The organism is Streptomyces deserti (assembly GCF_054782695.1).
This window is the reverse complement of record NZ_BAAGRZ010000005.1, coordinates 168,945-224,067: the sequence shown is the minus strand read 5'-3', so window position 1 is coordinate 224,067 and position 55,123 is coordinate 168,945. Positions and strand designations below refer to the sequence as shown.

Annotated in this window: 55 protein-coding genes, 1 tRNA gene and 1 pseudogene (2 of these 57 only partly in view); 29 read left to right on the top strand and 28 right to left on the bottom strand. The window is 71.4% G+C overall.

Translation table 11 applies throughout. The annotated features are described in order from the left end of the window. Positions 1–298, bottom strand: the 5' end (the start) of a protein-coding gene (nrtL, locus tag ACYVMZ_RS13110; protein ID WP_461078930.1) for an ArgS-related anticodon-binding protein NrtL. The gene continues 761 nt to the left of window position 1, outside the view; the window shows 298 of its 1,059 coding nt (coding positions 1–298); its start codon is at positions 296–298; its stop codon lies beyond the left edge, outside the window. 90 nt (positions 299–388) lie between these two features. Further along, positions 389–913 (bottom strand): response regulator, encoded by a 525-nt coding sequence (locus ACYVMZ_RS13105; RefSeq protein ID WP_461078928.1) that lies wholly within the window; start codon positions 911–913, stop codon positions 389–391. Between the two features lie 137 nt (positions 914–1,050). Here ACYVMZ_RS13105 and ACYVMZ_RS13100 point away from each other — a divergent pair. After that, a tRNA-Arg gene (locus ACYVMZ_RS13100) sits at positions 1,051–1,122 on the top strand. A gap of 529 nt (positions 1,123–1,651) precedes the next feature. Here the strand turns inward: ACYVMZ_RS13100 and ACYVMZ_RS13095 are convergent. Further along, positions 1,652–2,383 carry a DUF7873 family protein gene (locus tag ACYVMZ_RS13095; protein WP_461078926.1) on the bottom strand — a complete coding sequence of 244 codons (732 nt, stop codon included), beginning with the start codon at positions 2,381–2,383 and terminating at the stop codon, positions 1,652–1,654. 137 nt (positions 2,384–2,520) lie between these two features. Beyond that, positions 2,521–3,585 (bottom strand): non-homologous end joining protein Ku, encoded by a 1,065-nt coding sequence (gene ku / locus ACYVMZ_RS13090; protein WP_461078924.1) that lies wholly within the window; start codon positions 3,583–3,585, stop codon positions 2,521–2,523. 74 nt (positions 3,586–3,659) lie between these two features. Here ku and ligD point away from each other — a divergent pair, with 74 nt between their 5' ends. Next, complete coding sequence (gene ligD, locus ACYVMZ_RS13085; RefSeq protein WP_461078922.1) at positions 3,660–4,541, top strand: non-homologous end-joining DNA ligase; 882 nt, start codon at positions 3,660–3,662, stop codon at positions 4,539–4,541. Positions 4,542–4,588: 47 nt separating this feature from the next. Here the strand turns inward: ligD and ACYVMZ_RS13080 are convergent, their stop codons facing one another. Continuing rightward, entirely contained in the window at positions 4,589–5,392 is an 804-nt protein-coding gene (locus ACYVMZ_RS13080; protein WP_461078920.1) for a nuclease-related domain-containing protein, read from the bottom strand. Between the two features lie 110 nt (positions 5,393–5,502). On the opposite strand from ACYVMZ_RS13080, the gene ACYVMZ_RS13075 reads away from it, so the two are divergent. From ACYVMZ_RS13075 to ACYVMZ_RS13030, 10 genes are all read left to right on the top strand, one after another. Next, the gene (locus ACYVMZ_RS13075) at positions 5,503–6,009 is read left to right on the top strand and encodes a protein-tyrosine phosphatase family protein (protein WP_461078918.1); all 507 of its coding nucleotides are present in this window, start codon (positions 5,503–5,505) and stop codon (positions 6,007–6,009) included. A 112-nt stretch (positions 6,010–6,121) separates the two neighbouring features. Continuing rightward, positions 6,122–6,946 carry a hypothetical protein gene (locus ACYVMZ_RS13070; protein WP_461078916.1) on the top strand — a complete coding sequence of 275 codons (825 nt, stop codon included), beginning with the start codon at positions 6,122–6,124 and terminating at the stop codon, positions 6,944–6,946. Further along, the gene (locus ACYVMZ_RS13065; RefSeq protein WP_461078914.1) at positions 6,943–8,196 is read left to right on the top strand and encodes an ATP-binding protein; all 1,254 of its coding nucleotides are present in this window, start codon (positions 6,943–6,945) and stop codon (positions 8,194–8,196) included. Before ACYVMZ_RS13070 ends, ACYVMZ_RS13065 begins: the two co-directional genes overlap by 4 nt. A 108-nt stretch (positions 8,197–8,304) precedes the next feature. Continuing rightward, complete coding sequence (locus tag ACYVMZ_RS13060; RefSeq protein WP_461078912.1) at positions 8,305–9,666, top strand: FtsW/RodA/SpoVE family cell cycle protein; 1,362 nt, start codon at positions 8,305–8,307, stop codon at positions 9,664–9,666. After that, complete coding sequence (locus ACYVMZ_RS13055) at positions 9,663–11,120, top strand: penicillin-binding transpeptidase domain-containing protein (RefSeq protein WP_461078910.1); 1,458 nt, start codon at positions 9,663–9,665, stop codon at positions 11,118–11,120. Before ACYVMZ_RS13060 ends, ACYVMZ_RS13055 begins: the two co-directional genes overlap by 4 nt. A gap of 134 nt (positions 11,121–11,254) precedes the next feature. Then, entirely contained in the window at positions 11,255–11,758 is a 504-nt protein-coding gene (locus tag ACYVMZ_RS13050) for a DUF3291 domain-containing protein (protein WP_461078908.1), read from the top strand. Positions 11,759–11,906: 148 nt separating this feature from the next. After that, positions 11,907–12,845: an AurF N-oxygenase family protein gene (locus ACYVMZ_RS13045; protein ID WP_461078906.1), complete on the top strand. Its 939-nt coding sequence runs from the start codon at positions 11,907–11,909 to the stop codon at positions 12,843–12,845. 150 nt (positions 12,846–12,995) lie between these two features. Beyond that, on the top strand, positions 12,996–13,649 hold the full coding sequence (locus ACYVMZ_RS13040) for a TetR/AcrR family transcriptional regulator (protein WP_461078904.1): 654 nt from the start codon (positions 12,996–12,998) through the stop codon (positions 13,647–13,649). A 10-nt stretch (positions 13,650–13,659) separates the two neighbouring features. Further along, a complete protein-coding gene (locus ACYVMZ_RS13035; protein ID WP_461078902.1) occupies positions 13,660–13,971 on the top strand; it encodes a hypothetical protein in 312 nt (103 codons plus the stop codon). Positions 13,972–14,095: 124 nt separating this feature from the next. After that, positions 14,096–15,259, top strand: coding sequence for a C40 family peptidase (locus tag ACYVMZ_RS13030; protein WP_461078900.1), 1,164 nt, complete (start codon positions 14,096–14,098; stop codon positions 15,257–15,259). On the opposite strand, the gene ACYVMZ_RS13025 is transcribed toward ACYVMZ_RS13030, so the two are convergent. From ACYVMZ_RS13025 to ACYVMZ_RS13005, 5 genes are read right to left on the bottom strand one after another with little or no spacing between them, the layout of a single operon-like run. After that, positions 15,223–16,485 (bottom strand): styrene monooxygenase/indole monooxygenase family protein, encoded by a 1,263-nt coding sequence (locus ACYVMZ_RS13025; RefSeq protein ID WP_461078898.1) that lies wholly within the window; start codon positions 16,483–16,485, stop codon positions 15,223–15,225. The genes ACYVMZ_RS13030 and ACYVMZ_RS13025 overlap by 37 nt on opposite strands. 33 nt (positions 16,486–16,518) lie before the next feature. Further along, positions 16,519–17,166: a GTP-binding protein gene (locus tag ACYVMZ_RS13020; protein ID WP_461078896.1), complete on the bottom strand. Its 648-nt coding sequence runs from the start codon at positions 17,164–17,166 to the stop codon at positions 16,519–16,521. Next, a complete protein-coding gene (locus ACYVMZ_RS13015; RefSeq protein ID WP_461078894.1) occupies positions 17,147–17,563 on the bottom strand; it encodes a DUF742 domain-containing protein in 417 nt (138 codons plus the stop codon). The genes ACYVMZ_RS13020 and ACYVMZ_RS13015 overlap by 20 nt, the downstream gene beginning before the upstream one ends. Next, complete coding sequence (locus tag ACYVMZ_RS13010) at positions 17,560–18,066, bottom strand: roadblock/LC7 domain-containing protein (RefSeq protein WP_461078892.1); 507 nt, start codon at positions 18,064–18,066, stop codon at positions 17,560–17,562. Before ACYVMZ_RS13010 ends, ACYVMZ_RS13015 begins: the two co-directional genes overlap by 4 nt. Next, positions 18,063–20,879, bottom strand: a complete 2,817-nt coding sequence (locus ACYVMZ_RS13005) for a sensor histidine kinase (protein WP_461078890.1) — start codon at positions 20,877–20,879, stop codon at positions 18,063–18,065. The genes ACYVMZ_RS13010 and ACYVMZ_RS13005 overlap by 4 nt, the downstream gene beginning before the upstream one ends. A gap of 368 nt (positions 20,880–21,247) precedes the next feature. Between ACYVMZ_RS13005 and ACYVMZ_RS13000 the strand changes: the two genes are divergently transcribed. After that, positions 21,248–22,033 carry a protein phosphatase 2C domain-containing protein gene (locus tag ACYVMZ_RS13000; protein ID WP_461078888.1) on the top strand — a complete coding sequence of 262 codons (786 nt, stop codon included), beginning with the start codon at positions 21,248–21,250 and terminating at the stop codon, positions 22,031–22,033. Between the two features lie 72 nt (positions 22,034–22,105). Here the strand turns inward: ACYVMZ_RS13000 and ACYVMZ_RS12995 are convergent, their stop codons facing one another. Next, positions 22,106–22,612 carry a MarR family winged helix-turn-helix transcriptional regulator gene (locus ACYVMZ_RS12995; protein ID WP_461078886.1) on the bottom strand — a complete coding sequence of 169 codons (507 nt, stop codon included), beginning with the start codon at positions 22,610–22,612 and terminating at the stop codon, positions 22,106–22,108. A gap of 209 nt (positions 22,613–22,821) precedes the next feature. Continuing rightward, the gene (lon, locus tag ACYVMZ_RS12990; RefSeq protein WP_461078884.1) at positions 22,822–25,245 is read right to left on the bottom strand and encodes an endopeptidase La; all 2,424 of its coding nucleotides are present in this window, start codon (positions 25,243–25,245) and stop codon (positions 22,822–22,824) included. Between the two features lie 81 nt (positions 25,246–25,326). On the opposite strand from lon, the gene ACYVMZ_RS12985 reads away from it, so the two are divergent. Next, positions 25,327–25,950: a GNAT family N-acetyltransferase gene (locus tag ACYVMZ_RS12985; RefSeq protein WP_461078882.1), complete on the top strand. Its 624-nt coding sequence runs from the start codon at positions 25,327–25,329 to the stop codon at positions 25,948–25,950. Positions 25,951–25,962: 12 nt separating this feature from the next. Here the strand turns inward: ACYVMZ_RS12985 and ACYVMZ_RS12980 are convergent, their stop codons facing one another. Continuing rightward, positions 25,963–26,919: a rhomboid-like protein gene (locus ACYVMZ_RS12980; protein WP_461078880.1), complete on the bottom strand. Its 957-nt coding sequence runs from the start codon at positions 26,917–26,919 to the stop codon at positions 25,963–25,965. Between the two features lie 268 nt (positions 26,920–27,187). On the opposite strand from ACYVMZ_RS12980, the gene ACYVMZ_RS12975 reads away from it, so the two are divergent. The 5 genes from ACYVMZ_RS12975 (at position 27,188) to ACYVMZ_RS12955 (ending at position 34,198) form a co-directional block, all read left to right on the top strand. Further along, positions 27,188–27,865 (top strand): spermidine synthase family protein, encoded by a 678-nt coding sequence (locus tag ACYVMZ_RS12975; protein WP_461078878.1) that lies wholly within the window; start codon positions 27,188–27,190, stop codon positions 27,863–27,865. A 124-nt stretch (positions 27,866–27,989) separates the two neighbouring features. Continuing rightward, positions 27,990–28,730: a response regulator transcription factor gene (locus ACYVMZ_RS12970; RefSeq protein WP_461078876.1), complete on the top strand. Its 741-nt coding sequence runs from the start codon at positions 27,990–27,992 to the stop codon at positions 28,728–28,730. Next, complete coding sequence (locus ACYVMZ_RS12965) at positions 28,727–29,839, top strand: HAMP domain-containing sensor histidine kinase (RefSeq protein ID WP_461078873.1); 1,113 nt, start codon at positions 28,727–28,729, stop codon at positions 29,837–29,839. Before ACYVMZ_RS12970 ends, ACYVMZ_RS12965 begins: the two co-directional genes overlap by 4 nt. A 280-nt stretch (positions 29,840–30,119) precedes the next feature. Further along, the gene (locus tag ACYVMZ_RS12960) at positions 30,120–33,935 is read left to right on the top strand and encodes a multifunctional oxoglutarate decarboxylase/oxoglutarate dehydrogenase thiamine pyrophosphate-binding subunit/dihydrolipoyllysine-residue succinyltransferase subunit (protein WP_461078871.1); all 3,816 of its coding nucleotides are present in this window, start codon (positions 30,120–30,122) and stop codon (positions 33,933–33,935) included. A gap of 83 nt (positions 33,936–34,018) precedes the next feature. Further along, the gene (locus ACYVMZ_RS12955; protein WP_365825817.1) at positions 34,019–34,198 is read left to right on the top strand and encodes a DUF6104 family protein; all 180 of its coding nucleotides are present in this window, start codon (positions 34,019–34,021) and stop codon (positions 34,196–34,198) included. Between the two features lie 132 nt (positions 34,199–34,330). Here ACYVMZ_RS12955 and ACYVMZ_RS12950 read toward each other — a convergent pair whose 3' ends face one another. Then, entirely contained in the window at positions 34,331–35,158 is an 828-nt protein-coding gene (locus ACYVMZ_RS12950; protein WP_461078869.1) for a hypothetical protein, read from the bottom strand. Positions 35,159–35,289: 131 nt separating this feature from the next. Between ACYVMZ_RS12950 and ACYVMZ_RS12945 the strand changes: the two genes are divergently transcribed. Together ACYVMZ_RS12945 and ACYVMZ_RS12940 are read left to right on the top strand one after the other, a co-directional pair. Further along, positions 35,290–36,255, top strand: coding sequence for a DUF4097 family beta strand repeat-containing protein (locus ACYVMZ_RS12945; RefSeq protein WP_461078867.1), 966 nt, complete (start codon positions 35,290–35,292; stop codon positions 36,253–36,255). Between the two features lies 1 nt (position 36,256). Next, entirely contained in the window at positions 36,257–37,348 is a 1,092-nt protein-coding gene (locus ACYVMZ_RS12940; protein WP_461078865.1) for a PadR family transcriptional regulator, read from the top strand. Between the two features lie 81 nt (positions 37,349–37,429). Here ACYVMZ_RS12940 and ACYVMZ_RS12935 read toward each other — a convergent pair whose 3' ends face one another. The 4 genes from ACYVMZ_RS12935 to ACYVMZ_RS12920 all read right to left on the bottom strand — a co-directional run bounded on the left by ACYVMZ_RS12935 (position 37,430) and on the right by ACYVMZ_RS12920 (position 41,001). Beyond that, on the bottom strand, positions 37,430–37,996 hold the full coding sequence (locus ACYVMZ_RS12935; protein WP_461078863.1) for a Clp protease N-terminal domain-containing protein: 567 nt from the start codon (positions 37,994–37,996) through the stop codon (positions 37,430–37,432). Next, entirely contained in the window at positions 37,996–38,205 is a 210-nt protein-coding gene (locus ACYVMZ_RS12930) for a helix-turn-helix domain-containing protein (protein ID WP_009313642.1), read from the bottom strand. Before ACYVMZ_RS12930 ends, ACYVMZ_RS12935 begins: the two co-directional genes overlap by 1 nt. A gap of 98 nt (positions 38,206–38,303) precedes the next feature. Then, on the bottom strand, positions 38,304–39,269 hold the full coding sequence (locus tag ACYVMZ_RS12925) for a zinc-binding dehydrogenase (RefSeq protein WP_461078861.1): 966 nt from the start codon (positions 39,267–39,269) through the stop codon (positions 38,304–38,306). A gap of 472 nt (positions 39,270–39,741) precedes the next feature. Further along, complete coding sequence (locus tag ACYVMZ_RS12920; protein WP_461078859.1) at positions 39,742–41,001, bottom strand: NAD(P)-dependent malic enzyme; 1,260 nt, start codon at positions 40,999–41,001, stop codon at positions 39,742–39,744. Positions 41,002–41,675: 674 nt separating this feature from the next. On the opposite strand from ACYVMZ_RS12920, the gene ACYVMZ_RS12915 reads away from it, so the two are divergent. The 3 genes from ACYVMZ_RS12915 to ACYVMZ_RS12905 are packed head-to-tail and all read left to right on the top strand — an operon-like array spanning position 41,676 to position 44,409. After that, positions 41,676–42,635 (top strand): ABC transporter substrate-binding protein, encoded by a 960-nt coding sequence (locus ACYVMZ_RS12915; RefSeq protein ID WP_461078857.1) that lies wholly within the window; start codon positions 41,676–41,678, stop codon positions 42,633–42,635. A gap of 32 nt (positions 42,636–42,667) precedes the next feature. Then, complete coding sequence (locus tag ACYVMZ_RS12910; RefSeq protein WP_461078855.1) at positions 42,668–43,606, top strand: amino acid ABC transporter permease; 939 nt, start codon at positions 42,668–42,670, stop codon at positions 43,604–43,606. Then, entirely contained in the window at positions 43,603–44,409 is an 807-nt protein-coding gene (locus tag ACYVMZ_RS12905) for an amino acid ABC transporter ATP-binding protein (RefSeq protein ID WP_461078853.1), read from the top strand. Before ACYVMZ_RS12910 ends, ACYVMZ_RS12905 begins: the two co-directional genes overlap by 4 nt. A 91-nt stretch (positions 44,410–44,500) precedes the next feature. On the opposite strand, the gene ACYVMZ_RS12900 is transcribed toward ACYVMZ_RS12905, so the two are convergent. Further along, entirely contained in the window at positions 44,501–45,268 is a 768-nt protein-coding gene (locus ACYVMZ_RS12900; protein ID WP_461078851.1) for a class I SAM-dependent methyltransferase, read from the bottom strand. A gap of 99 nt (positions 45,269–45,367) precedes the next feature. Between ACYVMZ_RS12900 and ACYVMZ_RS12895 the strand changes: the two genes are divergently transcribed. Beyond that, positions 45,368–46,027, top strand: a complete 660-nt coding sequence (locus ACYVMZ_RS12895) for a CGNR zinc finger domain-containing protein (protein WP_461078849.1) — start codon at positions 45,368–45,370, stop codon at positions 46,025–46,027. 17 nt (positions 46,028–46,044) lie between these two features. Here ACYVMZ_RS12895 and sodX read toward each other — a convergent pair. After that, positions 46,045–46,413, bottom strand: a pseudogene (gene sodX, locus ACYVMZ_RS12890) (nickel-type superoxide dismutase maturation protease); the annotation flags it as partial. 76 nt (positions 46,414–46,489) lie between these two features. On the opposite strand from sodX, the gene sodN reads away from it, so the two are divergent. Together sodN and ACYVMZ_RS12880 are read left to right on the top strand one after the other, a co-directional pair. Continuing rightward, positions 46,490–46,885, top strand: a complete 396-nt coding sequence (gene sodN, locus ACYVMZ_RS12885; protein ID WP_461078847.1) for a superoxide dismutase, Ni — start codon at positions 46,490–46,492, stop codon at positions 46,883–46,885. A gap of 195 nt (positions 46,886–47,080) precedes the next feature. After that, the gene (locus ACYVMZ_RS12880) at positions 47,081–47,554 is read left to right on the top strand and encodes a hypothetical protein (protein WP_461078845.1); all 474 of its coding nucleotides are present in this window, start codon (positions 47,081–47,083) and stop codon (positions 47,552–47,554) included. A gap of 49 nt (positions 47,555–47,603) precedes the next feature. On the opposite strand, the gene ACYVMZ_RS12875 is transcribed toward ACYVMZ_RS12880, so the two are convergent. Together ACYVMZ_RS12875 and ACYVMZ_RS12870 are read right to left on the bottom strand one after the other, a co-directional pair. Continuing rightward, complete coding sequence (locus ACYVMZ_RS12875; protein ID WP_461078843.1) at positions 47,604–47,837, bottom strand: hypothetical protein; 234 nt, start codon at positions 47,835–47,837, stop codon at positions 47,604–47,606. A 17-nt stretch (positions 47,838–47,854) separates the two neighbouring features. Beyond that, positions 47,855–49,009: an inorganic phosphate transporter gene (locus ACYVMZ_RS12870; RefSeq protein WP_461078841.1), complete on the bottom strand. Its 1,155-nt coding sequence runs from the start codon at positions 49,007–49,009 to the stop codon at positions 47,855–47,857. A gap of 92 nt (positions 49,010–49,101) precedes the next feature. Here ACYVMZ_RS12870 and ACYVMZ_RS12865 point away from each other — a divergent pair, with 92 nt between their 5' ends. Then, entirely contained in the window at positions 49,102–49,842 is a 741-nt protein-coding gene (locus ACYVMZ_RS12865; RefSeq protein WP_461078839.1) for a VOC family protein, read from the top strand. A 15-nt stretch (positions 49,843–49,857) separates the two neighbouring features. Here ACYVMZ_RS12865 and ACYVMZ_RS12860 read toward each other — a convergent pair whose 3' ends face one another. From ACYVMZ_RS12860 to ACYVMZ_RS12850, 3 genes are all read right to left on the bottom strand, one after another. Further along, positions 49,858–50,070, bottom strand: coding sequence for a hypothetical protein (locus ACYVMZ_RS12860; RefSeq protein WP_461078837.1), 213 nt, complete (start codon positions 50,068–50,070; stop codon positions 49,858–49,860). A 356-nt stretch (positions 50,071–50,426) separates the two neighbouring features. Continuing rightward, the gene (locus ACYVMZ_RS12855; RefSeq protein WP_461078835.1) at positions 50,427–50,693 is read right to left on the bottom strand and encodes a hypothetical protein; all 267 of its coding nucleotides are present in this window, start codon (positions 50,691–50,693) and stop codon (positions 50,427–50,429) included. A 26-nt stretch (positions 50,694–50,719) separates the two neighbouring features. Next, a complete protein-coding gene (locus ACYVMZ_RS12850; protein WP_461078833.1) occupies positions 50,720–51,304 on the bottom strand; it encodes a dihydrofolate reductase family protein in 585 nt (194 codons plus the stop codon). A gap of 119 nt (positions 51,305–51,423) precedes the next feature. Between ACYVMZ_RS12850 and ACYVMZ_RS12845 the strand changes: the two genes are divergently transcribed. Then, positions 51,424–52,014, top strand: a complete 591-nt coding sequence (locus ACYVMZ_RS12845) for a TetR/AcrR family transcriptional regulator (protein WP_461078831.1) — start codon at positions 51,424–51,426, stop codon at positions 52,012–52,014. Between the two features lie 190 nt (positions 52,015–52,204). Here ACYVMZ_RS12845 and ACYVMZ_RS12840 read toward each other — a convergent pair whose 3' ends face one another. From ACYVMZ_RS12840 to ACYVMZ_RS12830, 3 genes are all read right to left on the bottom strand, one after another. Further along, positions 52,205–52,816, bottom strand: a complete 612-nt coding sequence (locus ACYVMZ_RS12840; RefSeq protein WP_461078829.1) for a GNAT family N-acetyltransferase — start codon at positions 52,814–52,816, stop codon at positions 52,205–52,207. Between the two features lie 293 nt (positions 52,817–53,109). Further along, complete coding sequence (locus ACYVMZ_RS12835) at positions 53,110–54,264, bottom strand: family 2 encapsulin nanocompartment cargo protein polyprenyl transferase (RefSeq protein WP_461078827.1); 1,155 nt, start codon at positions 54,262–54,264, stop codon at positions 53,110–53,112. Between the two features lie 111 nt (positions 54,265–54,375). Next, a protein-coding gene (locus ACYVMZ_RS12830; RefSeq protein WP_461078825.1) for a family 2B encapsulin nanocompartment shell protein crosses the window boundary here: on the bottom strand, positions 54,376–55,123 show its 3' portion. The gene runs 659 nt beyond the window's last position; only the last 748 of its 1,407 coding nucleotides appear in the window; its start codon lies off the right edge, out of view; the stop codon is at positions 54,376–54,378.

The following is a 55,123-nucleotide window of genomic DNA, read 5'->3' as shown; positions in this document are numbered from 1 at the left end:
GGGCGACCGGCGCGGCGTCCTGGAGCCTGATGTTGAGGAACCCGGGCCCGGTGACGACGACATCGGCGATGCCGCCGAGGCCGATCAGGCGCGGCCGGAGGATCTCGGCGACGCGAAGGGGCGGCTGCCCGGCGGGCCGGGAGAGCTGGAGGGCGATGTTGGTGGCGTAGTCACCGCAACCGCCCGGCCCGGGCGGGGCGACCACGGCCCGCGCCGGAACCGTCACGCTGAGTTCCCCGTCGTCGACAGCGCGACGTACCGCGTGCAGCACGGTGCGTGAGAGCTCGACGGGGGTCACGGGACAAGCGTAGAGGAGGAGGGGGGTGGGCAGGCGAGCCGGTTTGCGCCACGGTCCGGGATATGGACGGGCGGACGCCCGGCCGGTTGCTCAACCGCCGGCCCGCCCGGCCCGCTCGGCCTCCCCGACACCGAGAACGTCTCCGAAGGCGGAGGCCTCCCCCGCACCACTCGCCTGGCTCTCCGGCCCTCGCCTGCGATCGATCAACTGCCGTACGAGGCGCACGAGCTCCGCGGGCTCGAAGGGCTTGGGGAGGAACGCGTCGACTCCGACCTCGAGGCCGGTCTCGACCTCGTACTGCGTACAGGCACTGACGATGGCGACAGGAAGATCACGGGTCCGCGGATCGGCCCGCAGCCGCGCGGCGGTCCGCAGCCCGTCGAGCCGGGGCATCGCGACATCGAGGGTCACGGCATCGGGCCGCACCTGATGAACGACTTCCAGACACTCGGCACCATCGGCCGCGGTCACGACCTCGAGGCCCTCCAGCTCGAGGTTGACCCTGATCAACTGCCGGATGACCTTGTTGTCGTCCACAACAAGAACCCGGCCCGACGCGCCTGGCACAACTCGAGAGTAGGTCCGGACCGGCCACCGCGTCCGGGTTTTGCCCACTTCCACCCCGTGCGGGGGACCCGGACCCCTCGGCGTGACGCGACCGCACCGAGCCGACCTGCCGGAAAACCCGTTCCTGACCACCCCGGGGGAGCTGGTAGTGTTCTACCCGTCGCCGCGAGCAACGCGACCGACACGCCCCCGTAGCTCAGGGGATAGAGCAACGGCCTCCGGAGCCGTGTGCGCAGGTTCGAATCCTGCCGGGGGCACCTTGGATTAGGTGCCCAAAGACCCCGTCATCAGCGGAGACGCTGAGGGTGGGGTCTTCTTGTTGCCAGCGGGGATGCGACCGCCCAGGCGCCCGTTCGCCGGCCGCCCGTCGCCCGGCGCCCGGCGCCCGGCGCCGAACGTGGCGGGGCCCGGGAGTCGTATCCAGCTCCCGGGCCCCTGGGGATGCCACCCAGTTGCGCACGCCGGTGGCGTTTAAGAGGGCGGATCAGTTGTCAGGCCGTCGTGTTCTTCCTTTGAACTACCGCACCACGTCAAGAGGTGCAGGCGAGAGTCGAACTCGCATCCGACGGCGTTCGTCCGTCCTCGGTCGGTCCGGCGATCGGCGGCGATGCTGAAGCTGGAGCGAGAGTCTGAGATTGATCGCGGCTGTCTGTGCCGCTTCTTCAGGCTGAACTTCAGTTTCAGCTTGCGCTCATCGCGCGAGCCGGTCCTCAATCCGGCCCGCGCCTGGTGCGCACCCCCGCGCTCGCACGCGGGGGCGATCGGGGATGCTACCCGTGCCCGGCGTCAGTCGAACAGGTAGCCGAACACGGCGTCGCCGACGCGCTGGTCGGTGACCTCGACGCTGTTGGCCTCCTCGCGGGCGAACTTCACCGCCTGCTGGAGCTTCTCGACGCGCTCGACGAGTTCGTTCACCCGGCGGGCCGGGAGTGCTCCGGAGAACTTGACGGTCGTCCAGTACCCGATGGGCACGTCCTCGTAGTACACCTCGACCTGCGCCGGGTGCTTGTCGGTCGCCTCGGCCTTGACGTGGTTGCGCGGGACCTTCTTCGTACGGATCGTGCGGACCGGGTCCGTCTTCCACCAGTCCGTGGACGGGTCGAGGGTCCAGGACTCGGCGGCGTCGAGCCTGGGGAGCTTCTTGACGAAGGCGTGCAGGTCGGTGAGCTGCTTCTCCAGGAAGAGGAGATAGCTGACCGGGACGTCCGTGAGGATCGTCCGGCCGTCGACCGTGACGTCCGCACGGGCCGTGCAGTTCGCCCAGTCCTTGGTCGCGGTCACGTCGAACAGCCGGGTCAGCGACGCCGACATCTCGCGCAGGATGTCCTCGGCCTTGATCTGCACGCGCGTGGACTCGGGCGGCAGCTGCTCGCCCTCCTCGTCCTTCGGCTGGTACGTACGCGAGATTCCGGCCAGGAGCGCCGGCTTCTGCACCTTGTGGTGAGCGGCGGTGATGTCCTGGAACGACTTGCTCTTGACGCCTTTTTCGACAGCGATGATCTGGTTGAGCTTCGCCACTGCGTCCCCCCTTCGAACAGCAGGAACGTACCGTGCGAGCGGCGCATCCCTCACATGGTTTTCCTGCCCGTTCCTCCTTCCCCGTCCCCCCGTCCCCTCGTCGCCCGTCGCCCGTCGCCCGCGGCCTCCCCTGCCGGTCACGCCGTGCGCTTGCGCGACGCCGTCTTCTTCGCCGTCGGCTTCTTCGCGGCCGACTTCTTCGCGGCCGACTTCGTCGTGCTCTTGGCCGCCGCCTTCTTCGTCCCCTCCCCCGACTTCGCCGTCGACTTCTTCGTCGAAGCCGACGCCGACGCCGCTGTCTTCTTCGCCGCCGTCTTCTTCGCCGTCGACTTCTTGCCGGCGGTCTCCTTCGGGGCCGCCCGGGTCGTCCTGCGCTGCGGAAGCGGCTTGACCTCGGCCTCCTCGCCGGGCTTCACCGCCTCCTCGCCCCGGGACTCCCGTGCCGCCCGTACGCTCTTCTCCAGGGCCGCCATCAGGTCCAGGACCTTGCCGCCCCGGGCGGGCTCGGGCATCTCCGGCGGGGCCTCGCCGGCGGCCTTCGCGGCGATGACCTCCTCCAGGGCCTCGCGGTACTCGTCGTGGAGGTCGTCCATGTCGACCTCGCCGAGGGTGTCCATCAGCGCGTCCGCCAGGTCCAGTTCCTTGTCGCGGACCGTGACGTTCGTGTCGGGGGCGACGCCCTCGGGGGACCGGACCTCGTCCGGCCACAGCAGGCCGTGCATCGCGATGGCGTCGCCCACGACCCGCAGCATGCCCAGGCGCTCGCGCCCACGCAGGGCGTACTTCGCGATCGCCACCTTGTTGCTGCGTTTCAGGGCCTCCCGCAGCAGCGTGTACGGCTTGGCCGCCGGGGCGCCGCTCGCCGCCAGGTAGTACGCCGCGTCCATCTGGAGCGGGTCGATCCGGTCCGCCGGGACGAAGGCCACGATCTCGATCGTCTTGGCGGTGGGGATCGGCAGGTGGGACAGGTCCTCGTCGGTGATCGGGATGACCGTGCCGTCCGCGTCCTCGTAACCCTTGCCGATCTCCGCGTTGCTGACCTCGCGGTCCTCCAGTTCGCAGAACTTGCGGTAGCGGATGCGGCCGCCGTCCTCCGTATGGATCTGGCGGAAGGAGATCGAATGGCTCTCGGTGGCGTTCACCAGCTTGATCGGGATGCTGACCAGGCCGAACGAGATGGCGCCGTTCCAGATGGATCTCACGTGCAGCACCTTTCCGGGCGTCTGGCGATCACTGTCGGGGGTCTTTGTGAGGGTTTGCATGGGATTCTCATCGTATGGCTCCCATCACAGAGGTGGAGGGGCGACGGGTCGCGCTCAGCAATCTGGAGAAGGTGCTGTATCCCGCCACCGGATTCACCAAGGCCGAGGTGCTGCACTACTACGCGACCGTCGCCGAGGTGCTGCTGCCGCATCTGCGCGACCGGGCCGTTTCCTTCCTGCGGTATCCGGACGGGCCCGACGGGCAGGTGTTCTTCACGAAGAACGTGCCGCCCGGTACGCCCGAGTGGGTCACCACCGCCGAGGTGCCGAGGGTGGAGGGGCCCTCACGGATGGTGGTGGTGCAGGATCTGCCGTCGCTGATGTGGGCGGCCAACCTCGTCACCGAGTTCCACACCCACCAGTGGCTCGTCGACACACCGGAGGAGGCCGACCGGATCGTGTTCGATCTCGATCCCGGGCCGCCCGCGACCATCGTGCACTGCTGTGAGGTCGCGCTGTGGCTGCGGGAACGGCTGGCCGAGGACGGGATCGAGGCGTACGCCAAGACGTCCGGGTCGAAGGGGCTGCATCTGCTCGCGGCCGTCCGCGGAGCGTCCTCCGAGCAGGTGTCCGAGTACGCCAAGGGGCTGGCCGTCGAGGCCGAGAAGGCCATGCCGAAGCTCGTCCTGCACCGGATGACCCGGAGCCTGCGGCCCGGGAAGGTCTTCGTCGACTGGAGTCAGAACGCCGCCCGGAAGACCACGGCCACGCCCTACACCCTGCGGGCCCGACCCGAGCCCATGGTGTCGGCGCCGGTGACCTGGGAGGAGGTCGAGGAGTGCGGGGCCCCTGGTCAGCTGGCGTTCCGTGCGCAGGACCTGCCGCCGCGCGTGCAGGACTACGGCGATCTGCTCGCCCCGCTGCTCGATCCGGACCGTGCCGGTCGACTGCCCTGAACCCTCACGCCTTCAGGCGCCGCTGCCCTGAGAGCCCTCGCCCGGGCTCACACCCGCGTCCACGTGTTCCGGTCCCGTGCCATCGCGTGCAGCGCCTCCACGTCCGCCGGTTTGAGTACACCGCCCAGACGGGCGAGGCCCCCCAGCTCCGTGTCCGGCAGGACGCGGACCTCGCGGGGCGGGGCCGTGACCGAGACGTCGGACGGGCCCACCAGCGCCAGCACCGGGCGCACCTCGGCCGTCAGGGCGTAGGAGGCGCGGTCGGCGTCGGCGCGGACGCGGCGCAGGAGGGGGCGGGGGTCGCGGCGGCCCAGGGCGACCAGGGGGTCGGCGACGGTCACCCGTTGCTTACGGGCGTACAGCGCGTGCACGGCGAAGAGTCCGCCGGGGCCGATCACCAGGTGGTGGATGCGGTCGCCGCCGGGCAGCGGGATGGAGTGCAGGGCGTGCCAGCCGGCCCCGTCCAGGTGGTCCAGGGCGTCCCCCACGGTCTGTTCCGCCTCCAGGGCCCGGCGGCGCGGGTCGCGGCGCAGGCGGCGGGTCGGCCCGGGGTCGCGGTCGAGGGCGATCAGCAGGGCCTCGCCGGGGCGGTTGGGGGCCAGGTCGTCGTCCGGGTGCAGCGCCAGCCGCGCGAGCTCGGCGGGGGTCGGCACCGGGGGCGGGCCCACCGTCACCTGGCCCGTGATGAAGGGCCCGAGGGCCTGGAGCACGTCCTCCTCTCGGTTCTCGCTGAGCAGGTTGACCCGGGCCGCGTCCCGGTCGTACCAGGCGACGTTCCTGCCGTCCGGGAGACAGACGTAGAGCCGTTCCTGGCCGTGCCGCCAGGTCGGTATGACGCGCAGTCCGCTCATGCTCCATCACCCCATGACCATGGGAACAGGCGGGGTGCTCCACGGGCAAGAAGCCGATTACCTTTGTGAGGAGTTGGGCAGGCCCGGGAGGAAATGGTGGGGAGGCGCCGTTGCGGACCCGCGGGAAGCAACCCGACGTACCGGCTCCGGACCGGCCCTGGAACGAGATCGTGCCCGGTCTGTGGATGGGCGGGCACGAGTTCCGGGACGGCTCGGGGCATCTGGAGTTCGCCGTCGTACGGGACGAGTTCGATCTGGTGCAGACGCTGTTGCGACTGCCGGGGTACGGGCCCGATCCGGGGGTGGAGCACCATGTGTGGCCCATTCCGGACGGGCCGCTCGACGGGACCCAGCTCGCGGGGGTGATACGGCTCGCCGAGGCCGCGTGCGAGGCGCTGGACGAGGGCCGCACGGTCCTCGTTCGCTGTTACCACGGGTACAACCGCTCGGGTCTCGTCGTCGCGCACGCGCTGATGCGGCAGGGCAGCTCCGCGGAGGCGGCGATCCGACTGATCCGGTCCCGCCGCTCGCCGTGGGCGCTGCACAACGAGCTGTTCGTCGCGTACCTGCGGGCGGGCCTGACCACGGCCCGGCTGCTGGAGGAGCTGGCCGAGTGACCCGTCCGAGGGGCGCGGCCGCCCTCGCACAGACGTTCCTCCGCGTTCCTCTGCACGGCCCACCCGGGGCGCAAATAGGACTTCCCCGCGAATAGGGTGTACGCGGCCGTCGATGATCCCGGACCGCAGGAGCGCAGTGCCCCCCAGCCGCAGCAGCCGTCGCAGCCGCCGTACGCGTGCCGCCCGTCGTACCGCCGTCGTCGCCCTGCTGCTGGCGGCCGTCGCGGGCTGCGGTGACGCGGGCGGGCTGCGGGGCGCGGGGGCGACGCCGACGGCGGTCGGGCCGGCCCGGCTGTGGCCGGAGCTGACGCCGGCGTCGAGCCCGGCGTTCGTCATCGGCGAGGTGGACACCGAGGTCGTGAAGGGCGTCGGCGTGCCCGGGGACGACGTCCGCAGGGTGGACCCGGTCGCGATCGTCCGCGCCGAGATCGCCGGGACTCCGGGCGACTACGAGGGGGACAAGGCGCCGTACCGCGAGACGGCCCGCCGGATGGCCGACTGCGGCCGGGGCGCCGGGAAGGGCGGGTGCCCGGTGCTCACGCCGTACTACCGCGACCTGACCGGCGACGGGCGCGACGAACTGACGCTCGGCTTCCGGCTGCTGCCCGGCAAGACCACCGCGGTGCGCGTCTACACCGCCGACAAGCACCGGCTGGTGAAGGTGATGGCCTGGGAGGACGCCCTGAGCGGGGTCGAGCTGGCCGGGCGGTCGGTGATCATCCGCTCGCCGTCCGAGGTCGCCGGGTACGAGTACCGCCTGACCTGGACCTGGGACCCGGAGCAGCGCGCGATGCTCCTCACGCACGACGAGATGCTGCGCACCCGCGACCGGCCCGCCTCCCCGCACCCGTCCCCCTCGGCCCAGCACCCGTCTCCCTCGGCCCAGCGCCTGTCCCCCTCGGCCAAGCACCCGTCCCCCTCGGCGAGCCCCCGATGAGACCCGCGCTCCCCCAGTGGGCCGGAACGCTCGCCGTGAAGGCCGCGGTCTTCATCACCGTGATGTGCTGCGCCCTGGCCGCCCTGCTCGGCGTCCTCGTGCACGTGCAGGTCACGCACCAGACCGTCGGCCAGGCCCGCGAGCTGGCGCTGCAGCGGCTGACGGACGCGGCCGAGGCGTACGAGGCCGGGGACTCGCTCGGGCCGGGCGCCGGCATCGATCCGCCGGGGCTGCCCGCCTCGCTGCGGACGCTGGCGGTGACCGGGGACCGCGGCACGATGGTCGCCGAGCACCGCGGCCGGCCCACCATGTGGGCGGCGGGGCCCGCGGACGGCGGGCGGGCGCTGGCCGTGGAGGTCGACTACTCGCAGCAGGCGCGCACGATCAGCGGACTGGACCGGGCGATCCTGTGGTCGTCGGGGCTGGCGATCGGGGCGACGCTGCTGGTGGGCGCGTTCGCGGTGACCCGGGTGACGCGGCGGCTGCACGCCACGGCCCGGGTGGCCCGGCGGATCACCGCGGGCGATCTGGACGCGCGCGTCGACGATCCCCGTACGAAGGACCGGACGCCTCCGCAGGACGAGGTGGCCGCGGTCGCCGCCGCGCTGGACTCCATGGCGGCGTCGCTGCAGGGCAAGCTGCGGGCCGAGCAGCGGTTCACGGCCGACGTGGCGCACGAGCTGCGCACCCCGCTGACCGGGCTGCACGCGGCGGCGGAGCTGCTGCCGCCGGGCCGGCCGACCGAGCTGGTGCGGGACCGGGTGGCCGCGCTGCGCACGCTGACGGAGGACCTGCTGGAGATCTCCCGCCTCGACACCGGGCGGGAGCGGCTGGAGCTGGACACCGAGCGGCTGGGGCCGCTGGCCGAGCGGGTGGTGCGGGCGTCGGGGACCGACACCGAGGTGCGGGTCGTACGGGAGGTGTCCGTGGAGACCGACCGGCGGCGGCTGGAGCGGGTGCTCGGGAATCTGGTGGCGAACGCGCACCGGCACGGGCGGCCGCCGGTCGTGCTGACGGTCGACGGGCCGGTGGTCACCGTGCGGGACCACGGGGACGGCTATCCGGAGTACCTCCTCGCGCACGGGCCGCAACGGTTCCGCACGGAGGGCGGCACGAAGGGGCACGGGCTCGGGCTGACCATCGCGCTGGGCCAGTCGGAGGTGCTGGGCGCCCGCCTGGAATTCGCGAACGCGCCGGAGGGCGGGGCCGTGGCGACTCTGACACTGCCTCAGGACGGGCCGGGGGTCTGAGACGGCGCAGTGTCAGCGGAGTTTCAGAAGGCCCTGACCGCGCCACGCCGCTGCCGGCACTCAGGCGACCGCAGCACGCAAGGCCTCCTATTTGGGTAGGTTCCGGACATGAGCAAGGCCGGAATCACCGTGGCGACGGCGGACCCGCCCGCGCCCGCCGTGCGCCTCCCCCGGCGCCGTGGCATCGAACTCGCCCTCATCGTCCTCGCCGTGCTGCTGTCCGTGTACGGCTACTGCGCCGTCGGCCTCGCCCGCGCCGGTACCGTCCCGCCCGGTGCGGCCGGTTACGGCGCCGGGCTCGGCGTACTCGCGCTGCTCGCGCATCTCGCGGTGCGGCTGCGGGCCCCCTACGCCGACCCGCTCCTCCTGCCGATCGGCGTGCTGCTCAACGGCCTCGGCCTGGTGCTGATCTACCGGCTCGACCTGCAGACGCCGGGCGACCGGGCGGCGCCGACCCAACTGGTGTGGTCGACGCTGGGCATGGCGCTGTTCATCGTGGTCGTCCTGCTGCTGCGCGACTACCGGGTGCTCCAGCGCTACTCCTACGTCTGTGTCGCCGCCGCCCTGGTGCTGCTCACGCTGCCGATCCTCTTCCCGGCCGTGAACGGCGCCCGTATCTGGATCCGGATCGCCGGATTCTCCATCCAGCCCGGCGAGTTCGCGAAGGTGCTCCTGGCGGTGTTCTTCGCCGCGTACCTGGCGGCGAGCCGCAACGCCCTCGCCTACACCGGCCGCCGCATCTGGAAGTTCCAGTTCCCCACCGGCCGCGTCCTCGGCCCCATCGTCGCCGTCTGGCTGGTGAGCGTGGGCGTGCTGGTCCTGGAACACGACCTCGGCACCTCGCTGCTCTTCTTCGGCCTGTTCGTCGTCCTGCTGTACGTCGCCACCGGCCGCACCGGCTGGATCGCGGTCGGCCTGCTGCTGGCCGCGCTGGGCGCGGTCGCGGTGGGCCGGCTGGAGCCGCATGTGCACGGCAGGATCCAGACCTGGTTGCACCCGTTCGCGTCGATCGAGGCGGGCGAGGGGCCGGGCCAGCTCGCGCAGTCGCTGTTCGCCTTCGCGGAGGGCGGCATGCTCGGCACTGGTCTCGGCCTCGGGCACTCGGTCCTCATCGGCTTCGCCGTCAAGTCGGACTTCATCCTGGCGACGGCCGGCGAGGAACTGGGCCTGGCCGGGCTGTCCGCGATCTTCCTCCTGTACGCCCTTCTGGTGGAGCGCGGCTACCGGGCGGGCCTGGCGCTGCGCGACCCCTTCGGCCGGCTGCTCGCGGTCGGGCTCGCCTCGATCGTGGCGCTCCAGGTGTTCGTGATCGCGGGCGGGGTGACCGGCCTGATCCCGCTGACCGGCATGGCGATGCCGTTCCTGGCGCAGGGCGGCTCGTCCGTGGTCACCAACTGGGCGATCGTGGCGCTGCTGGCCCGGGTGAGCGACTCGGCCCGGCGGCAGTACGACGGCCGGAGCGCCGCATGACGCGGTACATCCGCCACGCCGCCGCCTTCTGCGCCCTGCTGCTGATCGCGCTGCTGCTGAACGCCACCCGCGTCCAGGTCCTCCAGGCTCCCGCCTACGAGACCAACGCGGCCAACCGCCGCCCGGAGATCGCGCGCTACGCGCAGCCGCGCGGCGACATCCTGGTCGGCGGCCGCCCGGTCACCGGCTCGCAGGACACCGGCGAGCAACTCCGCTGGGAACGGACGTACACCGACGGCCCGGTGTACGCGCCGGTCACCGGCTTCTCCTCGCAGCTGTACGGCACGACCCTCCTGGAACGCGCCGAGGACGGTGTCCTGTCCGGCACGGACCCGATGCTGGCGCCGCTCCCCCTCTGGAACGACTTCACGCGGTCCCGGAGCCCCGGCGGGAACGTCGTGACGACGCTGAACGCGGCGGCACAGCGGGCGGCGTACGAGGGGCTGCGCGGGCGCAAGGGCGCGGTGGCGGCGCTGGAGCCGTCGACCGGGCGGATCCTCGCCCTGGTGTCGGCTCCCTCCTACGACCCGCAGGTGCTGTCCGGGAACGGGCCGGCCGTGGCCCGGTCCTGGGCGCGACTGAACACCGACCCGGACCGGCCGATGCTCAACCGGGCGGTGCGGCAGACGTATCCACCGGGTTCGACGTTCAAGGTGGTCACCGCGGCGGCGGCGCTGGACGCGGGCGTGGTCAGGGACCTGGACGCGCAGACCGACTCGCCCGACCGGTACACCCTGCCGGGAACGACGACCTCGCTGACGAACGAGTCCCGGGGCTGCCAGGACGCCTCCGTGCGCGACGCGTTCACCTTCTCCTGCAACACGGTGTTCGCCAAGCTCGGTGTGCAGGTGGGCGTGGCCGGCATGACGGCCACGGCACACGCCTTCGGCTTCAACGACGCCGGCCTGCGCATCCCGTTCCCGGTGGCCCGGTCCACCTTCGACACCTCCGTCGACCGGGCGCAGCTCGCGCTGTCGTCGATCGGGCAGTACAACACGCGGGCCACGCCGTTGCAGATGGCGATGGTCGCGGCGGCCGTCGCCAACGGCGGGCAGGTGCGGCAGCCGTACCTGGTGGAGCGCACGACCCGGGCGGGCGGCGGCACCCTGACGACGGCCGGCTCGCACCCGGTACGGCAGGCGATGTACCCGTCGACCGCCGCGCGCCTGCGGGCTCTGATGCGGGACGTCGTGGAGCGGGGCACCGGCACCCACGCCGCGATCCGCGGCGCGGTCGTCGGCGGCAAGACCGGCACGGCCCAGCACGGCCTCGGCAACTCCGGTACGCCGTACGCCTGGTTCGTGTCCTGGGCGCAGGGCCGCGGAGACCTTCAGACGAAGGTGGCGGTGGCGGTGGTCGTGGAGGACGCGGAGGCGAACCGCGGGGAGATCAGCGGGGGCGGGGACGCGGCGCCGATCGCGCGGGCGGTGATGGAGGCGGTCCTGAACTCCTGAGCTTCCTCACCTCCTGAGCTTCCTCACCTCCTGAGTTTCCTCACCTCCTGAGTTTCCTCAACTCCTCGGACCAGCTGCCCACTTGGTGAGACGAGGACTACCGGGCGGCCCGGGCCCCGACCTACCGTTCGATCATGACCGAAGCAGCCTACGAACTCGCCCAGGTGAACATCGCCCGCCTCAAGGCCCCGCTTGACTCCCCGCAGTTGAAGGACTTCGTCGACAACCTCGACCCGGTGAACGCGGACGCGGACGCCGCCGACGGATTCGTCTGGCGCCTGAAGAGCGAGTCCGGCAACGCCACGGACGTGCCCGTCTTCGGCGACTCCTGGCTGATCGTCAACATGACGGTGTGGCGGGACATCGACGCCCTGACCACGTACATGTACCAGGGCCGGCACCGCGAGATGATGGCCCGCCGCAGGGAGTGGTTCGAGAAGCTCCGGGAGGCGGTGACGACCCTTTGGTGGGTACCGGCCGGCCACCGCCCGACGGTCGCGGAGGCGGAGTCACGCCTGCTGCACCTGCGCACGCACGGTCCGACGCCGTACGCGTTCACGCTGCGGAAGTCGTTCGCGCCGGGGGCGTCGGAGCCGGTGCTCGGGGAGGTGCCGGAGGGGCTGGGCTGTTCGGTCTAGCGGCGGCGGTCGCTGAAGGTCGGCACGTTCCGCAGGCTCACACCCGGTAGACACCGAGTCAACAAGTCGTGCGCAAGGGATTGACGGGCTTACTGACAGGGAGTCTCATAAGACCGGATGACGTGAGCACAACGAGGTGGGAACAGCGATGACGACCCTGACGGACGCCGACGCACTCGACGGCCTGCGCGACGCGCTGGGCCTGCTCAAGGACCGGGAGCAGGTGGCCCAGCGGCTGCTCGACTCTTCCGCCAAGCACTCCTTCGACCCGGACAAGGAGCTGGACTGGGACGCGCCCTTCGAGGAGGGCAAGTGGTTCTGGCCGCCGGAACTGGTGTCGCTGTACGACACCCCGCTGTGGAAGCGGATGAGCGAGGAGCAGCGGATCCTGCTGTCCCAGCACGAGGCCGCGGCGCTCGCCTCACTCGGGATCTGGTTCGAGATCATCCTGATGCAGCTGCTCGTACGGCACATCTACGACAAGGCCGCGACGAGCGCGCATGTGCGGTACGCACTCACCGAGATCGAGGACGAGTGCCGGCACTCGAAGATGTTCGCGCGGCTGATCGCGCAGGGCGGGACGCCCTGGTACCCGGTCAGCCGGGCGCACCAGCACCTGGGCCGGCTGTTCAAGACCATCTCCACCACGCCCGGGTCCTTCACGGCGACGCTGCTCGGGGAGGAGGTGCTCGACTGGATGCAGCGGCTGACGTTTCCGGACGAGCGGGTGCAGCCGCTGATCCGGGGGGTCACGCGGATCCATGTGGTGGAGGAGGCGCGGCATGTGCGGTACGCCCGTGAGGAGCTGCGGCGGCAGATGGTGACGGCGCCGAAGTGGTCCCAGGAGTTCACGCGGATCACCTCCGGGGAGTTCGCTCGGGTGTTCTCGGTGGCGTTCGTGAATCCCGAGGTGTACACGAACGTGGGGCTGGACAAGCGGGAGGCTGTCGCGCAGGTGCGGGCGAGTGGGCATCGGCGGGAGGTCATGCAGAACGGGGCGAAGCGGTTGACCGACTTTCTGGATGACATCGGGGTGTTGCGGGGGGTGGGGCGGCGGTTGTGGAGGTCGTCCGGGCTGTTGGCGTAACCGGTCGGCCGGGGCGGTGGGTGCGCGCGACGGCCCGCAGCTGAGCGGACGAACGCCCGCACCCGGCACCGCGACAGCAGTCCCCGCCCAGCCCCGCGCAGGCCGCCGCAGGCGCCCGGCCCCACCGCCGGAGGGATTACGCTGCCGGGCATGACACCCGCCGCCCCCACCCCCGCCTACCGGCGCCTCAGTGTCGAGGAGCGTCGTAGTCAGCTGCTCGCCGCCGCGCTGTCGCTCTTCGCGCACCGCGCGCCCGAGGACGTGTCCCTGGACGACGTGGCCGAGGCGGCCGGGGTGTCGCGGCCGCTGGTGTACCGGTACTTCCCGGGCGGCAAGCAGCAGCTGTACGAGGCCGCCCTCCGCTCCGCCGCCGAGGAACTCCAGCACTGCTTCGACGAGCCGCAGCAGGGCCCGCCGCTGCCCCGCCTGTCCCGGGCCCTGGACCGCTACCTCGCCTTCGTCGACCAGCACGACACCGGCTTCAGCGCCCTGCTCCAGGGCGGCAGCGTCGTGGAGACCTCGCGTACGACGGCCATCGTGGACGGCGTACGCCGGGCCGCCGCCGACCACATCCTCAGCCATCTCCAGGTCACCGAGCCCGGCCCGCGCCTGCGGATGACCATCCGGATGTGGATCACCGCGGTCGAGGCGGCCTCGCTCATCTGGCTCGACGAGGACAAGCAGCCGCCCGCCGAGGAGCTGCGGGACTGGCTCGTCGACCAGTTCGTGGCCGTGCTGTCGGTGACCGCGCGGCGCGACCCGCAGACCGACGCGCTGGTCCAGGCCCTCGCGGCGGATGGCTGACACTGGTGCCGTGAAGAGCGAAGACACCCCCTTCGAGGGCGGCCCCATGGACGGGCGCGTCCTGCCCGTACTGCTGGGGATCACCGGGCATCCGCCCAAGACCTACCGCATCCCGGTCCCGGACCCTCAGGGCGGACCCCCCACCGTGCTCGTCTACCGGCGGGTGCCCCGTGCGCAGGGCGGGGCCGGTCTGACGCGGAGGTGGAAGTACGCGTACGACCCCGAGGGGGAGACCGGCGGCCGCCTGAAGTGGCCATGGTCCAAACCCCACCCCGGGCCAGACGCCACGCCGGGCGGCAAGCCGGACGACGCCGACGGGTGACCCCGTTGCGCCGAACCGCGCACACCCGGCGCGCGGACCCGGCACACCGGTCTCATGCTCACGGTGCGAAACAGCTCCCCCAGGAGCGGCTGAGGAGCCGTCCCCCCGCACCGGAGGTGATGACGTGTCAGGGAGGCTTGTGCGTCTGGTCTGTACGGCGGCGCTGGCGACCGCGACGGTCGTCGTATCCGCGCCGGCCACCGCCGCACCCGAACCCCCCGAGCCTCCGGAACGCTCCGAACGCCCCGTCGCGGAGCTCCTGACAGACCTTCAGCGGCTGTACCGCAAGGCCGAGAAGGCCACCGAGACCTACCGCACCACCGAGGAGAAGCTGAGGAAACGGCGCGCCGAGGTCGCACGGCTGGAGCGCGCGCTCGCCCGCGCCCGGCTCTCCCTGCACGACAGCCGGGGCGCGGCGGGACGGCTGGCCCGGCAGCAGTACCAGGCCGGCACCGACATCTCCCCGTACGTACGGCTGCTGCTCGCGCGCGATCCGCAGCGCGCGCTGGACCAGGGGCATGTGATCGGGCAGGTGGCGCGGCAGCGCGCCAAGACGGTCGGGCGGCTGGAGGCCACCGAGCGCAGGACCGACGAGCTGGCCCGCAGGGCCCGCAAGGCCCTCGACGGCCAACTCGCCCTCGTGGAACGGCGGAAGAAGGAGCGGGACACCGTACGGCGGCGGCTCGACGACGTCGAGGAGCTGCTCGCCTCCCTCGGCCCCACCCAACTCGCCGCCCTCGCCGAGTTCGAGAAGAACGGGATCGCCAAGGCGCAGCGCGCGTTCATGGCGTCGGGTGCGCTCAGCGGCGAGGGCACGCAGCGCAAGCCGTCCAGACAGGGCGACCTCGCCGTGCGCTACGCCGTGGCGCAGCTCGGGAAGCCCTACGAGTGGGGCGCGCAGGGCCCGGACTCGTACGACTGCTCGGGGCTCACCTCCGAGGCGTGGGGGCATGCCGGGACGCCCATCCCCCGGACCAGCCAGGAGCAGTGGAAGGAGCTGGAGCGGATCCCGCTGAGCGAGCTCAGGCCCGGTGACCTGGTGGTCTACTTCCCTGAGGCCACGCATGTGGCGCTGTACCTGGGCGACGGGATGGTGGTGCAGGCGCCCCGGCCCGGCGCCAAGGTGAAGGTGTCCCCGATCGCGGCCAACCCGGTGCTGGGCGCCGTACGCCCCGACCCCGGCGGGGAGCCCGTGCGGCGGTACGCGCCGCCGGAGCTCCCCGAGGGTGCCACGGAGGGATCGGACGAGGGTTACGCGGCGCCCGCGCCGGACACCTCGGCCAGGTAGGCCTGCGTCTTCTCCGGCTCGTAGAAGAAGTTCTCGAAGTCGGCCGGGTCGTTGAAGCCGTTGGCGAAGCGGTCGGCCACCGCCTGGATCTCGCCGCCCGCGCCGACCAGGTTCAGGACGTGCTCCGGCGGCGGGGCCAGCATCGCGTTCGTCCACTTGGTGACGTGCTGGGCGGTGGCCCAGTAGCGGTCGAAGGTCGCCCGCATCCACTCCTCGTCGAACGGCTTGTCGCCGCGCTCGAGGATGGAGGCGAGGTAGGCGGCGGCGCACTTGGACGCCGAGTTGGAGCCCTGGCCGGTGATCGGGTCGTTGGCGACGACCACGTCGGCGACACCGAGGACCAGGCCGCCGCCGGGCAGACGGCCGATCGGGTTGCGGACGGTCGGGGCGTAGCGGCCGGAGAGCGTGCCGCCCGCGTCGGTCAGTTCGACCTTGGTGGCCCGCGCGTACTCCCAGGGGACGTACCGCTCCATGAGTTCCAGGGTCAGGGAGAGGTGCTCGGCCGGGTCCTTGACGCCGTTGAAGACGTCGAGCGGGCCGCCGGGTATGCCCTCCCAGAACAGGATGTCGGCGCGGCCGGAGGTGGTCAGGCACGGCATGACGAACAGCTCGCCGACGCCGGGGACGAGGTTGCAGCGGACCGCGTCCATGTCCGGGTGCTCGGGGCGCGGGCCGAGGCCGTGCACGTACGCCACCGCCAGCGCGCGCTGCGGCTCGCTGTAGGGGGACCTCTCCGGGTCGCGGGCGAACATCTGGACCAGCTCGCCCTTGCCCGCCGAGACGAGCACGAGGTCGTACGTACGGGAGAAGTAGTCGAGGTCGCCGACCGCGGCGCCGTGGATGACCAGCTGGCCGCCGCGCTGCGCGAACGTCTCCATCCAGCCGGCCATCTTCACGCGCTGGTCGACCGACTGGGCGTACCCGTCGAGTTTGCCCACCCAGTCGATCGCGCGGGCCGCGGGGCCCTCGGCCCAGGAGCCGGGGGCGGCGACCGAGACGCCGAGTCCTTCGATCTTCGGGGCCTGGGACTCCCAGAAGTTCAGCTGGAGATCGCGCTCGTGCTGCAGCGCGGTGTGGAACATGCACTGCGTCGACATGACCCGGCCGGTGCGGATCTCGTCCGCCGTCCGGTTGGACATCAGGGTGACCTCGTACCCGTGCGACTGGAGGCCGAGGGCGAGCTGGAGACCGGACTGGCCGGCTCCGACGACGAGTATCTTCCGCATACGGGACTGCTCCTAGGGGGACTACGACTTGGCCTACTCGGGGGTTTCCTCGAGTGCGTGGGCCACGAGGGCCAGCAGGGTCTCGATGACCGAGATCCGGCGCCGCGCGTCCATGATCATGACAGGTATGTGTGACGGAATGGTGAGGGCTTCGCGCACATCCTCCGGTTCGAACAGCTCGCTGCCGTCGAAGTGGTTGACGGCGACGACGTACGGCAGCCCGCAGCTCTCGAAGTAGTCGAGCGCCGGGAAGCAGTCCTTCAGACGGCGGGTGTCGGCCAGGACGACCGCGCCGATCGCGCCGCGCACCAGGTCGTCCCACATGAACCAGAACCGCTGCTGGCCCGGCGTGCCGAACAGGTACAGCACCAGGTCGTCGTCGAGCGTGATGCGGCCGAAGTCCATGGCCACGGTGGTGGTGAGCTTGCCGGGCGTGGCGGTGAGGTCGTCGGTCTCCTCGCTCGCCTCGGTCATCAGCGCCTCGGTCTCCAGGGGCGTGATCTCCGAGACGGCGCCGACCAGTGTGGTCTTGCCGACGCCGAAGCCGCCCGCCACCACGATCTTCGTGGCGATGGGGGCGCGGTTCCGGTCCGTCTGCCAGGGCTGCAAGGGTTCGTCGGGCTCGACGAACGGGGTTACACCAGAGACACCGTGAGCGGCGTCAGAGACGACGGAGTCCACTCAGCACCCTTTCCAGCAGCGCGCGGTCCGGCCGGCCCGTGCCATGGCCGGTTCCCGTTCCGTACACACGGATCTTTCCCTGGTCCGCGAGGTCGCTGAGCAGCACGCGGACCACGCCGAGCGGCATCTTCAGCAGCGCGGCGATCTCGGCCACCGTACGCATGCGGCGGCACAGTTCGACGATGGCCCGCATCTCCGGCATGACCGTCGACCTCAGCGAACCGTTCGTCAGCTCCTTGCGCTCCTGGGGGGCTTCCAGCGCCGCCACGAACGTCTCCACGAGGAGGACGTGGCCGAAGCGGGTACGGCCGCCGGTGAGCGAGTAGGGGCGGACCCGGGCGGGTTTGCGGTCGCCGCCGCGGACCGGGAGCTGATGTTTGTTCGGCGTACTGCTCATCGGGTGCTCCCGGTCGTCTGGGACTCCTCGAGGGATTTTCGGAGCTCGCTGCGGAGTTCCGGGGTCAGGACGTGGCCGGCGCGGCCGACGAACAGCGCCATGTGGTACGCCACCACGCTCATGTCGCAGTCGGCGGAGCCGTGCACGCCGAGCAGTGAGCCGTCGCTGATCGACATCACGAACAGGCTGCCTTCGTCCATCGCGACCATCGTGTGCTTGACGGCACCGAAGTCCATCAGCTTGGCGGCTCCGACGGTCAGGCTGCCGATGCCGGAGACGATGGTGGCCAGGTCGGCGGAGGAGCCCCGGGGGCCGGTGCGCCTGGCTCCGCCGGTCTGCCGGGCCTCTTCGATGCGTCGTGCGTCGGAGGAGAGCAGAAGCAGACCGTCGGAGGAGACCACCGCGACCGAGAGGATGCCGGGCACCTCCTCGACGAGGTTGGTCAGCAGCCAGTGCAGATTGCGGGCTTCACTGCTCAGTCCGAAGGTACTGGGCGCGGTCAACTGCTTGCCTCCTCGACAGTGCCCCCCGTGGTTTCTTCGGATTCTGCGGGTCCAACGGGTCCGGCGGTTTCAGCGGTTCCTGCGTACGGTGACCTGGTCTGGCCGGTCTTCTCGGCGATCTCCGCCTCCACGTCGCGGTAGCCCGCCTGGGCGCCCTGGCGGAAGCCGCCCAGACGGCGGCGGAGGGCGTCGGCGTCGACGGAGGCGGTGCGCTGGCGCGGGGCCTCGGCGGGGGCGGTGATCTTGGGAGTGCGCTTGGGGAGGCCCTTGTCCGTGACGCGTTCCTCCTCGTCCGGGGCGCGCTCGTGTTCCGCCTCGGCCTCGCCTTCGGCGGGGCCGTTCCCACCGGCACCACCCGTGCGGGCCTCGTCGTCGGGTACGGGTGGCCCCTGTGGGGTGTCCTCGCCGTCGGCGGCTGCCGCCTCGTTCCGAGTCTGCGGGTCCAGCTCCTCCCGCTGTGCCGGGATCAGGAGCTCCATCGTGCTCTCGGCAGGGGCCTCCGGTGCCGCCGGCGCCGCCGGCGCCTCTGGCGCCTCTGGTGCCTCCGCCTCCTCGACGGCCTCCGAGCGGCGTACCGCCTTCTCCGCCAGCGCCACCAGCGGGTCCCCGTGCTCCGAACGGCCGTGCAGGACGTTGGAGTTGGCCTCGGCGTCGGCGCCCGGCAGGGAGAACGGGTGGGCCGTGCCCGGGACGGGGCCGGGGCCGGAGGCCGGGACCGCGGCGGGCGGGGCGGCGGCGAGCAGTGTCTTCGGCAGGACGACGACGGCCGCGACACCGCCCTGCTTCTGCTCGCGCAGCTGTACGCGCACGCCGTGCCGGTGGGCCAGGCGGGCCACCACGTACAGGCCGAGGCCGAGACCGTCCTCGCCCTCCTGGTCGTAGGGGGACTCGGGGTCGAAGTCGGCGAGGCGGGCGTTGAGGCGCTCCAGCCGGTCCTCGGTCATGCCGATGCCCTCGTCCTGGACGGAGAGCATGACCTCGCCGTTCTCCAGCAGCCAGCCGGAGACCTCGACGGGCATCTCGGGCGGGGAGAACGAGGTGGCGTTCTCCATGAGTTCGGCGAGCAGGTGGCTCAGGTCGTCGGCGGCGAAACCGGCGATGTGCGCGTGCGGCGGCAGCGCGGCGATACGGACCCGCTCGTAGCGTTCGATCTCGCTGACGGCGGCCCGTACGACGTCGACGAGCGGCACGGGGCCCGCCGCGTGCTGGACGTGCTCGGTGCCGGCGAGGACGAGGAGGTTCTCGCTGTGCCGGCGCATGACCGTGGCGAAGTGGTCGAGCTTGAAGAGGGTGGCGAGACGGTCCGGGTCCTGCTCGCGCTCCTCCATGCTCTCGATGAGGGTGAGCTGCCGCTCCACCAGGCCGAGGGTGCGCAGCGCCAGGTTGACGAAGGTGCCGCCGATGGCGGTGCGCAGCCGCTCCATCTGTTCGGTCGCCGCGGCGAGTTCGGCGCGCAGCTCCTCACGGGCGTCGGCCATCTTCTGGCGCTGGCCGACGAGGTGCTTGCGGTCGGCTTCCAGAGTGGTGACCCGGTCGGCGAGGGCGGCGGCGTGCGCGTGCAGGGCGTTGACGGAGCGGACGACCTGGGCGAACTCGTCGTTGCGGCCGGTGAAGGTGACGGGTTCCTCGGCGGCCGGGTTCTCCGAGTCGGCGAGGCGGGCCGAGCCGCGGCGCAGCACGGACAGCGGGCGGGTGAGGGTGCGGGCCATGGCCGTGGCGACGCCGACGGCGAGCAGCATGAGGGCGCCGAGGAGCGCGACGCGGATCTCCAGGGCGGTGACATCGTCGTCGCGCAGCGCCTCGAGGTCCTTGGTGCGCTTGTCGTAGAGGGCGGACTCCACGCCGCGCATCAGGTCGACGCGGGCGGAGAGGGCGGCGTCCAGGTTCTTGGTGCCGGTGCCGAGTTCGCGGTCGGAGAGGGTCGGCTGGTCGGTGAGAGAGGCCAGGTACTTCTCGGCGGAGTTGACCTCGGGGCCGGTGACCGTGGAGTCGTACGACGTACGGGCCGACTTGGGCGCGGTGTCGCGGAAGTCGGCGAGGGCCGCGTCGGAGCGCAGCCGGGCCTGCTGCGCGGCGGCGGTCAGGGCGTCACGCTGCTCGGCGTCGGCGTCCGAGAAGGTGGACGTCGTGGTCGGCAGGCCGGTGACCGGGTCGATGACGGTCTGGGTGCTGCGCGGCACGCTGAGGGCCGCGAGCAGCAGACCGCGGGCGGCGGCGGCCTGCTGGACGGCGGAGTCCAGCTCGGCCAGCGAGTACGCGCCGGATCCCGCGCGCGGCGGCAGCTGCTCCGCCAGTCGCTCGGCGAGGCGGTGCAGTTCGGTGATGGCGGCGGAGTACGCCTGGTGGGCCTCGAGGGCGCTGCTCTTGCCGGTGAGGGCCGCCCTGCGCACGGTCGCGATGTCGTCGAGGTCCGAGCGGAGCGAGGCGGGGGTGTCGGTGTCCGCGCGCAGCTCCTCGACCTGCCGGTCGACGCGGGCGCTGTGCTGCTCCGAGGGCGCCTTGGACTTGGGGCGGCCGGCCGCGATGTAGGAGGTGACCTCGTCCCGTTCGTCGGCGAGGGAGTGGGCGAGGCCGAGGGCGTCCTGGGTCTGCTCGGCGAGCGTCACCAGGTCCTGGGTGTCGCTGAGTTGCCCGGAGGCGGCGAGGACGGACGGGGTGCCGGCCCCGGCGATCGCGGCGGCCACCACGGCCACGGCGACGATGAGCCGGTTGCGCACATGGGTGGGGCGGCCCTTTCCGGTGAGGGGCGTGGGCTCGGCGCCCTCCGCGGGGGCCGTCTGCTTGCCTGTGCGACGAGGCCGCGTCTTCTGCACCGGTGCTCGCATTCCTGACTCGTGTACCCATGGGCCCGGGTGACGCTCCGTCAACTGGCGCGTACTCCAGGTACTGTTACCGACCCTCCCAGTGCCGGTGGCCAGTGAACGCGCATCACCTGACCCGCCACCCGAAGGAGTGAACATCGGAGGGGAGTTGAGGAGCAAGTTCCTCTGGCCGGTGCAGCGACCTTGTGCGGCACGCCGGTTGGACGTCTGCGGCAGGCGGTGGCAATATTCGCCGTCACGCATTCCCGGAGCCAGCCATTCCACCCCAAACCAGGCGCCTGACCTGCGCGGCTGCGCCGATTCGGCAACCGATGCCGCCCTTTTGCGGACCTTGTGAAGGGCTCGTGCAGACTGGCCGGATGCGCACTGAGCTTGTTTCGGACCCGGGCGATCCGGACCGCCCCAACGAGGACTTCGCCAGTGTCGGCGTGCCCGCTTCGGGACAGGGCGGTTCGCTCGTCGTGCTGGACGGCGTGACGCCGCCGAAGGACGGGGCGGGCTGTCTGCATTCGGTTCCCTGGTTCACCGCGCGCCTCGGCGGGGCCCTGGCCGAACTGACCGTTTCACTCCTGGATGTCCCCCTGGTCGACGCCCTGTCCCGCGCCCTCGCGCGTACCGCCGAGGCACACGCCACAACCTGTGACCTTTCTCACCCACGGACACCCCAGGCAACCGTGGTGCTGGCCCGCTGGTCCCCGGACACGGTGGAGTACCTGGTCCTGTCGGACTCGGCCCTGCTGATCGAGTCCCCCGACGGCACGCTCACGCCGGTCCTGGACGACCGGCTGTCCCGCCTCCCCCGCTCCGCGCTGGCCACGGACGCGCTGGTGGACGCCACGGTCCGCAACAAGGAGGGCGGCTTCTTCACGGCCGCCGCGGACCCGTCGGTGGCCCGCCGGGCGGTGACCGGGACGATGCCGCGCGGGGACGTCCGCGCGCTGGCCGCACTGACGGACGGCGCCACGCGCTGGGTGGAGACCTTCCGCGAGGGCGACTGGGGCGACTGCTTCACCCTGCTGCGCAAGGAGGGGCCGCGGGCCCTGGTGGAGCGGGTGCGGGCGCTGGAGCGGGCGGACGCGGACCGGGCGTTCCTGGGGCGGAGCAAGCGGCACGACGACGCGACGGTGGTGTACGTCGAACCGTAGGCCCGGGGCGTGAGCCTGGAGCCGGCCCCGGGCGGCCCCAGGCGTCTTCGGCGTCTTCCGGCGTCTTCGGGCTTACTTCTCCATCCCCCGGTTGAGCTGGTGCAGCAGCCGGGCGAGCTCGGTGACCTCGCGGGGGTCCCAGTCGGCGAGGCGGCGGGCGTAGCGGGCGCGGCGGGCCTCGCGGACCCTGCGGACCCGGTCCCGGCCCTCCTGGGTGAGGGCGACCAGCCAGGCGCGGCCGTCGGCGGGGTCCGGCTCGCGAGCGACCAGGCCGAGCTCCTCCAGGGCGCGCAGCTGGCGGGACATCGTGGCCTTGCCGACGCCGATGTAGGCGGCGAGCTCGGTGGCCCGCTGCGGGCCGTACTCGTCCAGCCGTACGAGGAGCCCGTACGCGGACGACTCCAGGTCCGGGTGGACCTCGCGGGCCATCTCGCCCTGGTTGGCCCGGGCGCGCCGCAGGAGCACCGTCAGCTCGCGCTCCAGGGCCAGGAAGCCGGGCTGGTCCACACCGCTCGCGGACCCGCCGGAGCGGGCAGTGGATCCGACTCCGCGTTCGTCGCCGTTTCCGCCTTCGTGCACGTCAGCCCCTGCCTCGAGTTCTTCCGGTCCGAAACTCCGCCCGTCGCCGCCGTCGCCGCAGCTGGGCCAGTATTTCGCAGGCGTAGACCAACGGCAGCCCCGCGGCCCCCGTCCCGGGCACGTGGGACACGGTGAAGGCCCGGCAGACACGGTGAAGGCCCGGGCCTCCCTCACGGGACCCGGGCCTTCCCTTCATCCGGTGGCGTCCGTCACGCCGCCACCGGAACCTGAGGCGTCGCGCCGTTCGTGGCCGGCGCGAGCGCCAGCTCCAGGACCTGGCGGACGTCGGTGACGGTGTGGACGTCGAGCTTGTCCAGCACCTCGGCCGGGACGTCGTCCAGGTCGGGTTCGTTGCGCTTGGGGATGATCACGGTGGTGACGCCCGCCCGGTGAGCGGCGAGCAGCTTCTGCTTCACGCCGCCGATCGGGAGGACCCGGCCGGTCAGCGAGACCTCGCCGGTCATCGCCACGTCCGTACGGACCAGACGGCCGGAGAGCAGCGAGGCGAGGGCCGTGGTCATCGTGATGCCCGCGCTCGGGCCGTCCTTGGGGACCGCGCCCGCCGGGAAGTGGATGTGCACGCCCCGGTCCTTCAGGTCGCCCACGGGCAGTTCGAGCTCGGCGCCGTGCGAGCGCAGGAAGCTGAGCGCGATCTGCGCGGACTCCTTCATGACGTCGCCCAGCTGGCCCGTCAGGGTCAGGCCCGCCGCGCCCGTCTCGGAGTCGGCCAGGGACGCCTCGACGTACAGCACGTCACCGCCCGCTCCCGTGACCGCGAGGCCGGTCGCCACGCCCGGCACGGACGTCCGCCGCTCGGCCGGGTCCTGGGCGGACTCGGGCACGTGGTGCGGCCGGCCGATCAGATCGCGCAGGTCCTCGTCCCGGACGGTGCACGGCAGTTCCCGCTCGCCCAGTTCGTGCTGGGCCGCGACCTTGCGCAGCAGCCGTGCGATGGACCGCTCCAGGTTGCGCACGCCCGCCTCGCGGGTGTACTCACCGGCGAGCCTGCGCAGCGCGCCCTCGTCGATGGTCACCTCGTCCTTGTCGAGCCCGGCCCGCTCCAGCTGGCGCGGGAGCAGGTGGTCGCGGGCGATGACGATCTTCTCGTCCTCGGTGTAGCCGTCCAGGCGGACGATCTCCATACGGTCGGCCAGCGCCTCCGGGATGGCCTCCAGGACGTTGGCGGTGGCCAGGAAGACCACGTCCGACAGGTCCAGCTCGACCTCCAGGTAGTGGTCCCGGAAGGTGTGGTTCTGCGCCGGGTCCAGGACTTCGAGCAGGGCCGCGGCCGGGTCGCCCCGGAAGTCCGAGCCCACCTTGTCGATCTCGTCGAGCAGCACGACCGGGTTCATCGACCCGGCCTCCTTGATGGCGCGGACGATCCGGCCGGGCAGCGCGCCGACGTACGTCCGCCGGTGGCCGCGGATCTCGGCCTCGTCCCGGACGCCGCCGAGCGCGACCCGCACGAACTTGCGCCCCATCGCGTGGGCGACGGACTCGCCGAGCGAGGTCTTGCCGACACCGGGCGGACCGACGAGCGCGAGCACGGCACCGCCGCGCCGCCCGCCGACCACGCCGAGCCCCCGCTCGGCACGCCGCTTGCGCACCGCCAGGTACTCGGTGATGCGCTCCTTGACGTCCTCCAGACCGGAGTGCTCGGCGTCGAGGACGGCCTTGGCGCTCTGGATGTCGTACTGGTCCTCGGTCCGCTCGTTCCACGGCATCTCCAGAACCGTGTCGAGCCACGTGCGGATCCACGAGCCCTCGGGCGACTGGTCGGAGGCCCGCTCCAGCTTGTCGACCTCCTTGAGTGCGGCCTCGCGGACCTTCTCGGGCAGGTCGGCGGCCTCCACGCGGGCGCGGTAGTCGTCGGACTCCTCGCCCTCCTTCTCGCCGTTGAGTTCGCGCAGCTCCTTGCGCACGGCCTCCAGCTGACGCCGCAGCAGGAACTCGCGCTGCTGCTTGTCGACGCCCTCCTGGACGTCCTTGGCGATGGACTCGGCGACGTCCTGCTCGGCGAGGTGGTCGCGCAGTTGCTGGGTGGCGAGCTTGAGGCGGGCGACCGGGTCGGCGGTCTCCAGCAGCTGGACCTTCTGATCGGTGGTCAGGAACGGCGAGTAGCCGGAGTTGTCGGCGAGCGCGGAGACGTCGTCGATGGCCTGGACGCGGTCGACGACCTGCCAGGCGCCGCGCTTGCGCAGCCAGGCGGTGGCCAGGGCCTTGTACTCCTTGACCAGCTCGGTCACGTGCCCCGGCAGCGGGTCCGGCACGCGCTCGTCGACCGTCGTGCCCTCGACCCACAGCGCCGCACCCGGCCCGGTGGTCCCGGCGCCGATCCTCACCCGCCCCCGGCCGCGGATCAGGGCGCCCGGGTCGCCGTCGGCCAGCCTGCCGACCTGCTCGACCGTGCCGAGGACACCGGTGTTCGCGTACGTCCCGTCGATGCGTGGCACCAGGAGCACCCTGGGCTTTCCGGGTTCCTGCTTGGCGGCGGCCTGCGCGGCCTCCACCGCGGCGCGCACCTCGGAGTCGCTCAGGTCCAGCGGGACCACCATCCCGGGCAGCACGACCTCGTCGTCGAGCGGCAGCACGGGCAGGGTGAGCGGCGTGTACGCCGAGGACTCAGTAGCCATGATCTCCCCTTCGGCAGTCAAGTTGAGTTATGCCGACTCAATGCTCGTGAGCCTTTGATTGTTCCCCGGGGTTCGTTCGCTGTGAGCGATCGGGCGGGCGAGGCGGGCGAGGCGGGCGAGGCGGGCGATCCCTCACATACCGTCACCACCCGGCACGTTTTCGGCGCGGTCGGCGAGGAGGTCGACGAGGGGGCCGTGCGGAAGGTCGCGGAGGCGGTGACCGGTACCGGAGTGTGGCTGAAGGCTTTCCGCGATCTCTCGGTGGTCGGCGCGTGGCTCGGCGAGCAGTGGTGGGTCGATCCGGAGCCGGGCTACCTGATGGCCGTCCCGCTGACGGCGGCCGGCGAGGAGCCCTCCCTTCCCGACGGCTACTGGCTGCGCACCTGGTCCCGCGGCGGCGTGGTCCACGCGATGGTCACCGCAGCCGACGGTTCCTGGGCCGCGAGCGGCCGCATCGCCCCGACCGGAGCGACAGCGGTCGCCGACCTGATCGAGACCTCCTCGGCACACCGCCGCCGCGGGCTCGGCAGCGTCGTCATGCGCACGCTGCAGCGGGCGGCCGCCGCACAGGGCGCGGAGACCGGGCTGCTCGTGGGGACCCCGGCGGGGCGGGCCCTGTACGAGACGCTGGGGTGGGCGGTGGTGGCGCCGCTCGCCAGCGCGACGTTCGTGGGGCCCGCCGGGGCCGAGGCCGACACCGGCTGAACGCCCTTGTGCTCAAGGGCCGTACGGGCCGGGAGACGCCGGCCGGCGGCGCCGCTCCGTACGGTGCCAACGCCGGATCACCGGCCAGGTGGCCACGCCGATCGCCAGCGCGATCAGATGGCCCCAGTCCGTCATCGGGTCCGTGAAGGCGAGCAGGTCCTCGACCAGCATGCCGCCGAACAGGACGAGCAGCGGCCAGCGCAGCCATGGCGTGAGCAGCCCGGCCAGCGCACCGGTGCCGGCGGCGACGCCGAAGCTGATGCCGTAGTCCATGCGGTGCAGGGAGCTTTCGGGGAGCTGACCGGCCAGGACCGCCAGTCCCACCGGGACCTCGGTCGCGAGGGTGGCCAGGACATGCCCGAGCAGAAAGACCCCGGCCGTGCGCAGACCGCCGATCCGCCGCTCCAGCGCGGTCAGGACGAGCAGGAACCCGACCGCGTACGGCGAGACGATCCCGCCCGCGATCCACAGCGCGCTGGCCGGCAGCACCAGCAGGGGCGTCCGCACCAGGTGCGCCACGTCGGTGCTGGAGCCCTGGTGCAGGGCGTGCACGAGCGCCGGGTCGGCCTGCGCGGCGACCAGCGAGGTGACCGCGAGGACGGCGGCGTAGGCGAAGGTGAACGGCGTGCCCGTGGGGGTGGGCAGGAGCCGCCGGAGGCGCGGCGGGCGAGGGAGGCGGCGGGTGACGGGGGGCCGGGAGACCGTGGTCGGCGCGTCCACGGGCTCCGGCCCCGCGCCCGGAAGCACCGGCCCGGCACCCGACGGCCCCACGGCCACAGGCTCCGGCCCAGCACCCAGCGGGCCGGCCGCCGGCGTCGGCCCCGAGGTCCGCCCCGCGTCCGGCCGGCCCGCCGCCGTCAGCGGCGCCCTCTGGCGCGGCACCCCGTCCAGCAGCCCGGCAGCGTCGGGAAGAGCCGCACCCGAAGGCGCGGGCGTGGCCGGCTCCTCGGCCGGCACGGTCCGTTCCACGGTGGGGCGCTCCTTCCGTCCCGCCCCACCCTTCGCGCCCCGCACGGCGCTGTCTGTGACCGGCGCCACGCGCACGGCGATTCTCAGCAACCTCTCAAGCTCGGCAACCGCTCCATCCCGCCGGGCGGTCACAGACGGACCACGAACTCCCTGAACTCACCTCGTCGGCGCGGACGTTGCGCATCCGGCTCCGGCGGCACTCGCAGCGAAGTGACCAACCGCCGAAAATCCCGTGAGGGTTTTTTGGAGGATCTGCCAGGATGATTTCATGCCCACCTCGTACGACATCCCCGAAGTCCTGGACCGTCGCGAGGGCCCGCACGGCGAGGTCGTGCTGCGGCGGCATGGCGGCCTGGTGCAGATCATCGTCAACGGCTGCTTCCTGATGGACACCTCCGACGGCCGTTCGGAGCGCCAGCTCGTCGACGCGGCGCTCGACGCCCTGGACCAGCGCGACAGGCCGGACCTGCTCATCGGCGGACTCGGCGTCGGCTTCTCGCTCGCACACGCCGCCGCGAATCCCCGCTGGGGGCGGATCACGGTCGTCGAACGCGAGCGGGCCGTCATCGACTGGCATCTGGACGGACCGCTGTCGGCGCTCTCCGCCCGCGCCCTCGCCGATCCGCGCACGGAAATCCTGGAAGCGGATCTCGTGGCGTACGTCAATGAGACATCCGCCACGTACGACGCCCTGTGTCTCGACATCGACAACGGGCCCGGCTGGACCGTCACCGAGGACAACGCAAGCCTCTACTCCACGGCTGGACTCGCAGGCTGCGCAAGGGTGTTGAGGCCGCGGGGGGTGCTGGCGGTGTGGTCGGCCCAGCCGTCTCCGGAATTCGAAGAAACCTTGTGGAATGCCGGGTTCCAACAGGTGCGTACCGAAGAGATCCCCGTTGCCCGGGGCGTTCCGGACGTCGTGCATCTCGGCATCAGCCCTGGATAGCAAAGGTGAGCTGACTCCCCGTACGCTGCTGCCCTGACGCGGATCATTCAAGCGTCAATCGCAACCATGCGCAGACCGAGGAATCACCCCACTGGTTCCGGAAATAGCACCTCAGGGGCGGGCGATGGAGCAGACACACACCTCCCACAACGGTACGGCGGCGGCTACCCCGGGCGCACAGCGCCGGGTCCTGGTGGTCGAGGACGACGCGACGATCGTGGACGCCATCGCGACCCGGCTGCGCGCCGAGGGATTCCTGGTGCAAACGGCGGGCGACGGTCCGGCCGCCGTCGACACGGCGGAGGCCTGGCAGCCCGACCTGCTGATTCTCGACATCATGCTGCCCGGCTTCGACGGCCTGGAGGTCTGCCGGCGCGTGCAGGCCCAGCGGCCGGTGCCGGTGCTGATGCTCACCGCGCGGGACGACGAGACCGACATGCTCGTCGGACTCGGCGTCGGCGCCGACGACTACATGACCAAACCGTTCTCCATGCGGGAGCTGGCCGCACGCGTGCACGTGCTGCTGCGCCGGGTGGAGCGGGCGGCCCTCGCCGCCGCGACGCCGCGCAGCGGCATCCTGCGCCTGGGCGAACTGGAGATCGACCACGCGCAGCGCCGGGTGCGGGTGCGCAGCGAGGACGTCCACCTGACGCCGACGGAGTTCGACCTGCTGGTGTGCCTGGCGAACACCCCACGCGCGGTGCTCTCGCGCGAGCAGCTGCTGGCCGAGGTGTGGGACTGGGCGGACGCCTCCGGCACCCGGACCGTCGACAGCCACATCAAGGCGCTGCGCCGGAAGATCGGCGCCGAGCGGATCCGCACCGTGCACGGGGTCGGCTACGCGCTGGAGACGCCGACGCCATGAGTTCCGGGCCGGCCGCACGGAGAGGCCCCGGGGAGCCGGAACCCTGGGGCGGCGTACGCCCGTTCTCGATCAAGACCAAACTGGGCGCGCTGGTCGTCACCTCGGTGCTGATCACCACCGGGTTGATGATGATCGCGGTGCGCACGGAGACCGAGCTGCGCTTCATCACGGTCTTCTCGATGATCGCCACGCTGCTCATCACCCAGTTCACGGCCCACTCGCTCACCGCGCCGCTGGACGAGATGAACGCCGTGGCCCGCTCGATCTCGCAGGGCGACTACACCCGCCGGGTGCGCGAGAACCGCCGTGACGAGCTGGGGGACCTGGCCGAGACGATCAACGTCATGGCCGACGAGCTGGAGGCCCAGGACCGCCAGCGCAAGGAGCTGGTCGCCAACGTCTCGCACGAGCTGCGCACCCCCATCGCGGGCCTGCGCGCGGTGCTGGAGAACATCGTCGACGGCGTCACGGAGGCCGATCCCGAGACGATGCGAACGGCCCTGAAGCAGACCGAGCGGCTGGGCCGGCTCGTGGAGACGCTGCTGGACCTGTCCCGCCTCGACAACGGCGTCGTGCCGCTGAAGAAGCGGCGGTTCGAGGTGTGGCCGTACCTGTCCGGCGTGCTGAAGGAGGCCAACATGGTCGCCTCCGTGCGGGCCGGCATCGCCACGGGCTCGGGCAGCCACACCCGTACGGACGTGCATCTGCATCTCGACGTCTCCCCGCCGGAACTCACCGCGCACGCCGACCCGGAGCGCATCCACCAGGTCGTCGCCAACCTCATCGACAACGCGGTCAAGCACAGCCCGCCGCACGGCCGGGTGACGGTCAAGGCGCGGCGCGGGGCGCAGCCGGAGTCGCTGGAGCTGGAGGTCCTGGACGAGGGCCCCGGCATCCCCAAGTCCGAGTGGCACAAGGTCTTCGAGCGGTTCAACCGCGGCACCGCCACCCGGCAGCAGGGGCCGGGCAGCGACGGCGGCACCGGCCTCGGTCTGGCCATCGCCCGCTGGGCGGTGGATCTGCACGGCGGCCGGATCGGAGTGGCCGAATCCGAGCGGGGTTGCCGGATTCTTGTCACCCTTCCGGGACTGCCTTCTGTGCCAAGTTGACGTAAAGTTCGAAGCGGAGCCCCAAGATCCGTACGTGTCCGCGCTGACGGACACGTGTGATCAGGCAAGGCCCGCGTGTTCCAGGCGCCGGGTCCCGGTCGGCCCTTCCCTTCTGAAGCGGAACCACGCTTGTTTCCCGCCAATTCCAGGCCCGAAACACGCTCTGAGATGTGACTTACGCGACGATGAACGGGCCCGGCCTGACCTTCCGGGTCTGGGAGGCGTAGCCTTTATTTCCGCTGTCCATCACCTTGTGAAGCGGAAGAGGGCGGTTGCCGCCGTGTCGCCACAGTCCCCCAGTAACTCGAGCATCTCGACCGACACCGACCAAGCGGGTAAGAACCCCGCGGCCGCGTTCGGTCCCAACGAGTGGCTCGTCGACGAGATCTATCAGCAGTACCTCCAGGACCCCAATTCGGTAGACCGCGCCTGGTGGGACTTCTTCGCCGACTACAAGCCGGGCGCGGCTGCCGCCTCGGCTCCGGCGGGTACCGCGGCCGCGGGGGCCGCGGGGACCACCACGGCTCAGCAGGCGGCTCCGGCCGCCCCGGCTCAGCAGGCGGCTCCGGCCCCCGCCCCCGCCGCCGCGAAGCCCGCGGCCGCCGCGCAGGCTCCCGCTCCGGCGAAGCCCGCCGCGCAGGCCCCGGCCCCCGCCAAGGCCGCCGCGCCGGCTCCGGCCGCGAAGCCCGCCGCCGCGAAGCCGAAGGCCGAGCCCGCCGAGGCCCCCACGGGCCCCGAGCAGGTGACGTTGCGCGGCCCCGCCGCCGCGGTCGCGAAGAACATGGACGCCTCCCTGGAGCTGCCCACGGCCACGTCCGTGCGCGCGGTCCCGGTGAAGCTGCTGTTCGACAACCGCATCGTCATCAACAACCACCTCAAGCGGGCCCGCGGCGGGAAGATCTCCTTCACGCACATCATCGGCTACGCGATGGTCCAGGCCATCAAGGCGATGCCGTCGATGAACTGGCACTACGCGAAGGTGGACGGCAAGCCCACCCTCGTCAAGCCGGACCACGTGAACCTCGGCCTGGCGATCGACCTGGTGAAGCCGAACGGCGACCGCCAGCTGGTCGTTGCGGCGATCAAGAAGGCCGAGACGCTGAACTTCTTCGAGTTCTGGCAGGCTTACGAGGACATCGTCCGCCGCGCCCGCGACGGCAAGCTGACGATGGACGACTTCACCGGCGTCACGGTCTCCCTGACCAACCCCGGCGGCCTCGGCACGGTCCACTCCGTGCCGCGCCTGATGCCCGGCCAGTCGGTGATCATGGGCGTCGGCTCCATGGACTACCCGGCGGAGTTCCAGGGCACCAGCCAGGACACCCTGAACAAGCTCGGCATCTCCAAGGTCATGACGCTCACGTCGACCTACGACCACCGGGTGATCCAGGGCGCCGCCTCCGGCGAGTTCCTCCGCCAGGTCGCCAACCTGCTGCTCGGCGAGAACGGCTTCTACGACGACATCTTCGAGGCGCTGCGCATCCCCTACGAGCCGGTCCGCTGGCTCAAGGACATCGACGCCTCCCACGACGACGACGTCACCAAGGCCGCCCGCGTCTTCGAGCTGATCCACTCCTACCGGGTCCGCGGCCACGTCATGGCCGACACCGACCCGCTGGAGTACCGCCAGCGCAAGCACCCGGACCTCGACATCGTCGAGCACGGCCTCACCCTGTGGGACCTGGAGCGCGAGTTCGCCGTCGGCGGCTTCGCCGGCAAGTCGATGATGAAGCTGCGCGACATCCTCGGCGTGCTGCGCGACTCGTACTGCCGCACCACCGGCATCGAGTTCATGCACATCCAGGACCCCAAGCAGCGCAAGTGGATCCAGGACCGCGTCGAGCGCCCGCACTCCAAGCCGGAGCGCGAGGAGCAGCTGCGCATCCTGCGCCGCCTGAACGCCGCGGAGGCCTTCGAGACCTTCCTGCAGACGAAGTACGTCGGCCAGAAGCGCTTCTCCCTGGAGGGCGGCGAGTCCGTCATCCCGCTGCTCGACGCCGTGCTGGACTCGGCCGCCGAGTCCCGCCTGGACGAGGTCGTCGTCGGCATGGCCCACCGCGGCCGCCTGAACGTCCTGGCCAACATCGTCGGCAAGTCGTACGCGCAGATCTTCCGCGAGTTCGAGGGCAACCTCGACCCGAAGTCGATGCACGGCTCCGGCGACGTGAAGTACCACCTGGGCGCCGAGGGCACCTTTACCGGCCTGGACGGCGAGCAGATCAAGGTCAGCCTGGTCGCGAACCCCTCCCACCTGGAGGCCGTCGACCCGGTCCTGGAGGGCGTCGCCCGCGCCAAGCAGGACATCATCAACAAGGGCGGCACGGACTTCACGGTCCTGCCGATCGCGATCCACGGCGACGCGGCCTTCGCCGGCCAGGGCGTGGTGGCCGAGACCCTGAACATGTCGCAGCTGCGCGGCTACCGCACCGGCGGCACGGTCCACATCGTCATCAACAACCAGGTCGGCTTCACCGCCGCCCCGGAGTCCTCGCGTTCCTCCATGTACGCGACGGACGTGGCCCGCATGATCGAGGCCCCGATCTTCCACGTCAACGGCGACGACCCGGAGGCCTGCGTCCGCGTGGCGCGCCTGGCCTTCGAGTTCCGCCAGGCCTTCAACAAGGACGTGGTGATCGACCTCATCTGCTACCGCCGCCGCGGTCACAACGAGTCGGACAACCCGGCCTTCACCCAGCCGCTGATGTACGACCTGATCGACAAGAAGCGCTCGGTGCGCAAGCTGTACACCGAGTCCCTGATCGGTCGCGGCGACATCACCCTGGAAGAGGCCGAGCAGGCGCTGCAGGACTACCAGGGCCAGCTGGAGAAGGTCTTCACCGAGGTCCGCGAGGCCACCTCGCAGCCCACGATCGTGGAGACCTCCGATCCGCAGGCCGAGTTCCCGGTCGCCGTGAACACCGCGGTGACCACGGAGGTCGTCAAGCGGATCGCCGAGTCCCAGGTCAACATCCCCGACCACATCACCGTCCACCCGCGTCTGCTGCCGCAGCTGCAGCGCCGGGCGGCGATGGTCGAGGACGGCACGATCGACTGGGGCATGGGCGAGACCCTCGCCTTCGGCTCGCTGCTCCTGGAGGGCGTCCCGGTCCGCCTGGCGGGCCAGGACTCCCAGCGCGGCACCTTCGGGCAGCGCCACGCGGTCATCATCGACCGCAACACGGGCGAGGAGTACACGCCGCTGCAGTACCTCTCCGAGGACCAGGCGCGGCTGAACGTCTACAACTCCCTGCTGTCCGAGTACGCGGCGATGGGCTTCGAGTACGGCTACTCGCTGGCCCGCCCCGACGCGCTCGTGCTGTGGGAGGCCCAGTTCGGCGACTTCGTCAACGGCGCCCAGACGGTCGTGGACGAGTTCATCTCGTCGGCGGAGCAGAAGTGGGGCCAGACCTCCGGCGTCACCCTGCTCCTCCCCCACGGCTACGAGGGCCAGGGCCCGGACCACTCGTCCGCCCGCCCGGAGCGCTTCCTGCAGCTCTGCGCCCAGAACAACATGACGGTGGCCATGCCGACGCTTCCGTCGAACTACTTCCACCTCCTGCGGTGGCAGGTGCACAACCCGCACCACAAGCCGCTGGTCGTCTTCACCCCGAAGTCGATGCTGCGCCTGAAGGCCGCGGCCTCGAAGGCGGAGGAGTTCACCACGGGCCAGTTCCGCCCGGTCATCGGCGACAGCTCGGTCGACCCGGCCGCAGTCCGCAAGGTCGTCTTCTGCTCCGGCAAGGTCTACTACGACCTCGACGCCGAGCGGAAGAAGCGCGGCGTCACGGACACGGCGATCATCCGCCTCGAGCGGCTCTACCCGCTGCCGGGTGCCGAGCTCCAGGCGGAGATCAAGAAGTACGCGAACGCCGAGAAGTACCTGTGGGCCCAGGAGGAGCCGGCGAACCAGGGTGCCTGGCCGTTCATCGCGCTCAACCTGATCGACCACCTCGACCTCGCGGTCGGCGCGGACATCCCGCCCGGCGAGCGCCTGCGCCGCATCTCGCGCCCGCACAGCTCGTCCCCGGCAGTGGGTTCCGCGAAGCGGCACCAGGCCGAGCAGGAGCAGCTGGTGCGGGAGGTGTTCGAGGCGTAGTCCTCGCACGGTCGCGCGTCACCGGGCCGCATCCCCGCTTGGGGGTGCGGCCCGGCCGCATCGGCGCACTTATCCTTGACCGCATGTACTTCACGGACCGTGGCATCGAGGAACTGGAGAAGCGGCGCGGCGAGGAGGAGATCACCTTCGAGTGGCTCGCCGAGCAGCTGCGGACGTTCGTCGATCTGAACCCCGACTTCGAGGTGCCGGTGGAGCGGCTGGCCACCTGGCTGGCGCGGCTGGACGACGAGGACGACGCTTAAGCGGGCAGGGACGAACGGCGGGGCGCCTTCGGGCGCCCCTTTGTCATGTCTGCCAAATCGACTGTCATGTCTGCCAATCGACTGTCATGTCTGCCTGCCGACTGTCATGTCTGCCTGCCGACTCAGTCGCGCTCAGTCGCGGGGCCGCCGGAGGTCGCAGGCCAGTCCCAGCGTGCCGTGGGCCAGGAGCAACGTCCCCGCCGCGATCCAGCCGCCGCTGCGGCGGCGTACGCCCCAGGCGAGGAGGGGAAGACCGGTGGCCACCTGGGCCAGGGCGAGGGCACGGGCCGCGGGACCGGCCGCCCAGGGCAGCAAGGGGCCGAGGTGGCTGCCGTCGGCCGTGTCACGACCACCGGGCGGCTCGACCGGGCGTGCGCCGGGATGGTGCCGGGCCGCCTCGCGGAGGCGGTCGGCGGGTTCGCCGGGGGCGAGTCCGTCGGGCAGCAGGACGCCCACCCGCGTGAGGACCGCCAGCAGGCCGCGCATCCGGGCGCGGGCGTCGGCCGCCGGGTCCGGGCTCGTCAGATGGTCGAGGGCCTGCATGTCCAGGACCGGATCGAGGCCGAGGCGCGCGGCGAAGGTGCGCATGGCCTCTTCCTCCCCGGCCGGGGTGCCGTTTCTGAGCCAGACGTAGCCGACCGGGCGGCGGAAGCCGGCGGCGAGGGTGTAGCCGGCGCGGTCGGCGTCCCACCACAGGGCCAGGACGGGCCAGGGGGCGGCGACGGCCAGTGCCGTGGCCCAGCCGGTGACCACGCGGTCGACCGGTTCGCCGCCGTGCAGCCAGGGCCCGCCCTCGGGGACGAGGACGCTCCACTCCTCACCGGCCCCGGTGAGGAGCATGCGTTCGCGCAGCAGAGGGGCGACGGAGGCGACGGACGCGGGATCCGCGCGGCACAGCAGCAGGGCACCGGGGGCGGGACCGGCGGTCCGGCGACCGGCCGAGAACTCATCCGTCGACATGTTCACACGCTAGGGCAATTTGTCCGTTTTCGAGTGATGCGTGATCACTAGAACGAGTGTCTTGACTTTCCCTCGGTGCGATATATCGTGATCTCGCAAGACGCGATATGGCGTGTCGAGGAGGTCTGTCCATGTCCGAGTGGTCCGTCGCCGAGCCGAAGAAGCTCACTTTCGACGAGCCGGTGAGCGAGCTCCACGTGCGCATCGTCAACGGAACTGTGAACGTCGTGGGGACGGACGAGGGTTCCGCGCGCCTGGAGGTCTCCGAGCTCGAGGGGCCACCCCTGGTGGTCACCCAGCAGGACGGCACCCTGACGGTGGCGTACGAGGACCTGCCCTGGAAGGGCTTCCTGAAGTGGCTCGACCGCAAGGGCTGGCGGCGCAGGGCCGTGGTCTCCCTGGCCGTTCCGGTACGCACGCATGTGGAGGTGGGCGTGGTCAGTGCCGCGGCCATGGTTTCCAGAATCGACGGTCGCGCCGAAGTCAAGGGCGTCTCCGGGGACACGACCCTGGTGGGGCTCGGCGGGCCCGTGCGCGCGGACACCGTGTCGGGCAGCGTGGAGGCACAGGCCCTCAGCGGCGATCTGCGCTTCAACTCCGTCTCCGGGGACCTGACCGTGGTGGACGGTGCCGGCTCCTCGGTGCGGGCCGACTCCGTGAGCGGCTCGATGATCGTGGACCTCGACCCGGCCGGCCACCCCACCGAGGTCAGCCTGACCAGCGTCTCGGGCGAGATCGCCGTCCGGCTGCCGCATCCGGCGGACGCGGAGGTGGAGGCGAACACCGCGAGCGGGTCGGTCTCCAACGCCTTCGAGGACCTGCGGGTCGACGGTCAGTGGGGCGCCAAGCGGATCACCGGCCGGCTCGGCGCGGGCAACGGCAAGCTGCGGGCCACCACGGTCTCCGGCTCCATCGCCCTGCTGCGCCGGCCGCCCAGGGAGGACGAGCCCTGGGACGCGGAGCCCACCGCCGGAAGCTCACCGGGTGACCCGGCGGACGGCCCGCAGGGCGGTTCGGGAGACAATTCCGTTTCCGGCCCGGGCGAGGGAGCCACCAGCGCCCCGGCCGATGGCACGACCGACAAGAAGGTGCTCTGACATGCCCCCCGTCTTCGCACACGGCCGCCTGCGCCTGTACCTCCTGAAGCTGCTGGACGAGGCCCCGCGCCACGGCTACGAGGTGATCCGCCTGCTCGAGGAGCGCTTCCAGGGCCTGTACGCCCCGTCGGCGGGCACGGTCTATCCGCGCCTGGCCAAGCTGGAGGCCGAGGGCCTGGTCACGCACACCACCGAGGGCGGCCGCAAGGTCTACTCGATCACGGACGCGGGCCGCGCCGAACTGGCCGACCGCAGCGGTGAGCTGGCCGACCTCGAGCTGGAGATCCGGGAGTCGGTCGCCGAGCTCGCCGCCGAGATCCGGGCCGATGTGAGCGGTGCGGCGGGCGACCTGCGCCGGGAGATGCGGGCGGCGGCCAGCGAGGCCCGCCGGGGCACGAAGACCAGGGCGCGCGGTGAAGAGGCGGGCCTCTTCGGAGACTTCGGGGACTACGGCGACCAGGAGGCCTGGCGCGCCGCCAAGGAGGAGATGCGGCGCGTCAAGCAGGAGTGGAAGGAACAGGCCCGGCGCGCCAAGGACGAGAGCCGGCGCGCCCGCGAGGAGGCCCAGCGCGCCCGGCGCCAGGCGAAGGAGGCACAGGAGCGGGCCCGGGTCCAGGCGCAGGAGGAGGTCCAGCGCATCGCCCGACGGGTCCAGGAGCAGGTGCAGACCCACTTCGCACGGGGCGACTGGCCGACGGGTCTGCGCGAGGGCCTGAGCGAACTGGTCAAGGAGGTCAGCGAGTTCGGAAGGGATGCCGGAAAGGACTTCGGCAAGGAATTCGGGAAGGACTTCGGGAGGGACTTCGGCTACGGCCGCAACGGCACCGACCGGCCGGCACGGGAGCCCGACTACACCGGCACCCCGGAGGACTTCCCGGCCGACTACGCACCGGCCTGGGCCCACGAGGCCGCCACGGACTCGACCGGCGATCCGGCCCGCGACCTGGACCGCCTGCTCGACCGCTTCCGCGACGACATCCGCGACGCCGCCCGGGACCACGGCGTCACGGCCGAACAACTCCGCGACGCCCGCCGCCACCTGTCAGCGGCGGCGGCCCACATAGGGGCACTGCTGCGCGCACCGAAGGCCTGAGCGCACCCGCTTCCTCTGCCGGGGCTCCGGTCCAGCGGCTCCTCCAGGGGAAGCGGCCCTTCGTGCCGCGCCCTCCCCCGCTCAGCCCGCCTTGGCCTCGCCGTCCCCGTACAGCACGCGCGTCAGGGACTCGTGCGTCACCCCGTGATCGGCGAGAACCTCCGCGGGCACGCCCGGCCGGACGGTCAGGGCCATCAGGATGTGCTCGTCACCGATGTGCCGATCCCGCCGGGCGAGGGCGACACGCAGGGACTTCTCGAGGACCTCCTTGGCGGCCCGGCTGAAGGTCGTCCGGCGCCCCGACCACCAGCCCTTGTCCTTCCGGTCACCGGACATGGCGCCCACCCCGTGCACCTCCTCCACCCGGGCGACGATCTCCGACACGTCGATCCCCAGCCCGGCCAGCGCATCGGCCTCCGCCCGGGACAGCCCGGCACGCCGCCGCGCCTCCTCCAGGGCCCTCCGCACCGACTCCGTACGCTCACCGAGCCCGAGGGCCGCCAACGCGAAGGAACCCCGGCTGCCCTGCCGGTCCAGCACCGCCAGCAGCAGATGCTCGGCCTCGACACTCTGCGCCCCTGCCCCTTCGGCATGCTCGGACGCCCCCTTGACCACGTCTCGGGCGTCCTTGGTGAACCGCTCGAACATCAATGCCTCCCGTACTTCTTGTGCACGGCCTGCCTGCTCACACCGAGTTCGGTGGCGATCTCCTGCCACGACCAGCCTTGATTGCGCGCACTGCGCACCTGTACGGCCTCCAGCTGCTCCAGCAGCCGCCGCAGCGCGGCGACGGCCCGCAGCCCGACCCGGGGATCGCGATCACCCGCACGCTCGGCGAGATCCGTTGCTTCGGTCATGAAGTCAACCTACGTTGACACCCCCCTCATGTCAACCACAGTTGACACACCAACGGCCGGCCCGTAATCCGGACCGGCCGTGACCCGACACGAAGGCCTCAGGGATTGGTGAGCACGATCTTCCCGAACTGATCGCCCGACGCGAGCCGTTCGAAGCCCTCACGGGCCCGGTCCATCGGCAGCACCTCGTCGATGACGGGCCGCACCCCGGTGGCGGCGCAGAACGCCAGCAGATCCTCCAGCTCGTCCTTGGTCCCCATCGTCGACCCGACGACCTTGAGCTCCAGGAAGAAGATCCGGGTCAGCTCGGCGTGCGAGGGCCGGTCACCGCTGGTGGCACCCGAGATGACCAGCGTGCCGCCGGGCCGCAGCGACTTCACGGAATGCGACCACGTGGCAGCCCCGACGGTCTCGATGACGGCATCGACGCGCTGCGGCAGCCGCGCCCCCGACTCCAGCGCCTCCACGGCACCCAGCTCCACGGCCCGCTTCCGCTTGGCCTCGTCCCGGCTGGTGGCGAAGACCCGCAGCCCCGCGGCCTTGCCCAACACGATCGCGGCCGTGGCGACGCCACCCCCTGCCCCCTGCACGAGCACGGAGTCCCCGGGCCGCACCCCGGCGTTCGTGAACAGCATCCGATACGCCGTCAGCCAGGCGGTCGGCAGGCAGGCGGCCTCCTCGAAGGACAGCTCCTTGGGCTTCGGCAGGACGTTCCACGTCGGTACGGCGACCTGTTCGGCGAAGGTGCCCTGGTACCGCTCGGTGAGGATGGAACGGGGCTCGTTCGGCCCGACCCCGTGCCCGCTCTGTCCGATCACGGAGTGCAGGACGACCTCGTTGCCGTCCTCGTCGACGCCGGCGGCGTCACAGCCGAGGATCATCGGCAGCTTGTCCTCTGCGAGGCCGACGCCGCGCAGGGACCACAGGTCGTGGTGGTTGAGGGAGGCGGCCTTGACCTTGACGGTGCTCCAGCCGGGCCGGGCCTCGGGAGCCGGGCGCTCACCCAACTCCAGACCGGAGAGGGGCTGGTCGCGGTCGATTCGGGCGGCGTATACAGCGAACATGACCTTGACAATAGGGTCCACCACCGCCCGACGAAACCGTACGCCCCTGTGAGACACGCCCTCTTGTCAAGTACGGGCTGCGCCCACCCGGCTACGCGGCTACGCGGCCGCGCGCAGCAGATGGGCGCACCCGCAGTCGCCCACGGCGGGAAGGGGACGGGGCGGGGGGTGTCCGCCCGCAGCGGCTGGCGGAAACGCCCGACACCCCCGGCAACGGACCAGCTCGCCAGACCGAGGACGGACACCCCCCGGCGCGGCCCCGCCCCACAACGCACGAGCAGGCGCTACACCAGCCACCACTCCACCCGCACAGGCCGCCGCAGGCACCCCACCCACCGCCGGAGGCACCCGCAGGCACCCCACCGCCGGAGGCACCCGCCCCCACCCATCACCCGAACAGCCGACCACCCACGCAAAAAATGGCCCCGCCCAAACGGACGGGGCCATTCACCTCACGTCACCTCGGCTCACCTCACCGACGAGCCACACCCTCCGCCCGCGCGGCCGCGGCCACCGCCGCCGTCACCGCCGGGGCGACCCGCTCGTCGAAGGGCGACGGAATGACGTAGTCCGCCGCAAGATCGTCCCCGACCACGGACGCCAGCGCCTCCGCCGCCGCGAGCTTCATCCCCTCGGTGATCCGAGACGCCCGCACCTGCAGCGCCCCCGCGAAGATCCCCGGGAACGCCAGCACGTTGTTGATCTGGTTCGGGAAGTCCGACCGCCCGGTCGCCACGACGGCCGCGTACTTGTGCGCCACATCGGGGTGCACCTCAGGGTTCGGGTTGGCCATGGCGAACACGAACGCCCCGTCCGCCATGGACGCCACCGCGGCCTCCGGGACCGTACCGCCGGAAACCCCGATGAACACGTCGGCCCCGGCCAGCGCCGCCTCCAGCGACCCGGAGATCCCCGCCTTGTTCGTGAACCCGGCCAGCTCCCGCTTGACCGGCGTCAGGTCGTCCCGGTCCGCCGACACGACACCCTTGCGGTCAGCCACCGCGACATCCCCGATCCCGGCCTCGACCAGCATCTTCGCGATGGCGACACCCGCGGCACCCGCCCCGGAGATCACCGCCCGAAGATCCCCCAGCCCCCGCCCGCTCAGCCGCGCAGCGTTCCGCAGGGCCGCCAGCGTCACGACCGCCGTACCGTGCTGGTCGTCGTGGAAGACCGGGATGTCCAACCGCTCCTGCAGCTTCCGCTCGATCTCGAAGCACCGGGGCGCGGAGATGTCCTCCAGGTTCACCCCGCCGAAGGACGGCGCGAGCCGCACCACCGTTTCGACGATGTCGTCCACGTCCGTGCAGTCGAGCGCGATCGGCACCGCGTCCACGCCCCCGAACTGCTTGAACAGAATCGCCTTCCCCTCCATCACCGGAAGGGAGGCCGCGGGCCCGATGTCCCCGAGCCCGAGCACGGCCGTACCGTCCGTCACGACGGCGACCACCGACGACTTCCACGTGTAGTCGTGCACGAGGTCCGGCTGCTCGGCGATCGCGCTGCACACCTTCGCGACGCCGGGCGTGTACGCCAGGGACAGGTCGTCCTTGTCACGGACCGGCACCGTGGCCTGCACGGCCATCTTGCCGCCGCGATGCAGCGCGAAAGCGGGATCGAACGAGTCGAGGGGCTCCGCACCGCCCTCCTGACCCGTATGGTCCGCCTGGTCCGACCGACCCGCACGGTCCGTCGTTCCGCTGCCGCGAGGATTGACAATCTCCGCTGCCACTTCGTTTTACCCCTTAAGTCTTCATTGGTTGAGGGTGGCCACTCCTGGTTGAGGGGTGGGCGGGCACCGCGTACGGCCCTGAGTGGTGCTGTGTACGGGATACGTACGGGCACATACGCGACGGGCGCGCCGCACACGCGCCCTGAGCCCCGGATGAGGGGTGTAAAGAACCTTCTTACCGGACGGACCGCGCCGAGGACGAGTCCATAACGCGAAGGTCACATACCCGCGGCCCGACTCATCCCCCGATTTCAGGACAAGCACCAGCCAAAACCGGGACAACCCCCCAAGCGCCGACGAAGGCCGCACCGGAGTATCCGAATCGCGAGATACACCGAAGATCTTCCGGCCGGAAGGGGGGATTCCCGCAGAAGGTGCGGCCGTGATGTACCGGAGTGGTGTGGTTCGGGGGTCGCCCGTTATCCGATTTTGACATGGCTGGCCCCCTGAATGGCGCCGTCCGAATGGCAAGATGCCGTAATCACACGAGGTCGCGACACTCGAAGACGTGTGTTCTCGTCGACCCACGGCATCTGTCGAGCCCATCGGCAGGTGCCGGCCCCCGGCAGCGGCCGAATCCTTTCGGCCGCCGCCACACCCACCGGCAGCCGCCGAACCCCTCGGCAGCCGCCAGCCCCATCGGCAACTCCACCCATCCGCCGGAGGAACCCACCATGACCGCAAGCTCCACCCGTCGTACGACCGCCGCGCACTCCCGGCTAGCAGCGGTCGGTGCGATCGCGGTCGCAGGCGCGCTGATGCTCACCGGATGCGGTGACCAGACCAAGGACACCGGCTCGGGCAGCGAGACCGCGAAGACCACCGCGGCCCCGCTCGCCGACAAGCTGCCGCAGTCGATCCGTGACAAGGGCGTCATCAAGGTCGGTTCCGACATCGCGTACGCCCCGGTCGAGTTCAAGGACAGCTCCGGCAAGGTGGTCGGCATCGACCCGGACATCGCGGCCGCCATGGGCAAGCAGCTCGGCGTGCAGTTCCAGTTCGAGAACGGCACCTTCGACACCCTGATCACGGGCCTGCGTTCCAAGCGGTACGACATCGCCATGTCCGCGATGACCGACACCAAGGACCGCCAGGAGGGCATCGACTCCGACACCGGCAAGAAGGTCGGTGAGGGCGTCGACTTCGTGGACTACTTCACGGCCGGTGTCTCGATCTACACCAAGAAGGGCGACGACCAGGGCATCAAGACCTGGTCCGACCTGTGCGGCAAGAAGATCGTGCTGCAGCGCGGCACGGTCTCCGAGGACCTCGCCAAGGCCGAGTCGAAGAAGTGCCCGGCCGGCAAGAAGATCGCCATCGAGGCCTTCGACAACGACCAGCAGGCCCAGACCCGCCTGCGCGCGGGCGGCGCCGACGCCGGCTCCTCCGACTTCCCGGTCGCCGCGTACGCGGTGAAGACCTCCGGCGGCGGCAAGGACTTCCAGCTCGTCGGCGAGCAGGTCGAGGCGGCCCCGTACGGCATCGCGGTCGCCAAGGACCAGACGCAGCTGCGGGACGCTCTGAAGGCCGCGCTGGACGCGATCATCGACAACGGCGAGTACGACAAGATCCTTGAGAAGTGGGGCGTCACGGACGGCGCCGTGAAGGAAGCCACCATCAACGGCGGCAAGTGACCGCGACGCAGCGGCACTGAAAGGCAACACCCGTGACTGTTGACATCGACAAGACGACGGGCCCGGCCGACACGCCCCCGGCCGGGCCGGAGGCCATCAAGGCCATCCCGGTCCGGCACTACGGGCGGTACGTCTCCGCCGTCGTCGCGCTCGCCCTGCTGGGCGGCATCATCTACGCGTTCTCCCAGGGCAAGATCAACTGGGACGCGATCCCGGACTACTTCTTCGACGACCGTGTCCTCAGCGGCGTCGGCAAGACGCTGCTGATCACCGTCCTGTCCATGGTGATCGGCATCGTCGGCGGCATCATGCTGGCGGTGATGCGCCTGTCGAAGAACCCGGTGACCTCGGCGATCTCGTGGTTCTACATCTGGTTCTTCCGCGGCACGCCGGTCCTGGTGCAGCTGGTGGTCTGGTTCAACCTGGGCCTGGTCTTCGAGTACATCAACCTCGGCCCCGTCTACCGGGACGAGTGGTCGGACTTCATGACCCCGTTCCTGACGGCGCTGCTGGGCCTCGGCCTCAACGAGGCCGCGTACATGGCGGAGATCTGCCGCGCCGGTCTGCTCTCGGTGGACGAGGGCCAGACGGAGGCGGCGCACGCGCTGGGCATGAGCCACGCCAAGACGCTGCGCCGGATCGTCATCCCGCAGGCGATGCGCGTGATCGTGCCGCCGACGGGCAACGAGGTCATCAACATGCTGAAGACGACCTCGCTGGTCTCGGTCGTCCAGTTCTCCGAGCTGTTCCGCGTCGCCCAGGACATCGGCCAGACCTCCGGTGCCCCGGCCGAGATGCTGTTCCTGGCCGCGGCCTGGTACCTGCTGCTGACCTCGGTGTTCAGCGTCGGCCAGTACTACCTTGAGAGGTACTACGCCCGCGGCTCCAGCCGCCAGCTGCCGCCCACGCCGTGGCAGAAGGTGAAGGCCAACATGTTGTCCCTCGGCCGCCCGAAGGGAGGCATGGCATGACCGACAAGAGCACCAAGACGGACGGCCCCGTGAGGGACACGACCGTCCCCATGGTCAAGGCGGAGGGCGTCCACAAGTCCTTCGGTCCCGTCGAGGTCCTCAAGGGCATCGACCTGGAGGTGAAGTCCGGCGAGGTGTTCTGCCTCATCGGCCCCTCCGGCTCCGGCAAGTCGACCTTCCTGCGGTGCATCAACCACCTGGAGAAGATCAACGCCGGCCGCCTGTACGTCGACGGCGAGCTGGTGGGCTACCGCCAGAAGGGCGACAAGCTGTACGAGCTCAAGGACAGCGAGGTCGCGCTCAAGCGCCGGGACATCGGCATGGTCTTCCAGCGCTTCAACCTGTTCCCGCACATGACGGCCCTGGAGAACGTCATCGAGGCGCCGGTGCAGGTCAAGGGCGTGAGCAGGGGCCAGGCCAGGGAGCGGGCCCTGCAGCTCCTGGAGCGCGTGGGCCTGGCCGACAAGGCCGGGAACTACCCCTCGCAGCTGTCCGGCGGCCAGCAGCAGCGCGTGGCGATCGCCCGGGCCCTGGCGATGGACCCGAAGCTGATGCTGTTCGACGAGCCGACCTCGGCGCTCGACCCGGAGCTGGTCGGTGACGTCCTCGACGTCATGCGCGACCTGGCCGAGTCCGGCATGACGATGATCGTGGTCACCCACGAGATGGGCTTCGCCCGGGAGGTCGGCGACAGCCTGGTCTTCATGGACGGCGGCGTGGTGGTGGAATCCGGCCACCCGCGCGAGGTGCTGACCAACCCGCAGCACGAGCGGACGAAGTCGTTCCTGTCCAAGGTGCTGTGACAGAGTGCTGTGACAAGGTGCCGTGACGGTACGCACGCGAAGGGGCGGTACGGAGTCTCCGTACCGCCCCTTCGCGCTGCACCGCCTCGGGTCATTTCAGCGCCAGCAGCAACGTGTCGGAGGGCGAGCACCACACCGGCCGGACCTCGCCGAACCCCTGCTCGCGCAGCACGCGCGCGTGCCACGCCACCGAGGGCATGTCGCCCTCCGCGTGCTCGCCGTAGATCTCGAAACGGCGGGCGGTCGGCTCCGCCAGCACCGGGTCCTTGGCGGCGAGCTGCCACCACTCGGTCCAGTCGAGAGCGCCGTCCCGCCTGGCCTGTTCCATGCGGGCGTGCCGCTGGGCGCGCTCGGCCGCGTTGATCCGGGGCGTCGTCTCGTCGATCATGTGGTCCGCGTTCATGAAGACACCGCCGTCGCGGACCAGCTCCGCGATCCGGCCGTAGAGAGCCGCGAGGGGTGCACGGTGCAGCCAGTGCAGGGCGGTGGCGGTCAGGACGGCGTCGTACGCGTCGTACGGCAGCTTCGCAGGCCAGTCGGGGTCCTTGAGGTCGGCGGTGACCAGCGTGACCCGCTCGTCGCCCGCGAAGGTGCCCTCGGCGATGGCGAGCAGCGCGGGGTCCAGGTCGACACCGGTGCTGGTGGCCTCGGGGAACCGCTTGAGCAGCCGGGCCGTGATACTGCCCGTGCCGCACGCGAGGTCGAGCACGCGCGGGGCGGTGCCCACCAGGGCCTCCACCATGTCGAGCATGATCCGGAACCGTTCCTCGCGGTCGGGCAGGTACCACTCCTGCTGCCGGTCCCAGCTCTCCTGCCAGGCGTGCCAGTCGGCGGCAGCGGTGGTGTCCGCGTCCGTCATCGAGCCCCTCCCTCGCACCCATACGTAATACCCTGGAAGCGCGATCAGCTGTTACCTGACCGCAGGCACGACCATAGAGCCCCTCCGTAAGGACTACAAGTGGAACTGGCCTATTACTCGGATTACGCCGTACGTCTCGTCAACACCGAGGAACCGGCGCGGGGCAAGGACACCCTGACCTCGATCGAGGCCGTCCGCGACCTCTTCGGGGGCAACCAGTCGGCGGCTCGCCGCGCCACCGAGGCCGACGTGACACGGTTCCGCTCGGTCCGGGCCCGGCTGCGCGCTGTCTTCGAGGCGGCGGACTCGGGCGACGAGACACTCGCCGTGGACCTGCTGAACTCACTCCTGCTGGAGTTCCCGGTGAGCCCGCAGATCTCCGGCCACGACTTCCGGGACGACGACGGCCGCCCGCTGTGGCACATGCACCTGGCGGACCACCCGTCCAACGCGACCGCCGGCTACGCGGCCATCGCGGCGATGGGCCTGGCCTTCCACCTCACCGAGTACGGCGTGGACCGCCTGGGCCTGTGCGAGGCGGCCCCCTGCCGCAACGCCTACCTGGACACGTCCACGAACCGCTCCCGGCGCTACTGCTCGGACCGCTGCGCGACCCGCGCCAACGTGGCGGCCTACCGGGCCCGCAAGCGCCTGGAGGCGGCCCGGCCCGACCTGTCCGAGAAGACGGGCCTGGCCGCCGACAGCGCCCAGCCCAGCAGGGCCAGCGGCGAGCGCCGGCCGGGTTTGCGCGGCCGGTAGCGGAAGCGGACCCGGCCCAGTACCAGGTCGTCGGGGACGATCCCGTAGTCGGTGCTGTCGCCGCCGGCGTACGCGTTGTCGCCGAGCACCCACCAGCCGCCCTCGCGCCGCTCGGCGACCCGTTTGACCACGAGCAGGTCCTGCTGGAAGGGATGCCGCAGGACGATGACGTCACCGGGCCTGATCCGGGCCCCGTAGTGCACCAGCAGCCGGTCCCCGTGGTACAGCGTGGGCACCATGGACGGCCCGGTCACCTCGGCCACCCCGAAGGGCGCGGCGGCCCTCCCCCGCTCCGGCTCCTGCGACAGCTCCGGCCTCACCCGGCACCTCCCGGTCCGATCCTCCACCAGTCCCAGTCTGACCCCGGACTTTTGTCCTAAGCCCATGGGGGCACTCGCGAAAAGCGGTCGCCCAGGGAGTAATGTCCCCCCTGAGAAGACGATCACGAGGAAGGATTGCTTTATGCTGTCCCGCCTGTTCGCCCCCAGGGTCAAGGTCAGCGCGCACTGCGACCTGCCCTGCGGTGTGTACGACCCGGCCCAGGCCCGCATCGAGGCGGAGTCGGTGAAGGCCATCCAGGAGAAGATGGCCGGCAACGACGACCCGCACTTCCAGGCGCGTGCCACCACCATCAAGGAGCAGCGCGCGGAGCTCGCCAAGCACCACGTGTCCGTGCTGTGGAGCGACTACTTCAAGCCGCCGCACTTCGAGAAGTACCCGGAGCTGCACCAGCTGGTCAACGACACCCTGAAGGCGCTGTCCGCCGCCAAGGCGTCGACCGACCCGGCCACCGGCCAGAAGGCGCTGGACTACATCGCCCAGATCGACAAGATCTTCTGGGAGACCAAGAAGGCTTGATCTCGAATCATCCCCGTTGACCTGCAACTTCCTTGGTTGCGGTGTCTCCCGGTCCGCACCCGGTCCGCAGGCCGCCGAACTCGGCGTCCATCGCGGTCCGGGTGCGGTCTTCTTCGCCCCAACCAGCAGAAGAGCAGCGGCATCATGGCGCTCCTGGCCGAATACAGGTGCAGGGCCACACCGGCCCGCCGAGTCGTGGAGGTCTACGACGCCGACGCCTTTCTCGGCGACGACGCCATGGCCGCTGCCGGCAGTCAGGTGGTGGCCGGCAACGGCTATCACCTGTATCTCCGCAGTCTGCAGCCCGACATCGACGTTGAGGTCAGCATTCGCGTCTGGGACATCCCACCGGTCCCACCCACCGATGCCGAGGGCCATGTCCCCGTCAGCATCGAGTCGGACACCGGCATGCTCGTCGTCAACCAACTGGAATACGGCCCCGCGGGGGAAATGACCCTGCCCCGCCCCGGTGTCTACGAAGGCCACGCCTGGTGGGAGAACCGGCAGGCGACGGCCGACTATTACGCGACCACGCTCGATCACCCCACCGACGACACCTTCGAGGACCACCTCACCCGGGCGTGGAACAACTGCCCAGTCACCGAACGCTACGTCTTGGACCTGGCCTGGATCCGCGAACCCGAACCCGTCGACGACGAAGATCTGTAAGGCCTGGGCCAGTCCGCATGGAGGGGCCCGGCGGTCGCCTGCCCGGCGTTCAGTGGAACTGCGGCACGATCAGCCAGATCCCGTAGGCCACCACGGCCGCGCACGCGAGGAAGCACAGCCCGGCCTGCGCGAGGCCCACGGCCGGCGTTCCGCCGTCCTGCTCCCGGGCGCCCTCGAACCGGGCGAGGCCGAGGATCCCGAGCGCGAAGACGACGACCACGGCGACGGTGGCGCCGAGGCTCACCGCGGTGACCTGGCCGAGTGCGGTCCAGTCCAGCTGCATGTCCGGCTCTCTTTCGCTCAGGCGGCCGTGCCGACCTTGGCCGGCGGCTCGGTGCGGAGGGTGACCTCGTGGGTGTCGTTGACGTTGTGCGCGCCCACCGGGTTGCGGCGCGAGACAGCCACGATGCCGGCGGCGAGGGCCGCGCCGACCAGCGCGACGACCGCCGTACCGAGATCGCCGCCGTGCTGGATCACGCTCGCGGCGAGGCCGCCGACCAGCGCGGCGGCGGGCAGGGTGACCAGCCAGGCGATCACCATGCGGCCCGCGACGCCCCAGCGGACCTCCGCCAGGCGCCGGCCGAGCCCCGCGCCGAGGATGCTCCCCGAGGCGACCTGGGTGGTGGACAGGGCGAAGCCGAGGTGGGCGGAGGTGAGGATGACGGTCGTGGAGGCCGTCTCCGCGGCGAAGCCCTGCGGGGACTGGATCTCGGTGAGGCCCTTGCCCATGGTGCGGATGATCCGCCAGCCGCCGAGGTAGGTGCCGAGGCCGATGGCGATCCCCGCGGACGCGATCACCCACACCGGCGGCTCGGCGCCCGCGCCGAGCGCGCCCGCCGAGATCAGGGTCAGGGTGATGACGCCCATGGTCTTCTGCGCGTCGTTCGTGCCGTGGGCCAGGGAGACCAGGGAGGCCGAGGCGATCTGCCCGAGCCGGAAGCCCTTGGTCACCGACTCCTGCCGGGCCCGCTCGGTGAGCCGGTAGGCGAGGTAGGTGGCCACCAGCGCGGCGGCCCCGGCCACGATCGGCGAGGCCACGGCCGGGACCAGCACCTTCTCGACGACCTTGGCGAAGTGGACGCCGTGGCTGCCCGCCCCGACCCACACGGCTCCGATCAGCCCGCCGAACAGGGCGTGCGAGGAGCTCGACGGCAGCCCGAGCAGCCAGGTCAGCAGGTTCCACAGGATCGCCCCGACCAGCCCCGCGAAGATCATCCCCGGTGTGACGAGGGAGTCGTCGACGATGCCGCCGGAGATCGTCTTGGCGACCTCGGTGGACAGGAACGCGCCGACGACGTTGAGGACGGCACTCACCAGGACCGCCGTCCGGGGAACGAGCGCCCCGGTGGCGATGGAGGTCGCCATGGCGTTCGCCGTGTCGTGGAATCCGTTGGTGAAGTCGAAGGCCAGGGCTGTGACGATGACGACCGCCACGAGGAACGTGATGTGGTCCATTGATGAATGCAAACAGGGCGAGGTCAATGGGCGGCGAACCGGTGGCAAAGGCCGGTCCAGGTTCACGCAGGCGGCTGGTAGGAATGCTGTCCATGAGTATTCGCTGGACGTACGCGTTCATGGACCGGCCACATGATCTCTTCGGCGCGGCCTGCGCGTTCTGGACGGCCGTCACGGACACCCGGCTGTCGGAACTGCGGGGCGGGCGGGACGAGTTCGTGACCCTCCTGCCGGAGAGCGGGGCCGACGCCTGCGTGAAGGTCCAGGGAGCCGTCTCGGGCGACGGCGGCGCCCACCTCGATCTCGCCGTGGACGATGTACCGGAGTTCGTCGCCTCGGCCCTGCGACACGGCGCGGGGCTCGTCGCCGAGCAAGACGGGTTGTCCGTGTTGCGCTCACCCGCGGGCCAGTTGTTCTGCGCGGTGCCGTGGCACGGGGAGTCGGTGCGGCCGCCGGTGACGGGCGGCAGCCGGCTGGACCAGGTGTGCCTCGACATCCCGCCGTCCGCCTACGACACCGAAGTCGTCTTCTGGAGCGAGGTGCTGGCCGGCTGGGAGTCGCTGCCCGGCGCGCTCCCGGAGTTCCATGTCGTCAAGCCGCCGCCCGGTCTGCCCGTCCGGGTGCTCCTGCAACGCCTCGCCGAGGAACGCCCCCTCTCCGCGCACCTCGACCTCGCCTGCGCGGACATCTCGGCGACCCGGGCGCGGCACGAGGAGCTCGGCGCCGCGTTCGTGGGCGGCTTCGACAGCTGGACGGTGATGCGCGACCCGGCGGGCGGCACATACTGCCTGACGGGCCGGGACCCGGAGACGGGCGGGCTGCCGCGGGTGTGAGGGCGCGGCCGGCGGCTACCGGATCGTCGCGTATACGCACAGGACGACGGTGTCGTCCTCGGTGGCATCGGCGCTCGGGCAGGGCGTGGCGTCCTCGTCGGGGTCCAGGGGCTCGGGCGTCCGGTCCCACTCCGCCGGTTCCCTTCCGGACCTCGGCGGCTCGGCCGCGTCCTGCAACCAGAGGGAGAGATCGCCCCCGGCGACCACCACGGCCGCCCACGCGCCCACGGCATCCGGGCGGCAGCACAGGAGGAGCAGCGGGAGTGTGTCGTCCTCGGGGGCGCCCGGTCGGCCCCGGGGGCGGGGCCGTGAACGTGTCGCGCGGGCTGAGTCCGCCGCCCGCTCCCCCGCGCTCGCCCTGCCTCCGCCGCGCGCAGGGCGCAGGTCAGCCGCTGCGAAGAGACCCTGATCAGCCAGGCGCGCGGATGGTGGGCACCCCGGCCGAGGGCCACTGCCCCGCCGCCGCGAGCAGCGCCTCCTGCTACGGCGTCCTCGACGTCGGTCGTGCGGTGCGTCGGCGGATCGGACGGCTCAGACGCCGGGACGTCCGATCCGCAGCCGGTCCGGGATTCTCGACACGGCGTTCAGGAATTCTTCGCGGCGGACTTTCCGGACTCCTCGTCGGCCGTGCCGGTCCGGTCGGCCCGGGCGGCCCCGGCTTCCTCAGCCGCCTTGGCGGCCTTGTCTGCCTTGACGGCCTTGGCGTCCTGGTCGTCGTATGCCTCGCACTCGGGGTTGCGGCACGGGCCGGGCACCCACACCGGGACCCACGCGCCCAGCGTCTTGTGGCGCCGGACGACCGTCTCCACTGGCTGTCCGCAGACGGGACAGACGTGCTCATCGCTGCCCATGCCCTCAGGGTAGGCCCGGCGGCGGCTCAGCGCTTCCTGCTGTACGTACGGACGACGGCGCCGTTGCCGAAGCCGCGCACCCGCTCCAGGGTGAACTCCGTGACCGCGAAGCCGGAGCCGAACATCGGCATGCCCGTGCCGTAGACGATCGGGTACGTCTTGATGACGAGCTCGTCGATCTCGCCCAGCAGCTCGCCGGCGAGCTGCGAACCGCCGCACAGATAGATGTCGTACGCGCTGTCCTCCGCCTTCAGCTCGCGAACCTTGCCGACCAGGTCGTCGGAGACGATCTCGACGTTCGGGTCGGGCGACTCCTTCAGGGTGCGTGAGGCGACGTACTCGCGCAGATGGGCGTAGGGGCTGGTGATGCCCTCCTTCAGCGCGAGCTCGTAGCTGGCGCGGCCCTGGATGATCGTGTCGAAACGCTTGTTCGGCAGGTCGTCGAACCCGAAGGCCCGGCGGCCAAGGGTCGGTACGGCCTCCGGGTACTCCTCCCTGAAGAACGCGGAGTACTCCTCGTCGGCGAACGGGTACATGGCCGACGCGTCGCCGCCCGGGTCCCCGATGAAGCCGTCGATGGAGCAGGCGATGAAGTAGGTGAGCTTTCGCAAGCCGGTCTCTTTTCGTAGGCTGTCGGCCGTCCGCGCAACAACTCCAGTTGTAGTACTTCACTTGTAGTGGTCGCAAGGGGATTTCCGGAGACCGGGGAAAGTGGGAGAGGGGATTCCGTATGGCCGGCAACCCTGAGCGCCGGGCCGCGCTCGTCGACGCCGGGGTCGAGGTGCTCGCCCGCGAGGGGGCGCGCGGGCTGACGTTCCGCGCGGTGGACGCGGAGGCCGGGGTGCCCGTGGGCACGGCCTCCAACTACTTCACCGGGCGCGACGATCTGCTGCGCCAGATCGACGCCCGGCTGCACGAGCGGCTCGCGCCCGACCCCGAGGTGATCGCCGGGCTGATGACACGGCCGAAGGACCGCTCCCTGGTCGCCGCCTTCATGCACGACCTGATGACCCGCGCGACCCGCGACCGTACGGGCTATCTGGCCCTGCTGGAGATGCGCCTGGAGGCCAACCGGCGCCCCGATCTGCGGACTTCCTTCACCAAGTCGGTGCGTGCCGACCTGGAGGAGGGCATGGAGTTCCACCGGGCGGCCGGGCTGCCCGGCGGTGACGAGACCGTCGCCGTGCTCTATCTCGCGATGCTCGGGCTGCTGCTGGAGCACCTGACGCTGCCGGGCGTACTGGACGGCGTCCTGCCCGGGGTGAGCGTGCCGGACGGGCTGGTGGAGCGGATCGTGGCGGTGGTGGTGCCGGAGGCCTGACAGCGGCTGCCCGCTGGGCCCTGTCGTCAAACTCCCGTCGTCCGCCCGGAGGGCGGGCTCCGCGGCGTCAGGTGCGTGCTCTCGGCGTGCCGGGACTTGGCCCACGTACTGGATGTACTTGGGCCGGGGCCCGGTGCGGCGAGAGTGCGTGCATGGCGTCGCGGAGCAGGCGGGAGTTCGACGACAGGGCCTAGGAGGCCGTGCGGCCCCGGGGTTCGCGCCACATCGGCCACATCCGCGGGCCGTCCGGCAGTTCGAGAGGGGTGCCGGCGAGTTCGAAGCCGAGCCGCTCGTACAGCTTGCGGCTGCGGGCGTTGCTCGCCTCCAGGTAGGCGGGCAGCCCCTCGCGGTCGCAGCGGTCGAGGACCGACTCGATGAGCGCGGTGCCGAGGCCCTCACCCTGGCGCTGCGGGGCCACGGCGATCATCCACAGGTACTCGTGGGCGCGTCCGGCGGGGTGGACGCCGGCCGTCAGGCTGCCGATCAGCTCCACGCGCTCGTTGCCGGGGTCGACGGTCTCGCGCACCCGGGCGGGACCGTCGTCGGCCTCGTCCTCGTCGTGGTCCTCCGCCGGCACGGACAGCCACAGTGCGCAGGCCGAACCGTCCTCGGTGACGTCGACGCGGCCGTCGGCGAGCACGATGTCGGTGAAGGCGCCCATGAGTTTCGGATGGGTCGTACGGCGGTGCTCCTCGCCGGGGAAGACCCAGCAGCTGACCGGGTCGTTGTGGAAGGCCGCGTCCAGCAGCCGGACGACCAGCTCCCGGTCGTCCTCACCCGCCGTCCGGATCGCCACACCCATGTCCCCGCCCCTTCGTCCGTCTCAACCGGCTTTGATCGTAAGGCCGTTGAAGCCTATCCGGCGGCTGCGCCAAGAGGCTCGGCGGGATACCGCCGATACGGAGGAGGGAAACGGAAGGCGGAAAACGGGAGGCGGGTACCGAGGGGGGAGAAACAGGGCGGGCCCCGCACACCGTGGGGCAGTGCGGGACCCGCCGGGCCGGAGCCCCGGTGGCCGCGCGGGGTCAGGAGCCGCACGGCCCCGGGGGCTCCGGGATCGGCCAGACCCCGGGGGCTCCGGAGTCTGGCCGGTGCTCAGGTGCTGCGCCGGGTCACGAACTCGGCCAGGGCCAGCAGGCCGCCCGCCGCCTCCGGGTCGGGCACCGCGCGGGCCAATTGCTGCATCGCCCGGGCCATCCGGTCGGCCGCCTGGCCCTGGGCCCAGTCCCGGCCGCCCGCCCGCTCCACGGTCAGGGCCATGTACTCCAGGTCCTCCTTCTCACCAGAGGCTTCGTACAGCGCGGCGAGTTCCGCCGCGGCCGGGGTGCCGGAGACGAGCGCGGCGACCACCGGCAGGGACTTCTTGCGGGCGGCCAGGTCCGCGCCGGCCGGCTTGCCGGTGCGGCGCGGGTCACCCCATATGCCGATGACGTCGTCGATGAGCTGGAAGGCGAGCCCGGCCTCCCGGCCGAACGCGTCCAGCGCCGTCACGTCCGCCTCCTCGGCGCCCGCGTACAGCGCGCCGGTCGCGCAGGCGCAGCCCAGCAGCGCACCCGTCTTGGCCTCGGCCATGGCGAGCGTCTGGTCGAGGGTGACCTCACCGGGGCGGCACCGTTCCATGGCGGTGTCCGCGTGCTGCCCGGCGCACAGTTCGACGACACAGTCGGCGAGCCGGGCGGCGGCGGCCCGGGCGGCCGGGTGCGGGTCCTCGGCGAGGAGCCGCAGGGCCAGCGCCTGGAGGGCGTCCCCCGCGAGGATCGCGTCGGCGTCGCCGAACACGGTCCACGCCGTGGGCCGGTGGCGCCGGGTGGTGTCCCGGTCCATCACGTCGTCGTGCAGCAACGTGAAGTTGTGGACGAGTTCCACCGCGGCGGCCGCCCGTACGGCCGCCTCCCGGGCCTCGGGTCCGCCGAGGGCGGCGGACGCGGCGAGGACGAGCGCCGGGCGGATCGCCTTGCCCGAACTGCCGCCCTCCGCCGGGGTGCCGTCCGCGTGCTCCCAGCCGAAGTGGTACAGCGCGACCCGGCGCATCGGCCCGGGCAGCGACCCCAGCGCGTCCCGCAGCACCGGGTCGACCGCCGCCCGGGCCCGCGCCAGGAGCAGCTCCGCCTCGTGCCCGTCGGTCGGCCCCGGCCGGCTGTCCCGCTGCCTCCCGATGGGCCTCCGCCTTTCCAGCGCCCCGGCCGGCCGGCGGATCTCGGCGCCGGGCTGCCGGGGCTGCGTAGTGAACTCCGTCAGGGACTCACCCATGGGACCACCTCGGAGAAGGAGCGGACCGTGGCGCTCGTGCCGCCGCCGGGTGCGTACCCCCAGGGTGTACCCGCCCCGGCGGGCGGGGATGCGGCGCACCCGCCGGGAGCGTCACCGCCAGCGGCCGATCTCGACGTTCTCCAGGACACCGAGCGCGTCCGGTACCAGGACCGCGGCCGAGTAGTAGGTCGTGACCAGGTACTTGATGATGGCCTGTTCGTTGATGCCCATGAAGCGCACCGACAGGCTCGGCTCGATCTCGTCCGGGATCCCGGCGGCCCGCAGACCGATGACGCCCTGGTCCTCCTCGCCGGTACGCATCGCGATGATCGAGGACGTTCGGGCGTCCGTCACCGGGATCTTGTTGCACGGGAAGATCGGCACACCGCGCCAGGTGGGGATGCGGTTGCCGCCGATGTCGATGGTCTCGGGCACGAGTCCGCGCTTGTTGAGCTCGCGGCCGAAGGCGGCGATCGCGCGCGGGTGGGCGAGGAACAGCTTGGTGCCGCGGCGCCTGCTGAGCAGCTCGTCCATGTCGTCGGGGCCGGGCACGCCGTCGTGCGGCTGGATCCGCTGGTCGTACTCGCAGTTGTGCAGCAGACCGAAGTCGCGGTTGTTGATGAGCTCGTGCTCCTGGCGCTCCTTCAGCGCCTCGACCGTCAGCCGGATCTGCTGCTCGGTCTGGTTCATGGGCTGGTTGTAGAGGTCGGCCACGCGCGTGTGGATGCGCAACACGGTCTGGGCCACGCTCAGTTCGTACTCACGGGGCCTCGCCTCGTAGTCGACGAAGGTGTGCGGGATGTCCGGCTCGCCGGAGTGGCCCGCCGCGAGGTCGATCTCCTTCTCGCCGTACTTGTTG

Excerpts from the sequence above, each read along its gene's own strand:
- ligD (WP_461078922.1), top strand. The coding sequence starts at position 3,660 with ATGGCTCCCATCACAGAGGTGGAGGGGCGACGGGTCGCGCTCAGCAAT.
- ACYVMZ_RS13080 (WP_461078920.1), bottom strand. The coding sequence starts at position 5,392 with ATGAGCGGACTGCGCGTCATACCGACCTGGCGGCACGGCCAGGAACGG.
- ACYVMZ_RS13070 (WP_461078916.1), top strand. The coding sequence starts at position 6,122 with ATGATCCCGGACCGCAGGAGCGCAGTGCCCCCCAGCCGCAGCAGCCGT.
- ACYVMZ_RS13065 (WP_461078914.1), top strand. The coding sequence starts at position 6,943 with ATGAGACCCGCGCTCCCCCAGTGGGCCGGAACGCTCGCCGTGAAGGCC.
- ACYVMZ_RS13060 (WP_461078912.1), top strand. The coding sequence starts at position 8,305 with ATGAGCAAGGCCGGAATCACCGTGGCGACGGCGGACCCGCCCGCGCCC.
- ACYVMZ_RS13055 (WP_461078910.1), top strand. The coding sequence starts at position 9,663 with ATGACGCGGTACATCCGCCACGCCGCCGCCTTCTGCGCCCTGCTGCTG.
- ACYVMZ_RS13050 (WP_461078908.1), top strand. The coding sequence starts at position 11,255 with ATGACCGAAGCAGCCTACGAACTCGCCCAGGTGAACATCGCCCGCCTC.
- ACYVMZ_RS13045 (WP_461078906.1), top strand. The coding sequence starts at position 11,907 with ATGACGACCCTGACGGACGCCGACGCACTCGACGGCCTGCGCGACGCG.
- ACYVMZ_RS13040 (WP_461078904.1), top strand. The coding sequence starts at position 12,996 with ATGACACCCGCCGCCCCCACCCCCGCCTACCGGCGCCTCAGTGTCGAG.
- ACYVMZ_RS13025 (WP_461078898.1), bottom strand. The coding sequence starts at position 16,485 with ATGCGGAAGATACTCGTCGTCGGAGCCGGCCAGTCCGGTCTCCAGCTC.
- ACYVMZ_RS13015 (WP_461078894.1), bottom strand. The coding sequence starts at position 17,563 with ATGAGCAGTACGCCGAACAAACATCAGCTCCCGGTCCGCGGCGGCGAC.
- ACYVMZ_RS13000 (WP_461078888.1), top strand. The coding sequence starts at position 21,248 with ATGCGCACTGAGCTTGTTTCGGACCCGGGCGATCCGGACCGCCCCAAC.
- lon (WP_461078884.1), bottom strand. The coding sequence starts at position 25,245 with ATGGCTACTGAGTCCTCGGCGTACACGCCGCTCACCCTGCCCGTGCTG.
- ACYVMZ_RS12975 (WP_461078878.1), top strand. The coding sequence starts at position 27,188 with ATGCCCACCTCGTACGACATCCCCGAAGTCCTGGACCGTCGCGAGGGC.
- ACYVMZ_RS12970 (WP_461078876.1), top strand. The coding sequence starts at position 27,990 with ATGGAGCAGACACACACCTCCCACAACGGTACGGCGGCGGCTACCCCG.
- ACYVMZ_RS12965 (WP_461078873.1), top strand. The coding sequence starts at position 28,727 with ATGAGTTCCGGGCCGGCCGCACGGAGAGGCCCCGGGGAGCCGGAACCC.
- ACYVMZ_RS12955 (WP_365825817.1), top strand. The coding sequence starts at position 34,019 with ATGTACTTCACGGACCGTGGCATCGAGGAACTGGAGAAGCGGCGCGGC.
- ACYVMZ_RS12950 (WP_461078869.1), bottom strand. The coding sequence starts at position 35,158 with ATGTCGACGGATGAGTTCTCGGCCGGTCGCCGGACCGCCGGTCCCGCC.
- ACYVMZ_RS12945 (WP_461078867.1), top strand. The coding sequence starts at position 35,290 with ATGTCCGAGTGGTCCGTCGCCGAGCCGAAGAAGCTCACTTTCGACGAG.
- ACYVMZ_RS12940 (WP_461078865.1), top strand. The coding sequence starts at position 36,257 with ATGCCCCCCGTCTTCGCACACGGCCGCCTGCGCCTGTACCTCCTGAAG.
- ACYVMZ_RS12935 (WP_461078863.1), bottom strand. The coding sequence starts at position 37,996 with ATGTTCGAGCGGTTCACCAAGGACGCCCGAGACGTGGTCAAGGGGGCG.
- ACYVMZ_RS12930 (WP_009313642.1), bottom strand. The coding sequence starts at position 38,205 with ATGACCGAAGCAACGGATCTCGCCGAGCGTGCGGGTGATCGCGATCCC.
- ACYVMZ_RS12925 (WP_461078861.1), bottom strand. The coding sequence starts at position 39,269 with ATGTTCGCTGTATACGCCGCCCGAATCGACCGCGACCAGCCCCTCTCC.
- ACYVMZ_RS12915 (WP_461078857.1), top strand. The coding sequence starts at position 41,676 with ATGACCGCAAGCTCCACCCGTCGTACGACCGCCGCGCACTCCCGGCTA.
- ACYVMZ_RS12905 (WP_461078853.1), top strand. The coding sequence starts at position 43,603 with ATGACCGACAAGAGCACCAAGACGGACGGCCCCGTGAGGGACACGACC.
- ACYVMZ_RS12900 (WP_461078851.1), bottom strand. The coding sequence starts at position 45,268 with ATGACGGACGCGGACACCACCGCTGCCGCCGACTGGCACGCCTGGCAG.
- sodN (WP_461078847.1), top strand. The coding sequence starts at position 46,490 with ATGCTGTCCCGCCTGTTCGCCCCCAGGGTCAAGGTCAGCGCGCACTGC.
- ACYVMZ_RS12875 (WP_461078843.1), bottom strand. The coding sequence starts at position 47,837 with ATGCAGCTGGACTGGACCGCACTCGGCCAGGTCACCGCGGTGAGCCTC.
- ACYVMZ_RS12870 (WP_461078841.1), bottom strand. The coding sequence starts at position 49,009 with ATGGACCACATCACGTTCCTCGTGGCGGTCGTCATCGTCACAGCCCTG.
- ACYVMZ_RS12865 (WP_461078839.1), top strand. The coding sequence starts at position 49,102 with ATGAGTATTCGCTGGACGTACGCGTTCATGGACCGGCCACATGATCTC.
- ACYVMZ_RS12855 (WP_461078835.1), bottom strand. The coding sequence starts at position 50,693 with ATGGGCAGCGATGAGCACGTCTGTCCCGTCTGCGGACAGCCAGTGGAG.
- ACYVMZ_RS12845 (WP_461078831.1), top strand. The coding sequence starts at position 51,424 with ATGGCCGGCAACCCTGAGCGCCGGGCCGCGCTCGTCGACGCCGGGGTC.
- ACYVMZ_RS12840 (WP_461078829.1), bottom strand. The coding sequence starts at position 52,816 with ATGGGTGTGGCGATCCGGACGGCGGGTGAGGACGACCGGGAGCTGGTC.
- ACYVMZ_RS12835 (WP_461078827.1), bottom strand. The coding sequence starts at position 54,264 with ATGGGTGAGTCCCTGACGGAGTTCACTACGCAGCCCCGGCAGCCCGGC.